32 protein-coding genes (2 of these 32 cut by a window edge) are annotated in these 57,671 nt (G+C 43.0%); 6 read left to right on the forward strand and 26 right to left on the reverse strand.

The genetic code is table 11. The annotated features are described in order from the left end of the window. From DWW10_RS06470 to DWW10_RS06505, 7 genes are all read right to left on the reverse strand, one after another. Positions 1 to 1,911, reverse strand: the 5' portion of a protein-coding gene (locus tag DWW10_RS06470) for a glycoside hydrolase family 127 protein (protein WP_118420994.1). Its footprint begins 15 nt before the window's first position; only the first 1,911 of its 1,926 coding nucleotides appear in the window; its start codon is at positions 1,909 to 1,911; the stop codon falls past the left edge of the window. A 473-nt stretch (positions 1,912 to 2,384) separates the two neighbouring features. Further along, complete coding sequence (locus DWW10_RS06480; protein ID WP_259320433.1) at positions 2,385 to 4,826, reverse strand: alpha/beta fold hydrolase; 2,442 nt, start codon at positions 4,824 to 4,826, stop codon at positions 2,385 to 2,387. 187 nt (positions 4,827 to 5,013) lie between these two features. After that, on the reverse strand, positions 5,014 to 6,456 hold the full coding sequence (locus DWW10_RS06485) for a TlpA family protein disulfide reductase (protein WP_118420995.1): 1,443 nt from the start codon (positions 6,454 to 6,456) through the stop codon (positions 5,014 to 5,016). Between the two features lie 93 nt (positions 6,457 to 6,549). Continuing rightward, on the reverse strand, positions 6,550 to 7,935 hold the full coding sequence (locus DWW10_RS06490) for a glycosyl hydrolase family 28 protein (RefSeq protein WP_029327959.1): 1,386 nt from the start codon (positions 7,933 to 7,935) through the stop codon (positions 6,550 to 6,552). Between the two features lie 92 nt (positions 7,936 to 8,027). Next, entirely contained in the window at positions 8,028 to 11,150 is a 3,123-nt protein-coding gene (locus tag DWW10_RS06495; RefSeq protein ID WP_029427570.1) for a glycoside hydrolase family 2 TIM barrel-domain containing protein, read from the reverse strand. A gap of 35 nt (positions 11,151 to 11,185) precedes the next feature. Then, a complete protein-coding gene (locus DWW10_RS06500; RefSeq protein ID WP_029327961.1) occupies positions 11,186 to 13,639 on the reverse strand; it encodes an alpha-L-arabinofuranosidase C-terminal domain-containing protein in 2,454 nt (817 codons plus the stop codon). A gap of 20 nt (positions 13,640 to 13,659) precedes the next feature. Next, positions 13,660 to 17,022, reverse strand: a complete 3,363-nt coding sequence (locus DWW10_RS06505; RefSeq protein ID WP_029427569.1) for a family 43 glycosylhydrolase — start codon at positions 17,020 to 17,022, stop codon at positions 13,660 to 13,662. 233 nt (positions 17,023 to 17,255) lie between these two features. Here DWW10_RS06505 and DWW10_RS06510 point away from each other — a divergent pair, with 233 nt between their 5' ends. After that, a complete protein-coding gene (locus DWW10_RS06510) occupies positions 17,256 to 21,149 on the forward strand; it encodes a hypothetical protein (RefSeq protein ID WP_182021360.1) in 3,894 nt (1,297 codons plus the stop codon). An 81-nt stretch (positions 21,150 to 21,230) separates the two neighbouring features. Here the strand turns inward: DWW10_RS06510 and DWW10_RS26365 are convergent, their stop codons facing one another. Next, positions 21,231 to 21,512 (reverse strand): hypothetical protein, encoded by a 282-nt coding sequence (locus DWW10_RS26365; RefSeq protein WP_022393582.1) that lies wholly within the window; start codon positions 21,510 to 21,512, stop codon positions 21,231 to 21,233. Between the two features lie 1,056 nt (positions 21,513 to 22,568). Between DWW10_RS26365 and DWW10_RS06520 the strand changes: the two genes are divergently transcribed. After that, a complete protein-coding gene (locus DWW10_RS06520; RefSeq protein WP_022393584.1) occupies positions 22,569 to 23,915 on the forward strand; it encodes an ATP-binding protein in 1,347 nt (448 codons plus the stop codon). A gap of 98 nt (positions 23,916 to 24,013) precedes the next feature. Further along, the gene (locus DWW10_RS06525; protein ID WP_007212172.1) at positions 24,014 to 25,354 is read left to right on the forward strand and encodes an ATP-binding protein; all 1,341 of its coding nucleotides are present in this window, start codon (positions 24,014 to 24,016) and stop codon (positions 25,352 to 25,354) included. 39 nt (positions 25,355 to 25,393) lie between these two features. Here DWW10_RS06525 and DWW10_RS06530 read toward each other — a convergent pair whose 3' ends face one another. The 4 genes from DWW10_RS06530 to DWW10_RS06545 form a co-directional block, all read right to left on the reverse strand. Beyond that, complete coding sequence (locus DWW10_RS06530) at positions 25,394 to 25,660, reverse strand: DUF3791 domain-containing protein (RefSeq protein WP_007212173.1); 267 nt, start codon at positions 25,658 to 25,660, stop codon at positions 25,394 to 25,396. Then, a complete protein-coding gene (locus tag DWW10_RS06535; RefSeq protein WP_022393585.1) occupies positions 25,657 to 26,172 on the reverse strand; it encodes a DUF3990 domain-containing protein in 516 nt (171 codons plus the stop codon). The genes DWW10_RS06530 and DWW10_RS06535 overlap by 4 nt, the downstream gene beginning before the upstream one ends. After that, positions 26,166 to 26,432, reverse strand: coding sequence for a DUF3791 domain-containing protein (locus DWW10_RS06540; protein WP_007212175.1), 267 nt, complete (start codon positions 26,430 to 26,432; stop codon positions 26,166 to 26,168). The genes DWW10_RS06535 and DWW10_RS06540 overlap by 7 nt, the downstream gene beginning before the upstream one ends. Before the next feature lie 293 nt (positions 26,433 to 26,725). Further along, entirely contained in the window at positions 26,726 to 27,349 is a 624-nt protein-coding gene (locus DWW10_RS06545) for an HU family DNA-binding protein (RefSeq protein WP_022393587.1), read from the reverse strand. A gap of 444 nt (positions 27,350 to 27,793) precedes the next feature. Here DWW10_RS06545 and DWW10_RS06550 point away from each other — a divergent pair, with 444 nt between their 5' ends. Then, positions 27,794 to 29,887 (forward strand): BT4734/BF3469 family protein, encoded by a 2,094-nt coding sequence (locus DWW10_RS06550; protein ID WP_022393588.1) that lies wholly within the window; start codon positions 27,794 to 27,796, stop codon positions 29,885 to 29,887. A gap of 313 nt (positions 29,888 to 30,200) precedes the next feature. Beyond that, entirely contained in the window at positions 30,201 to 30,536 is a 336-nt protein-coding gene (locus DWW10_RS06555; protein WP_022393589.1) for a Spy/CpxP family protein refolding chaperone, read from the forward strand. 51 nt (positions 30,537 to 30,587) lie between these two features. Here DWW10_RS06555 and DWW10_RS06560 read toward each other — a convergent pair whose 3' ends face one another. The 14 genes from DWW10_RS06560 to DWW10_RS06625 form a co-directional block, all read right to left on the reverse strand. Continuing rightward, positions 30,588 to 32,018 (reverse strand): glycosyl hydrolase family 28 protein, encoded by a 1,431-nt coding sequence (locus DWW10_RS06560; RefSeq protein ID WP_029327969.1) that lies wholly within the window; start codon positions 32,016 to 32,018, stop codon positions 30,588 to 30,590. Between the two features lie 92 nt (positions 32,019 to 32,110). After that, entirely contained in the window at positions 32,111 to 32,488 is a 378-nt protein-coding gene (locus tag DWW10_RS06565) for a hypothetical protein (protein ID WP_007212180.1), read from the reverse strand. A gap of 30 nt (positions 32,489 to 32,518) precedes the next feature. Further along, positions 32,519 to 34,549, reverse strand: coding sequence for a RagB/SusD family nutrient uptake outer membrane protein (locus DWW10_RS06570; RefSeq protein ID WP_007212181.1), 2,031 nt, complete (start codon positions 34,547 to 34,549; stop codon positions 32,519 to 32,521). A 25-nt stretch (positions 34,550 to 34,574) separates the two neighbouring features. Continuing rightward, positions 34,575 to 37,898: a SusC/RagA family TonB-linked outer membrane protein gene (locus tag DWW10_RS06575; RefSeq protein WP_022393590.1), complete on the reverse strand. Its 3,324-nt coding sequence runs from the start codon at positions 37,896 to 37,898 to the stop codon at positions 34,575 to 34,577. 31 nt (positions 37,899 to 37,929) lie between these two features. Continuing rightward, complete coding sequence (locus DWW10_RS06580; protein WP_007212183.1) at positions 37,930 to 39,171, reverse strand: DUF4959 domain-containing protein; 1,242 nt, start codon at positions 39,169 to 39,171, stop codon at positions 37,930 to 37,932. Between the two features lie 41 nt (positions 39,172 to 39,212). Then, positions 39,213 to 39,728: a sigma-70 family RNA polymerase sigma factor gene (locus DWW10_RS06585; protein WP_007212184.1), complete on the reverse strand. Its 516-nt coding sequence runs from the start codon at positions 39,726 to 39,728 to the stop codon at positions 39,213 to 39,215. 218 nt (positions 39,729 to 39,946) lie between these two features. Beyond that, a complete protein-coding gene (locus DWW10_RS06590) occupies positions 39,947 to 42,706 on the reverse strand; it encodes a two-component regulator propeller domain-containing protein (protein ID WP_229093787.1) in 2,760 nt (919 codons plus the stop codon). 185 nt (positions 42,707 to 42,891) lie between these two features. Continuing rightward, positions 42,892 to 44,277, reverse strand: coding sequence for an alginate lyase family protein (locus tag DWW10_RS06595; RefSeq protein WP_022393593.1), 1,386 nt, complete (start codon positions 44,275 to 44,277; stop codon positions 42,892 to 42,894). A gap of 25 nt (positions 44,278 to 44,302) precedes the next feature. Further along, the gene (locus tag DWW10_RS06600; protein ID WP_022393594.1) at positions 44,303 to 45,730 is read right to left on the reverse strand and encodes an Ig-like domain-containing protein; all 1,428 of its coding nucleotides are present in this window, start codon (positions 45,728 to 45,730) and stop codon (positions 44,303 to 44,305) included. 36 nt (positions 45,731 to 45,766) lie between these two features. After that, on the reverse strand, positions 45,767 to 47,482 hold the full coding sequence (locus DWW10_RS06605; protein ID WP_022393595.1) for a RagB/SusD family nutrient uptake outer membrane protein: 1,716 nt from the start codon (positions 47,480 to 47,482) through the stop codon (positions 45,767 to 45,769). A 12-nt stretch (positions 47,483 to 47,494) separates the two neighbouring features. Continuing rightward, a complete protein-coding gene (locus tag DWW10_RS06610) occupies positions 47,495 to 50,701 on the reverse strand; it encodes a SusC/RagA family TonB-linked outer membrane protein (RefSeq protein ID WP_007212191.1) in 3,207 nt (1,068 codons plus the stop codon). A gap of 46 nt (positions 50,702 to 50,747) precedes the next feature. Then, the gene (locus tag DWW10_RS06615; protein ID WP_007212192.1) at positions 50,748 to 51,263 is read right to left on the reverse strand and encodes a sigma-70 family RNA polymerase sigma factor; all 516 of its coding nucleotides are present in this window, start codon (positions 51,261 to 51,263) and stop codon (positions 50,748 to 50,750) included. 306 nt (positions 51,264 to 51,569) lie between these two features. Next, a complete protein-coding gene (locus DWW10_RS06620) occupies positions 51,570 to 54,386 on the reverse strand; it encodes a ligand-binding sensor domain-containing protein (RefSeq protein WP_182021361.1) in 2,817 nt (938 codons plus the stop codon). Positions 54,387 to 54,538: 152 nt separating this feature from the next. Then, positions 54,539 to 57,289, reverse strand: a complete 2,751-nt coding sequence (locus DWW10_RS06625; protein WP_022393597.1) for a heparinase II/III domain-containing protein — start codon at positions 57,287 to 57,289, stop codon at positions 54,539 to 54,541. Positions 57,290 to 57,450: 161 nt separating this feature from the next. Here DWW10_RS06625 and nrfH point away from each other — a divergent pair, with 161 nt between their 5' ends. Next, a protein-coding gene (gene nrfH / locus DWW10_RS06630) for a cytochrome c nitrite reductase small subunit (protein ID WP_022393598.1) crosses the window boundary here: on the forward strand, positions 57,451 to 57,671 show its 5' end (the start). It continues 370 nt past the right edge of the window; the window shows 221 of its 591 coding nt (coding positions 1-221); it begins with the start codon at positions 57,451 to 57,453; its stop codon lies beyond the right edge, outside the window.

Genomic DNA, 57,671 nt, shown 5'->3' on the forward strand with positions numbered 1-57,671 from the left:
GTCCCAGTATACTACGTAGCATTGGTGATGTAAGTCATACAGTGGCTTTAAAACATTGCCCTGTGATGTTTTAAATATCAGTTCCTCGCCTGTACGCTGTAAACTGTGTCCGGGGTGTTTCTGGTCTATTTGTAAGGTGGTATTCAGCTCAGCCGGAATATGATAATTGTAAGTATAGTAATCATTATATAATGCCGGATCAGAGAATGGTGCCGGAGCTTGCATACCTTCTGTTCCCGATTCGCCGGCCAATACCAGCGGTCCGTATAGCAAAGCTCCCTTTTGTGGATTGTCTGGCGTTGTTTCCAGTTGCAGGCTCATCGGATAATTAGCTTCAATGCGATCACCGTCTTTCCATTGGCGGGTTACGGCAATGTATGATCCCGGTTTCTGTTTTACCGATACTTTTTTTCCATTGACGTTTACTTTCACATTTTTACTCCATGATGGATAGCGCAGATAAATCGTAGTAGTGACAGGTTTGTCCGTTTGGATGGTCAATGCAGTGTTCTCTGCTGCAGGGAAAGCTGTTTCCTGGCGCAGAGTTATTCCTTTCGCTTTCCAGTTTACTTCTGACGGGATAAAGAGGTTTACGTAGATTCCCTGATCATTGTGATAATAGATAGCTTCTCCATATTTAGCATGGTTTTCGAAGCCGCTGCCTACACAACACCAGAAGGAATTCTCCTGGGTACTATAAACTTTGTGCGAGCCGGAGAGCAAAGGCAGGAAATAGGATACCATTCCCGTTTCAGGATCTTGTTGCCCAAGGATATGATTATAGAGTGCACGTTCGTAATAATCGGCAACTTTGGCATCTCCTGTCCAGCAAAACAGGTGACGACTGAGTTTCAGCATATTGTACGTACAACAAGTCTCACCGGTATATCCGGTCAGATGTTTGGATAATTGTTGTGGATCGAAATAATGCTCTTTATCACTGCTGCATCCCGGCGCAAAGGTATGGTGGTCTATCATGGTATGCCAGAAAAAATCAGTCAGTTTCCGACTGTCGTTATCCTGTGTCAACTCATAGTTGCGTGCTTCGGCAAGAACTTTTGGAATAAAGGTATTCGTGTGCTTTGTTCCTAAATCATCGCGTTGTTCTTTCAATGGATCGATAACATCATTATGATAGAAGAATTCAGCAAGCCATTGATAATGCTCGTCGCCGGTGATGGCATACAGATTATAGAAAGATTCGTTCACACCGCCGAATTCATTCCGTATCATTCTTTTCCGGGTGGGTTCATCCAGCGGTTTAAGTTTATTATAAGCCCAGTCGCCCATGCGGGTAACTACTTCCAATGCCTGTTTGTTATCTGTATAGAGGTATTGGTCTATCAATCCGGAGAAGAGCTTGTGCAATGTATACCAGGGTGCCCATACACTCGTCCCACGTATATTCCGGTTGATTAATTCTTCCGGATATGCACTGAGATACCCGTTTCCCAAAGCTGCCTGTACTTCTGCCAGACCTGTAACAAGACTGTCGCCTTTCAGCTTGAATATTTCACTTCCGGTAGATGCGTACATGAGCGCATAAGCTGATAGTAAATGGCCTGTTGTATGTCCGCGCAGTTCGCAGTCCAGTGATTCCCAGCCACCCAGTTTCTTTACGGTCATATATCCACCTTCACGTCCGGCAAATACTCCGGCGTTGTTGCGGAAACTGTGTAGCAAACGATTGGTTGCTATAGAAGTCATCCAAACAGAATCACGCATCATATTGTCGCGGAAGCGGCTTGGTAATAAACGCACGTCTTTTAAGTCGAAACTCTCTACCTGTATCGGTGCTATCGTTACTTTCTTCATTTTTCCGGTATGCTGTCCGGGATAAACGGATTGAGCGGAAAGACCGGTTGATAGAGCCGCACAGATTGTCATTAGGATTAAACTCTTATTTCTCATAACTTCTTTCTTTATATATACGAAGGGGAGGGATGTATTACTCAAAACTCGTTGGAAGAATTAATTCATAGTCCGTCCGAAAGGAATTAAATAATCATTGGTTTGTGAGTTTTGTTGTGTTTTATTGATATTAAATGGCTGTTTTATAAACGACTGATTATCAGATGTCTTATAGTAGCGGTATCTCAGTATACGATTGAGGTAGGCTAAGTATAGGACTGAGGTACCCTAAGTATAGGACTGAGATACCCTAAGTATACGACTGAGCTTATAGATGTTTCCTTTTGTAAATATTTGCCATCTATACATGGCGATATTTGTTGGTTAGATTAAAAGTTCATTGCTTGATATACCCATTCGTAATGTAGATGAGATACTGCAGAAAATCTCTTTTACTGTACTCAAGGTTCAAACGGACAAACTTATAAAACAAACGTTCTATATTTTATAGCTTTTATCTGCATTGCGTGAATTTATTGTTTCAGAAATTCACGCAATGCAGCATTAAATGCTTCAGGTTGTTCCATGTTCAGTATGTGCCCACAGTCTTCTAATATTTTCAATTTCCCATTTGGCAGATATTTTAGAATTTCAGGTTGATTGGAATAGCGGTTGTTGGGTGATTGGCCTTCTACAATTAGAGTCGGCACTGTCGGATGATTCTTCTTTATTACTTCATAAGCATCCAGTCCTGCAACTACCCGTACTTCTTTGTGTAATGGCTGCCAAGCATCCCAATCATCAATCATTTCCCATAAAGGCTGACGCATTCTTTCTTTCCGGGTGCCTCCCGAACTCATCAGTCCTTCAAACCATTCACGTTTCATGACGTCGACTCCTTTCACTTTTAGGGCCGCAATTTCTTGGTCCCGTTTCTGAGCTTCTTCTTTGGTCATAGGTTGGCTCGGCCCTTTTGACTTACGTATATTTCCACTGGCAAGGAAAGCTGATGCCATGCGTTCGGGAAACCAGCCTAACATATCGGCACCAATGAAACCGCCTAACGACAAGCCAACTATGTGTGCTTTCCGGATATGGAGAGAATCCATCAGTGTCACTAAGTCTTGCACATGGGTAAACTGATAATCTTCGGTCTGGGAGGAAGAAGCACCATATCCTCGTAAGTCGTAACGAATCACACGGTATTCTTTGGCAAATTCAGCGAATTGTTCATCCCACATTCTGTGATCCAGTGAATGACCATGTACAAAAATTACAGGCTCTCCGCTTCCAGCTTCCTCATAATAGAGTGAACCATTACCGACATCAATGCGACCAGATTTGAATTCAGCCATCCCGCCCGATTTCAAGATGTAGAAACTACGTTCCACCGGTTCAGCCGTCTGTACTTTGCCTGCAATGCCATATTGCCAGGCAACTACCGTTACTTTTACCGGGTATTTACTGCTGGGTGGGATAGGAGTGAATACAATTTGATCTCCTTCTATTTCAGCCGGACCTTCTTTGATGTAGTAAGAGACGGGCAGTCCGCAATCACTCGTGGCTTTTAAAGATAAAGAACCGCTTCCCGCTTTCACATCGGGCAATCCTGGAAATAATATATATTGCTTTTGTCCTTCCGTATTCCGGTAAGGGATGCGGATACTGACCTCCTGAACAGCACTTTTATACTTCCGGTCTCCTGCTTGGCTTGCCAACAGGCATATATCACTGGTACGACGCGGATTATTCATGCCCATTCGATAGAAAGATACCATAAATGTGGTGTCATTTACTTTTTTCACAGGTCCGCAGATACGACTGATTATCGGTGTTGCATCTGCATGTTCATCAGATAGTTGGGTTCTCAGGGAATCCGTACATACGGCTTTCAGGTGGAAAGTGATTCCATCGGCTTCCGGATTGAAGCGGGGCTGTACACGTACATGCTGCTTCTTGTCGTATGTCAGTAAGTTGCCGTTTTGCTCAAAACCCAGATACTGTTGTTGCTTTCCGCGGCTTTGCGTATATCGTGCTTCAGTCGCTTCCGCTATTTCACGGTCAAAATACCAGAAAGCATCATGAGGATCACCTTTATATTGTGAATAGGGGGCGGCTTTGACTCGCTTCTTCTGATCGGGATGCCAGCGTTCTGCCAGCCAGCCTTTGGCTGGGTTTACCGGATTCAGTTTTACTTTACCGTCTTTCGTTACTTCATCCGTCAGTCGTTGATTGATAGCTTTTTCCAGAAATAGAGCAATGTATGCGGTTGTTTCATCTGCCACATCGAAATGTCCCCGTCCTGCGTCACACAGAAATGAGATGCAACTTTCAGGATACATCATGCGGAAGGCCAGTGCCGGATTTACCCGGGCTTCCCACCATTCATATTCTCCTTCAATCATCAGTCCGGGAATTCCATCTATATTACGGGTACGTCCCCATTCCAGGTTCTCACGCCCGTAGCCGGTAAGATTCGTACGCGGAGCATCGCCGTGCAGGGAAATGATAGCCAAAGTGCGTTCCGGATTCCATGCTGCAAAGTTCCAGGGATAGGTAGCCATAGCCGAATGGCCTATGGGAACGATGGGGACATTTTTCAGTTCGCTATATCCGCTGACGTCTGCCAGGTCGACCATCATTTTCTCAAATATCTGTTGTGTGCCTTTCGATACATCCCATTGCTGATCGATGCCGGGTGTTATCCATACAAAGCCGATTCCCAGCTTCTGCATCTTTTCGCGGAAAAGGGGATTATCAAAAAGAGTTTCTTCGCTCATATTGTGTTGTCCTACAATAATTGCTTTTATCTGCATACAGTCAGCGGGTATCCACAAGAAAGCCGTAGGATTCCGGTTCGTTTCATTGGAGACGAATCCGTCAAGGGTCACAGACCATTGCCATTCCCCTGCCCGCAAACAGGGAGAGAAGAGCAGCAAGAGGATGATTGGAAAAAGCAGTCTATATCTATTCATGTTTTTTTGTTTTTTACAGTATTAATACGAACGAGGAATAAGCTTCACTCAAAAATAAGGGATTTAAAACAATGATTCCACAAATCTTATAAGATTTATGGAATTGAATCCATAAAAATCAAAAGATTTGTGGAATCAGCCTGTTTTTGTTATATTTCGGTGAGCCTTAGTATTCGTTAATAATCTTTTATTTAGAGGCTTCTTTCAGTTGTTCCGTCAACTTATCCATATCTTCCGGGCTGGCTGCCGATGGGAATTGTAGTTCTCCTTCTTTATTGACAATGGCATAATGCGGGATTGACAACATACCGTTCCGCCCGAACTTCTCATAAATTTCCATTTTGAAAGCCTCGTTGATGATGACATGCTCTCCTTTTAAGTTATAGTGCCCTGTCATTTTTTTCCAGAGTTCAGCTTTCTGGGGAGTATCGATGGAAACATACAATAACACGATATCATTTTCAGCAGCATATTTCTGCAAAGGTTTGAGGTGTGCAAACGATGCACGACAAGGACCGCACCAGGTAGCCCATACATCGATAAAGATCACTTTACCCGGGTATAAGTCAGTAATTTCCTTAAAGGTGCGTACACTGTCTGTATTCAATATATGAATATCTTTCGGAAGTTCGGCTTCATTGAACGCTTTGTTCCTTTGTATCGCTGTTTCTAATTTCGGCATTAGCACGCTTTTAGGATATAATGTCTTGAATTCCTCATACAATGCAGGAATACCAGTTGCAAAATACTCACGGCTTTCATCTTCCAGAATGAGAAGTCCCATTGCAGCCTCCTGTACCCGGCCTTGCAGATTTGTTTTATACCAATCGAATAACAGTTGATTGCGTTCATTGTCATCATTCGTGCGCCTTTCATGTTGCATGAAAATATCTATGCCTGCCATATTCGATACGACATCTGCAAATGCAGGAGAGAATACGCTTTCAGCCTGACCGACGTTTGCAAAATCCAACATCTGGGCGTAAGCGTCGTCCCATTCCTTCTTGAGCGTTTCGGAACCTCTCCGGTAGTTACCGAAATACTGATTCATATATGCCATCAAAGCCTGTATACGTATATCTTGTATGGCTCTCTGTCTGAGCTGATCGTCCACTTCTGCCACTTCGTTTTCTAATGTAGTAGCGTAGTCTGTCAGCTTTTGATATACGGATGAGGCAACCGTGTCCTTGCCGACGTTAAAGATATCTCCCCGGCGTGCACGTAGATTAAATACGTTTTCATTCAGATCAGCCAGTTTCTTGAGTATTTCATTTTCTTTCGTCAAGCCGTCAACCGGGTTTAGTTCATTGGATTTGGAAGCATCGATATCGAGCGTCTGTTTTCCCGGAGCAAGATAGATACTACCTAAGTTTCGCTCACCATATAGAAAAAGAGTCAGCTTTTCGTTCCCGTTTACAGGTAAGGTAATCTGATACGTACTGTCGGCATTTAAACGTAAAGTATCAATCTTGTTCGGTAAGTAAATGCCATCTGTAGTGATATTATATACAATGGGAGCGCCGGATGTATTCGTTACTTTGCCTTCTAAAGTAATATTCTTCTGGGTACATCCGCTCAGGAGCATAGTGGTTGTTATGCCGCCAAGGCATAAAGATTTGATGAATTCCATTATTTGTTTTTCATTTGGTTTATAATCTGAGACGCTAAAATAGTGATAAGGTTACATCGGGACAATTATTTTCTGTTATTTCTCCGTGATTGTTCATTTTATCTTAATCCCTTTTATAAAATCATTGGTTACTATTCCTTTCAAGTCCTTCATCCGTTCTCCATTGATTACTACATTTTCAAACGTCACGTTTTGCACGGTTCGTTCTTTGTCCAGTCCTTGAATCAACGATGGATTTTCTCCTATGCCTGTATATGTAATATTTCTGAAAGTAATGCCTTCAATGCCGCTTCCCGGCTGTTTATCATATTTCTCGTTGAAACGTACTTTTACATAAAACAGTCGTCCTTCCTGAATATTCTCTACCCGGATATCTTCGAAGAGAATATTACGAACCTGATTCTTATCACCACAATCTACTGTCATGCAACCTTGATAAATCGGGTCATCCTCGTCATGTTCCAGGATGTCGATGTTACGGAAAGTCAGATTCTCTATCACTTCTCCTGTCGGTGAGTCCGGATCGCCATGACCGCCTACATTGATGGGATGTGCCACATCTGCCCAAAGAATAGAATTTTGCACGGTAATATCAGATGAACCTCCCCACCAGTTCCAGCGGTGATTGTACAAAGCAATGCAATCGTCCGAATTGCGCATAAAGACATTGTCGATAAGTACCTGACGGCAGCACATCATATCTATACCGTCACTCCATCCTTTACAACTGAAGGACTTCAGATTTTTAATCGTAATTCCTGTGGAACCACCTCCAAATACGGTATAATGGTCCGGATTCACTACTGTAATGCCATCTATCCATATATTTTTGGAATCAGTGATTTCAATGCCCCGTACAGCGTGGTCTATGATTCCCCGTCCGATGATGCGGACATTCTCGGCTTTGTCTACCACGAGTTTTGCCTTGACCACAGCTCCGGGGGCCAGATATACGGTTGTATTACTTGGTATCCTTATCTGATTGTTGGGTAAGTCTTTGGGGCGGTGTGTGCCCGGACCGAAATACATTACTCCTTTAGTTTCTTTTTCATATTTTTCAGTCTCCATCGGGTTGGCAAAAAGATGCAGGTTGTGCAGTCGGTCACCATTAAACTCAATGGATAGATATTGTGGCTTTTCCAGAGTGAAAAGAATGGCGTTTTGTATCTGCTTGTATTCAATACCTTTACTCAAAGGGCGTATGGCTACTTCGCGCACAGTGCCATTGTTCTTCTTCACCATTACTTCTACGGGACTTCCCATATCAAATTGCACCATGGAAGCATCCTGCACTTTGTCCATATCTACCTGTACGTTGTATTCGAACAAATCTTTCCATTCGCCGCCGGGGATGCGTACGCGTACGGTATAGTCATCATTGTGCGGCATCCCGGTACTCAGTGTACCGGGATAAGTCACTAGTTGTGCCTGTATGGACAAGCAGAAGAAGGCTGATAAGATAGTTGTAATAAATTTCATTGTATAATCGTTTTTTGAATAATTTTCTTCATATCTTGATTAAGATACGAATTAAGGTAAAATATTACTCAATATATAGAAATTCATCATTTTCATTGAATCACTACTTTATTTTGCACCGGTGTCATGATGAATGTAAATTCATAATCACCATACGGTAACATGAACTCCGGTTCTGGAAGTGCACTCCAACTGTCTATGCAAGCCAGTCCCATCTGGGCTTTATCAATCAATACATTTGTCAGATCGGCTTTTTCTACTTCCTCAGAGTGTCCTTGTTGTTTTTCCAAACCTTCGTCCAGTGATTCGATTGTGTAGTGCAAAGCAGAAGCTGAAAAAGGAGCGTCAGCTACGAACTGCAATCCATTTCCACTTATATTCAACTGTCTCCACCAGCGGATATCCGTTTTTGTGCCATTTTCTTGCGGACGGATATAAGGAGAGAATTGCTCATCAACAGTTTGATTGTAAATGCCTAAATCCGTACAATGATTACGATTACTATAGTTTTCCATTGGACCACGGCCATAATAGGAAATATTTTCAAATGACCTCGGCATAACCAGTTGCATGCCGAAGCGGAACATATTGGAAACGTTGGCCGCCTTGTCCGTTATCATTTTTTGGTTTACCTGAACCGCTCCTTGGTTATTGATGGTATAAGTGATATACAGTTTAGCAGAAACCTGTTTCATCTCATATTCTGCTGAAATAACCGCTTGATTGTCTACAATGTTATTTTTCAGTGATATGAGTTTGATATCCGGATTCTTCCATGCACTATATTTCAGTTGCAATTTTGCTCCATAATCATTGTCGGTAGGTGCCCGCCAGAAATTCGGGGTAAGTGCGGCACCGTCTTTAATCATGTCCAGACCGTTGACAATGTATTTATCCATATAGCCGGTAGATCTCTTGAATCTGATAAGGAAGTTCTCACCTTTTACAATCCAGTGGCGGATATTCGTATCGTTTACCTGAGGTGTGATTACGGGGATATAGTTTTCAGTAACATTCTTCAGCTTCATTTCAGGAGTTTTGTATGGATGTAACACTAATTGGTCTTTGGCAACTATGTGGCCGACAGGGATCAAGCCTTCGCGATCTTTTTGTCGGTATCTGACATTCAATAACCATTCTCCGTTCTCATCGGTTTCTCCCAGCTTGAGAATGAGAGATACTGTTTGCAATGGGGCTACATTCAGTTTTTCTATACGTCCGCTACGTATGGCTCTGCCGTTGTTCAGCACTTCCCATTCCATATAATAGGCAGACAGATCACGGAAGAAATTCTCATTGTAAATATTGATTTCACCTTTTGACAGATCCCCCGGAGTGGTCCAGATGTTCTGATAGAAATATCCCACTTCATATACATGCGGATTGGGGATGCGGTCCGGATTGAGTAAACCGTTGTCGCTATAGTTGTCGTCACCGGTTTTAATCGTATCGAAATCACCATCATAACCATAGATCATTTTGCCACTTTTGCCTGTCCAGTGGGGTGACTGATCTATTAGATCCCAAATAAATCCACCTTGGAATTTCGGGTATTTACGGATAAGATCCCAATATATTTTAAAGTCACCTAATGCATTTCCCATTGCGTGAGCATATTCACACATGATCATAGGTTTCTGTTTACTTTCGTCTTCACAATAACTGATGCACTTGGAGTAAACGGGATACATCGGGCAATAAACGTCAGTGTTGCTTCCTGTGTCATAGGCTTGTTCAAAATGCACGAAGCGACTGGGGTCTTCTGCTCTCACCCATTGATAACATGCTTCAAAGTTCGGTCCATCGCCACATTCATTTCCCAATGACCAGAAGATAATGCTCGGATGATTGAAGTTGCGTTGTACATTACGTTGATTACGTTCCAGATGTGCTTTCCTATATGAATCCACTCTTGCCAATGAAGTCTCTTTGAATCCCATTCCATGTGATTCCAGGTTAGCTTCAGCCACTACATACAAACCATATTTGTCACACAACTCATACCAGAAACTGTCGTCCGGATAATGGCAGGTACGAACGGCATTTATATTGAACATTTTCATTAATTGAATATCCTGAATCATACGTTCCCGAGAGATAACATATCCGCCGTCCGGGTCCATTTCGTGACGGTTGGCTCCTTTAATAAGTATTGGTTGTCCATTTACCCAGAGTTGTGCATTCTTCATTTCTATCTTGCGGAAGCCTACTTTTATGGGAACAACTTCTGTGATTTCTCCATTTTCTTTCAGAGTAGCCCGAAGCGTATAGAGATAGGGAGTTTCCGCACTCCATTTATGGGGATTTTCAAGTTTCATAATGGTAGATATATTGCCGTTACCTTTTACTTCGGTTGCTGTCACGGTCTTGCCTTTTGCATCAAGCAGTTCCAGAGTTACCAGGTTATTTCCTTTTAGATTCAGATCAATAGCCAGTGTACCGTTTTTGTATTGACTATCTAAATCCGGGGTTACACGTAGGTCTTCAATACGTTTTTTATTGCGTGAATAGAGATAGCAATCGCGTGCAACACCATGATACCGGAAGAAGTCCTGATCTTCCAGATAACTGCCGTCGCACCAGCGGAATACCTGAAACGCTATGAGATTTTTCTGTCCCGGTTTCAGGTAAGAAGTTAGATTGAACTCAGCTTCCAGCTTGCTGTCTTCACTATAACCGACAAACTTTCCATTCACCCATAAATAGATGTTTGAAGAAACCGAACCGAAATGCGCAATGATATCTTTACCTTTCCAATCAGACGGAACGATTATTTCCCGACGATAGGAACCTACATGGTTGTTCTCCACAGGTACTACGGGCGGATTATTCTTACACCAGCCTTTCCATAATTTCCAGTCGAAACCTACTCCCGAATAGAGTGGAACATCATATCCGTTCAATTCCCACATTGCCGGAATAGGCAGATCATCCCATCCTTTGTCATTATACCCTATCTTCCAGAAATCAGTCGGACGAGCGTCCGAGTCTTTTACCCAACGAAATTTCCAGATACCGTTTAAAGTCATAAAGTTGGCGGATTTTTCTTTTACGGCTTCTGTCGCTGCTTCAGTGCTTTCATAAGCAAAGAAGTTGGTATGCATCGGAGCACGGTTTACGGCATTGATTTCCGGGTCTTGCCATTCTTTGAAAGTTTGTGCATCCATTGTTGTTAAACTGATTAGAAAGAATCCGATTAAAAAAAGTATTTTCATGATAATTCAGTATATATTAATAAATGGTTTACTTTTCATTTAGCAGTTATTCTTATTACAGTAAATGAATATTGTGGCATTTTATAAGAGAATTTTTCTCCGATGGCAAGGTTTCCATTTACAGGTATGGCTGTTTTAGACCTTATATCACCGGTGAGTATGCTGGTTGATGCTATCGGGTTGTATCCCTGAAGTGAAGGCAGATATAAATTAGTGTTGACGCTGATAGGCAACAGATTGACCAATTTTATAATAATGTCACCTGTTTTTGATTCACGTATCACCGATTGCCCTATGCGAAGATTCACCTTGCGATCTTGTTGATCGGTATTTAGTTCAGCGGGAATATATTCGTCACCACTATTTTGCCCAAACATTCTTTGAGTATAATAGCTTGCTGTAGGGTGGACTTCAGAGTTATTGAAGTATATAAGGTCCGGATTCCAATGAATATGTCCTTCTTTAGCGAGTAAGGGAGCATAACTTGTCATACATACAATATCTCCATTTCGCTCCAGGTTGGTCATGTGGAGGGCTTCGGCAAGGGCACTCTCTAAGCTTGTTTGTGAATGGCTATAACTGCGTGCCGCCCATTCACCGAGATAAACTTTCGACTTTGAACGATCATAGTGGTCGTAAAAGTTCTGGTTATAAATATACCATCCGGTTGGACGATAACAGTGCTCGTCAACAATCGGTACCTGCAATTCTGTGGCGTACTTCCATCCTTCTTCGTAGTCTATTCCCTTAATATCAGGACCGGCAGTGCCTATGATAGTGATGTCAGGATAATACTCTTTTACTACATCATATATCATTTTAAATCTGATTTTAAATTCTTCAGAGATCATATCTTCATTACCCAGGCCGATATACTTCAGATTAAAGGGTGCAGGATGTCCGGCATCAGCACGTATTTTGGCCCACTTTGATGTTCGGGGATTTCCATTTGCCCATTCTATTAAATCAAGTACATCTTGTATGTACTGTGGCATTTTATCCATAGGAATTCCACCTTGTTGCCCTTCTGAAAAAAGTTCTGGTAGGTCCGATTTCATTTTACCACTTTCAATTAGAGACTTGTGCAACAGACCGGAGTTTTGGCAACTTACACCTGCTGCAATAATAGGTAGAGGTTCTGCTCCGACATCTTCACAAAACTGGAAATATTCGAAATAACCCAGTCCACGTGTCTGATGATAATGCCAGATATTGGGCAGATGTCGGCGTTCGTGGAGTGGTCCGACAGAGCCTTTCCAGTCATACATATTATCAAGTCCGTCACCGTGTGCAAGGCATCCACCGGGGAAACGGATAAAGCGGGGCTGAAGATCAGCTATAAGCTGTGCAAGGTCACGACGAAGCCCGTTTTTACGCCCTTTGAATGTATTCTGTGGGAAAAGAGAAATCATGTCGAGTGCATAAGTACCTGTTTGCAAAGGCATTATTTCGAGTCGGGCATCAGTATCATCAGCAGTAGCAATAAGTGTACATGTCTGCTGTTTCCAATCTTTTGCATTGAGACTGATTTTGTTTTGGGCTATGATATCTCCGTTTTTAGATACTATTCTTACTTCTGCAAATTCTTTCTTTGCGCTAGAATGAATAGAAGATACGAAAAGAGAGAAGTCATATTTTTCTCCTTTTTTCATATATATGCCGTCGAATCCTGAATTTATGAGAGTTCCGCCAACCTGTGTCACATCAAGTACTGCATAAAACTTGTTATTAGGATGTATCGGTTTTATATCTGTAATAGTAAGTGAGGCGCCACTGCTTGTACTCCAGGCGTAATCATGTGTCCAGTTCTTTTCTCGTGCAAAACTGTCTTCACAGTATTCAAAATCTCTGTTTTGTATCAATTCGGCATAGAGTCCTCCATCGGCAGCATGACTTAAATCTTCGAAGAAGACCCCAATGAGCATGTCAGATATAGGTTTGGCTTTTGATATATCGGTTTTTATATCTACGTTGACAGGTTGGAGATTCAGAAAGCGTGCGTTGTCATGTTCGGCCCGTTCATTGTATTCCGCATTCTTAAAATCTTCATATTGGAAATGATTTATTACAGCCTGCATTTCATTATAGCCTATTTTCACTATGGGAGAGTGCTTTGTGGCTATTTGTTTTTTCTTTTCAAAATATCTCTGCCTTTCCCATGTGATGAGATTTTCACTCTTTGCTTGAGCGTAAATCTGTCCGCTTTTGCTTATTTGCCACGTGGCAAGATATTCACCATCGGCAGTACGTTCAATGCAAGGGTTGATCATTGTCTTCCATGATCCCCAGTCACTTCTGATCACAGTACGTCCGTCACACAACATTTCCCAGTTTTCTCCATCTGAACTCCATTTAAGTTTCATACCCGAACGTCCTGTATTATGTGTTTCTGCAAACGGCATAATATATACGGAGTCTGGTTCCTCGGCCATTGCTGATGTCACCATAGCAGCAATGGCTATAGACACAATAATTAGTTTTGGTTTCATATTATTGGGGGGGTGAATTATTACAATGTAGGGGTTATTCTTTTTATCTTGCCATCCTCATCAAATTCCATTTTATCAATGCACACTTCTCTGTGGAACCCGGCTTTTCTGCCCATTGTTACGGCATCCGGAAACTTGAATCGATGGTAAACAATCCGCCATTCATCTTTACCCGGCAATTGCATAACTGAATGATGTCCGGTAGCAAAGATTCCCTGATCCGGTTTCTTGCAAAGGATAACCTGGCTTTCGGACGGCTCAATAGGTCCGACCGGAGATTTGGAACGTACATAACGCACTTCATAATCCACACTTCTCGTGTCGTTTTTCGACCATGTGAAATAGTAATACCCATCTCTATAGAATACATGAGCGGCCTCGCTGTAATAAGTGTCGTTCTTTATCAACAACCGTGTTGTATTGGGTTTTACGGATATCATATCATCATTCAGTTCACATACAGCCATGTAATAATTTCCCCAGTACAGATAAGTCTTGCCACTGACAGGATCGGTAAAGACATCCGGGTCTATATTCTGTCCTCTGGTCATACCCTTGGGGCGTTCTTTATCAATCAGAGGTTTTCCGGAATCTACAAAAGGTCCGGTCGGATGATCGGCGATTGCTACTCCGATTTGTTGCTCGGCTGTATAATAGTAATAATATTTGTAACTGCCGTCCTCCTGTTTCTTTTCAATGATACAGGGAGCCCATGCATTCTTTTGGGCCCATGATACATTCTTCAGATCAAGGATAACTCCTTCTTCTTTCCAGTTTAGAAGGTCATCGGAAGAAAAAGCCTTGAATAGCGTACTGCCCCAGTTCAGTATCCCGTCGGTAGTCGGATAGATATAATATTTTCCGGTTTTCTTCGAATACATCACTTCCGGATCTGCATAGAATCCCGGAAATACCGGATTTTTCTTTATGGATGCCGTAGAGACATATTTCCTTTTGTTCTGTTTCCAGTACTCCTCTAATCTTTCCACTTCCTCTGCTGTCAAATGGATGACTGCACCATGCTTGGGCGATGTAAAGTTAGTCGTTTCCATCACCCCTTCATTGAAACGTCCCAGATTTTTAAAGTTAACAAAGTCTGAAGTCTCGATGAAAGCGAAGTTGTGCGGATTGACGCTGTACACATCATACATCAGTACCCATTTGTCTTCTCCGATACGCTTCCAAACATTGGGAGCTTCACAGGCTTTGGGCTCTAAATCATACCAACGGGGATCGAATGTATAATCGCCGTTAGCTATATTCGAAACCGCATGCTTTATACCTGCTTCTCCGTCATGGGCTACGTAAAATAAGTGATATTGATCACCTATTTTCGTGATGTCTCCATCAATTGCCGAAACTTTTTCGTTGGGATATTCAAATAAAGTCCGTGGCAATGTCTCAATGGTGTCGAATTCATCATTCACATATACATAGTATAGTTTATTCGGTTCGTTCCTGAAGCGCATTGTGAAATAAATCATCAGTTTTCCTTTCTTCTCGTCAAAAGTTATTTCGGGCGCCCAGGCACAACCTATTTCACTAAGTCCTGCCGACATCTGGTCGAAGCATATGTTTGTACGTTTCCAGTTTATCAGGTCCCATGACTTCATCAATACCAGTCCGCGGTTATTTCCCCAGCCGTACTTTCCGTCCCGTTCCCATTGGGTTTCCCGGTAGCCGTCCCTTTGGGCAAAGACATGTAAGTCCGTCATAGCCATGTAGAAAGCTCCATCCGGTCCACGATAAATATGTGGGTCACGAATCCCCCTTTGATAGGCAATCGTATCTCCGGCAATTACGGGTTCACCATCATTCAAGGCGGTGAAGTTATATCCGTCATGGCTCACAGCCATATATAGACCATGTGTCTCGTCTTTATGGAAAACCATCAGATACGCACTCATATCTTTTTCTTCCGGAATGGCATTCCTGTAGCGGAATTTCCTGAATCCCGCATTTCCTTTGCCGGCGGAAAGCAATCCGATGCGCAACGCATAGAAGCCTTTATAATTGTTATGATGCAGTTGGGAGACATCTATATTCTCGGCTAAAGTGTTCCATTCTTTACCGTCTTTGCTGACCATAACCCGCATGATGTTTCCCTGATTTTGAATTTTGGCAAAGAAGCGTTTGCCTATCTTGTTGGGAAGTCCGAAGCTCTTTTCTGCATTTTGATGGATGGTAAAGCTTTTTCCGTCAGAGGTGATTCCGGCGTAAGCTTTTTCATTGTAATAGAGAATCAGACCGGCTGTATTTCCATTTCCTGTGTTTACCTCCACCTGTGTTTCATAATTCTTGTCTTCAACGGTAGCCAGCAGAAGGCGGGCATCGGCGGGAGTTTTTCCTTTAGCATTCATCCACAGTGTTTGCTGTTTGAATTTCAGGGATTGGGGAGCATATTCTTTCCAGAATGTCCATTGCAGTCCGAGATCCGGCCCATTGAAATCGTCAGATAATTCTAAACCATGTTTGATTTTCTGTTTGGGAGTGATCGGGGTAGCTGTCGACTTGGTGCGATACCAGCCATCCTGTGTCCATTCAATTGGTTCGATAAGCGTGGAACGTCCCAGAGTGTGATACCCTTTTGCATACGCATGATATACAATCCACCAGTTACCGTTTACATCGTCAATCAGTGTACCGTGTCCCTTCGACCACCAGTTATCCGTTGCACTGTAAGTATGTATCACCGGATTATAAGGAGAATTTTCCCACGGCCCTGTGACATTTTTCGAACGGGCGGAGACCACCATGTGGCTAGTTGCTGGACCTGCTGTTCCTCCTTGGGCGGAAGTCATGTAATAGTAGCCGTTCCGATAATTCAGTTTGGGCGATTCCAGACACATACATTCCGTATCCCATCCTTTTGGGTATATCCAACCCTCGTATACTTGTTTTTTTTCTCCGATGGTGCCCAATCCGTCATTTGTAAGCTGAATCACTTCTCCTTCGTTCACATATAAGTAGCGGTTTCCGTTCTCATCGACAATGTGCCCTGGATCTATGCCATGTACTTTCAGGTCGGTCGGTTTGCTCCACGGACCTTTGATGTCATTGGCCCAGATCACCCAGTTGGTACCTCCTGCGGGATAATAAATGTAGTATTTCCCTTTATATTTCAACAGATCGGGAGCCATGGCAGAACCCTCGTATTCCGGCATTACCCGACATACGGGTTCCCAGTTCATTAAATCCCGAGAGTGCCAGATCAGGAATCCCGGTGCATAATAAAAGGGTGAATGAGTCATGTAATAATCTTCCCCATCGCGCATGATGGAGGGGTCAGGATAATCGCCCGGCAAGATTGCTTTTGGATATTCCTGTGCATCCGTCCGGGTTATCAACAAGGTCAGAAAAACAAAGAATAAAAGTTGTTTCATGATATTTATATTTATGTTACGTTTGAATCCGGAGTTACCTTACGCTTATTTTGCGCTCCTTATTTTGTTAATACGAATAAGAATAAATTGCACTCATTCCAATTTGAAATTATGCCGCTATAATTCGTTTTACCTGAAGGAAAGTGTATCTTTGATACTATAAATGTGGGTAGGAGGATGAGTGTTATGCTTATTTTGTTCGTACTACATTGAAAACATCCATGATAAATACTATGATGAAAAAGATATTATTGATAGTGGCATATAGCCTGATTGTTTTATATGTATCTGCCCAAAGCACATTGCCCGAAAGATATGTACCGTATATTGTAGATGCAATTTATACATCGGACGATCATGTTCGAACCAGTGGAAAAGGAGAATCTCTCACTTACCGGATGAAAACGGATACCGTTCCGCAATTGTTAGTTGTGCAGTATTCCGGTGAGAATAAGCCCGGAAAAGGGGAGAATTTCTTATTTAATATATCTGTCAATGGTACCCTCTTGTATACTGAAGGGCTCAATCGTAACCGGCACGGACTATTTGAAGTGGTATATCCCATTCCGGCGGAAGCATTGAAGAACGGAAATTCTGCACTTGTCCGCTTTGAAGCGTATGATCAGTCGGCATCTATAGGCGAGATTTATGCAGTTGCCATTGTCCGCCAAAAGCTGAAAACCGGTTTATTTGCTGATAAACAGAATTGGCAAGGGCTTACAAACGATTGGACTTGTGCTTCCGACGACACTTTTATCTATACGGAGCCTGATGGCCCCCAACATCCATATACTGACAATTCCGTGATCGACCTGATGTCTTATTATGGTCTTGAACTTAATCTGAAGTTATCCGGCACAAACGATATACCCGTTGAAATACTTGTTTCAAGTAATGCCCTGAAGTTCGGAGAACCGGAGAAAATAGACAATCCGTTTGATACCCGTAAAATCCGGTTAACCTTACAAAATCAAAAGAATGGTGCCGGCAGATTATTTATTCCTTTTTCTGTCTTTGATACTCCGAAAGCCTCACAGAGCACTATACGGCGGATTAAATCCATTGCTGTTCGTCTTTTCGGAAAGCATGGCGGTAAAGTGAAATTACTTTCTACCCGTCTGATAGAAGGAAACTCGGTGAAAGTAGTAGCCGACTCTTATTCCAAATCGGGAGAAGCCGGAGAAACAGTTGTCTATCCGGTATGGATTACTAATTGTGAATCAAAATCACAAACAGTTTCTTTTTCTATCCCTAAATATGGTTGGGAAGCTTTTCCGGTTACAGTAGAACCGGCACAAATAGAGTTGGCACCGGGTGAGAAACGGAAAGTGGAATTACAGGTGGTGGTACCGCCGGGTATTCCCGCCGGAGGCCGTGAAAAGCAGGTACTACAGATTTTACCTTCTGCCAATCCTGCTGCTGTGCAGACATCAACGTTTACCACTTTGCGCAGTATGCCGCATCCGTTTACAATCCATACGATGGAAGGATGGGAAGAAGTTCGCGCGAAAGCGGAAAAATATGACTGGGCTATGGAGCGCAAAAAACGTTATGTGCAGGATGCAGAACGTTGGGGAGTGCCTTCACGTCCTCCTTATGCTGCTAACAGTGACGGTATTCCTTATTTATGTGCGACCACTCATGAGTACGGTCTGATGAATAATGCCATTGCATGGCAGTTGACGCGTAAAACGGAATTTGCCCATAAGGTAAAGCAATTCCTGCTGATGATCAGTGATTATCAGACCGGTTTCCCGCTAACCCGGAAAGCTTCCAACCAGGCAAGTGTACAGGAAGGGCACTTCTTTCAGCATCTGGCGCAGGCTTATGATCTGATTATGGATGCCAATATCATGAACAAACAGGAAAAGGCTCAGATAGAATATACTTTCCGGCTTTATATCGACCAATATCTGCGCTACAAATCAACGGGCGGAGCTAACTGGGCGGTTTCCCAACTGACGGGAGTCTTTTTCTGCGCTTTAGCCATACAGGATTTCAACCTGGTGGACGAAGTGCTTTACGCACCTTCCTGCCTGATGGATAAGTTCCGCACTTATACAATGCCCGATGGATGGTGGTATGAGTGCACGGTCAGCTATAATCTTTGGGTCGCGAGCGAATATATACAAATAGGGTTGGCATTGAATCCTTTCGGATATTCCCTGCTGACGGAGAAATTCCCCGTTGATTATAACCTCACTCCAGAGTATGAGAAAGTCGGGGCCAATGAACGTGAAGAGAGCCGTAATCTTCATCATGGACACAGTTCCCGTATTCGCGGCCCCATTCACCAACCTTATGTCACTATCAAAATGATGTCGGATGCCCTTTTGCCTTTCCTCGATTATCGGGGCTGGATATTCGGAATCAATGACGCCACTGAACGTGAAGTGGGTGGCGACAGTTTTGAGATGGCGTACTATGCTTTCCGTGATCCGCGCTATGCTGCTTTCATACGGATGTCTCCCGGGCGGAATGATTTGATCTATGGTGTACCCGAGTTGCCCGAGGTGGAGCCGGGAGATGTCCGGGGAGCTTATGCTGACAATGCAGGAGCATTAATGTTGCGTTCCACCCAGCAGGAGCCGCGCGAAAAGATACAGGCTGTTTTGAAATATGGAACACACGGTGGTTATCACGGACATTTTGATCGTACTGCCATGCTTTCACTGATGCGTTATGGGCGTAGTTTCTACAATCCGGAGATGGTGTGGTATAGCTATGCTCCTTATATGTATAATTTCTATGTACAGAGCAGTATCTCCAAAAACATGGTTACTGTTGATTTGAAGCAACAGGAAACAGATGACAGTAAGCGTAGCCTGTTCTATACAGGTGATTTATTTCAGGCCGGTTGTGTGGAAGGAATTGCCGCATGGAGTTATCCAGCTTATGGCGGACTGCGGCACAGTATGCGTGGACCGAGGGATTTCAAAGAGAAAACAGAGTGGGAAGCCCGTTATTTCCCCGTACCCGAAAAGCATCCCGGATTCGGAGTGCTGACAGGATTTACCGAACCTGTCTTTCAACGCAGACTGATGGTTGTGACGGACGATTATGTAGTTCTTGCAGATTATGACAAAAGTACAGAGAACAAGCAACATCGTTTCGATCTTCTTTTCCAGATAAAAGGCTTGTTAGGATTGTCCGCCGATAAGAAAGAGTTCATTTCCCATCAGGCACAATTGGATACCGATGCCCTGAGTGCCGCACCGTTAGTAACTGATATCAATCAATATTCCGTAACCGGAACTCTGAAAGCCAGTTTCCTGACCAAATTCGGTCCCGAAGCTGATAACCGGGGAACACGTATGTACGGTGAGTCGGGTAATCTCTACATGGATATTTATAATGCTTGGCCTAATATCCAACGGATTGCTTATACCGGACGTGCTCCCGAAGATCACGGAACGCAGCGCAACCTGAAGTACATGGTAGAGGGAGATGGTAAACTACTTGCCGAAGGCAGCTTCGGTGCCTGGATTCTGGGTGAAGGAAAGGTGGATGTGGATATTACGGGTATCCGGAAATTAACACTGTCTTCCGCCACTCAACATGCCAACCGCTCTAAAACTCTGTTCTGGGCAGAAGCTGTCTTGGAAACGAAAGACGGTAAACAAATCCGTCTTGCTGATCTTCCGGTTGTCAAGAACAACGTACAGGATAATCCTTTTGGGAATACTAAAGACTATGCCGATGGTCGTATCAATATCAGTGGAGAGAACTACAGTTGGGGGCTTCCTGCCGAACCTGTGAATGCAGGTTTTGAAACGCCTGCCCAATATACCTTTGATCTGGATGGACTTCAGGCTATCCGCCTGAAAACAGTTATCGGCGGAGATTATCCTCTGGGTGATGAGGCTGAAAGGCGTATTACTTTCGGGGTACGTATGGACGCTGCTCAGGTCCGTTATCTGACTGTCATAGAGCCCTTTGAGAAAGAGAATAGTGTACATTCTGTATTTGCTCCTTCGGCGGACGAGCTGATTGTGATACTGAAAGACGGCAGGGAACAACGGCTTTACTTTTCAGGAATGGAAGAGGAGGGAGGTGCACCTACTGTAAGGATGGAGGAATGGAAAGAAGGGGTACTGTTGCGTAAAGAACGTACAGGCTGTAATTGAAAAAAAAGAATACGGAGCTCATCGCGGGCTCCGTATTCACGAGATGAAAAGGATTGGAAAAAACGGGTATGTATATATTGGTTAGATGAGGGTCTTATTCTTTTTTATGATAAAGAAGTGATAAAGAAAAGGCCAAATTCCCCCTTTCCCGGATATCTTATTCTCATAATCTTTCATCATTTTCTCATGAATTTCAAGGATTTCATGTGTATAATTCATCATTTTCTCTAAGTTCTCTCCCAGTTCTGTTTCCCGTCGGGCGTGCTTATGAATTTCCTCTAATAAATCATCGTTGACTTTTTCCAGACGGGCTTTTTCTTGATAAAGCCAATTCAAATGCTCTTTTCGCACTCGTTCCATCATGGTATCATCAGGATAAGATTTTAGTGAATTAAATTCGAGAGCTTTGTCAAGTTCGTCAGTATCTATCAGTGGGTCATTGTCTTCATAAGGTTCTGTGCCTATAGAAGAGCATGTCAGATAACGTAACCTAATCCATTCCCGGATTTGCTCTTTCGGTATGCCGTATTTCTCAGCTACTGACTTTGTAGATAATCAATTAGCCATATAGTGTTTGATTATAAGTTTAAAATCATTCCCTATACGGCTATAATGGCTTTATTATAAAGGTACGGGGGCATTACTCTATCCCTAAGGTCAGGTATGTAGCGCACCCTTAACGCAGGAAGAATAAGCCCGTACCAATAACTGATACAGGCTACGCTCATCCGGTCGTTAGATACAAATCGCTACATTTTAACCTAACCGAAGGAGGACATGATATATGTTAAAATATCATCATGTCAAATAGTTCAGTTGCAAAGATACGCCTTTTTTCACATTTAACAACGAAATCATGGATTTGTTTCTCCATTTTGCGTAACTTTTTATTCAGTAACGCTTAAAAAATAACTTGGTACATAAGCAAGTGCGGCGAGTAAGTGCATAAATGATAATTTATTAGTGATTAATGTTTAGTGATAAGTGATTAGTGCCATGCGGAATAATTGCGTAGCCCACTAATCATTTATCACTAAACATTAATCACTACGAAGCTCCGCTTCGATAAATTATCATTTATGTACCAACTTATTTTTTAAGCGTTACTTTGTCTTTTGAGTTTTTTTGCGATTTATCGGTAACTTCGTATCGCGCTCAATGACATCGAAAGGAATTTCGCTCTGCTTGATGGCAAAAAGTGACTTGATAACATCTTTTCTCATAGCCTTTCCTTTTATTTAGGACAAAAAATGAAAATCTTTCCTGAATGAAAGGAAATACTCGATGTTTTTTTTGTTTTCTTGGAAAAACGGCATAAAAGCGTCTATTTTCCTTGGATAAGTGGCGTAATTGTACTAATTTCGTCTTGGAAAAACGGCAAGCGGGTGCTTTTGTCGTTTAGGATAAACTGTAGAAGCCATGCTGAAAAGAAAGATTGACCATTACATTAAGCGTTATTATGAGACCACTCGTAATGCTTTGCTGATTACCGGCGCGCGTCAAATCGGTAAAACTTATTCTATCCGGCAATTTGGAAAGTCGTTCAAGAGTTTTGTTGAGATAAATTTTATAGATAATCCTGAAGCTGTAGACGTTTTCAAAGGTGCAAAGGGTAGTGCGGATATACTATTTCGTCTGTCGGCCATGACTACAATTCCACTGATTAAAGGTGAAACACTCATATTTTTCGATGAGGTACAGAAGTGTCCTGAGATGGTTACAGCCATCAAATTCTTAGTAGATGAGGGTTCGTATCGTTATATTTTGAGTGGATCATTGCTTGGTGTAGAGCTGAAGGATTTGCGTTCGGAACCTGTGGGATATATGGGAATCAAAGATATGTATCCCCTCGATTTCGAGGAGTTTATTTCGTGTGTGGGCATTAATGATAAAATAATCGACTCTCTGCGTAATGCTTGGGAAAGTCGCGTGGCAGTGGATGAGTTTGTCCACTCTAAAATCATGGAATTGTTCCGCTTGTATCTGGTTGTGGGCGGTATGCCTGCTGCCGTGAGCAAATATATCGAGAGTAATAATTTGCAAGCAGTAATGGCTGTGCAGCAGGATATCATTCGTTTGTATAAGCGTGACATTGCTCAATATGATCCTGATAACAAACTTTATATAGAAGAGATTTTTAATCTCATTCCGCCTGAACTCGATGCCAAGAATAAACGGTTTATCTTGAAAAAGCTCAACGAGAATGCCAAGTTTGAACGTTATCAGAACAGTTTTCTTTGGTTGAAAAATGCGGGTGTTGCATTATCTGTTTATAATGTGGAAGAACCTAAGATACCCTTATTGCTTGCTCGCTCACGCAATCTGTTCAAACTTTTTCAGAACGATATAGGTTTGCTCGCCGCTCAATACGCCGAAGGTATTCAGTTGCGAATTATCAGGGGGGAGAAGAATATTAATTTTGGTTCCGTATACGAGAATGCGGTTGCTCAGGAATTGGTGGCGCATGGTATAGATCCCTATTATTATAACAATAAGAAGCGAGGCGAACTGGACTTTGTCATCGAACTTGATGGTAAAGTATTACCCATCGAGGTGAAGTCGGGAAAGGATTATGAGGTGCATCGTGCTCTGTCTAATATCATGGATTGTAAAGAGTATGATCTTTCCGAGGCTGTAGTGTTCTGTAATGATAATCTGCGAGTGGAGGGCAAATTAGTGTATGCTCCCGTTTACATGGTGATGTTCCTTGAAAAGAATAATGTGGCGCCAACTTATTACAAGGTCGATTTGTCGATGTTACAATAACCTCATTTTTCCTTTGGTTTTGATCTAAAATAACCCTGTTTTTCCTTTGGCTTTAGACTTTATTCAGTACTTTTGTATTGAATATTAAATGTTTGTCTATGTTTCAACGATTAGCTCTTACAGCCCTTCATCGGTGGGGCGAAAAGGAAGGACGGAAACCTTTGGTTTTGAGAGGTGCGAGGCAAGTGGGAAAAACTACGTTAGTGAAGCTCTTTGCCCGAGAGTTTGATGTCTTTATTGAATTAAATCTGGAAGAGAAGGAAAATGCGCGCCTGTTTGCCGGGGAAGTATCGTTTGATGATTTGCTGGCAGGTATCTATGCCAAGGCAGGTGTCAGGATGGAAAATAAACGAACTCTTATCTTTATTGATGAGATTCAAAATGAACCGGAAGCGGTCAGGTCTTTACGCTATTTTTATGAGAAACGTCCTGATCTTCATGTGATAGCCGCCGGGTCATTGTTGGAGAGTCTGGTGGGGAACCATATTTCTTTCCCTGTAGGGCGTGTGGAATATATGGCTTTGCATCCATGTACCTTTACCGAATTTCTGGGTGCATTGGGCGAAAACGTTTTAGTGGAACAAATAGAACGATTGACGGTTCCACAGTCGGTGCATAGCTATGTGATGGACTTATTCAGGAAATATATGATTGTGGGCGGATTACCCGAAGCGGTGGCGAACTATGCGAAGTACAAGGATTGGGTAAGGCTGAATGATATTTTTAATTCGTTGATAGCTGGTTATAAAGATGATATTGAAAAGTATGCAAAAAAGAACAAAGAACAAGATATACTCCGTTACATCTTAAATTACGGTTGGGGATTGGCGGGACAACGCTTTCAGTTTGCCAAATTCGCAGGTTCTTCCTACAAGTCGTCCGAGATGGGGGATGCCTTTAGGATTTTGGAGAAAACGCTTTTACTGGAACTTGTTTATCCTTTAATTTCCACCTCGTTTCCTATTCTTCCGGATTTAAAGAGAAGTCCTAAGCTGTTGTGGTTAGATACGGGATTGGTCAATTATGTGGCGGAAATGCAGGAACGCCTATTGTTCACTTCTGCAACAGACGAACTGTGGAATGGAGACATAGCCGAACAAGTGGTGGGGCAAGAATTGTTGGGGGCATCTGTTACATTTGGTACTAAACGAATGTTTTGGGTACGCGATGCCCGTAATTCGCAGGCGGAGGTTGATTTCGTTTATAAGTTCAAGTCCCGTTTATTACCGATAGAAGTGAAAACGGGAGATAATTCCCGATTGCGCTCTCTGCATCAATTTATGGAAGAGTCGAAAGAGAATATTGCCATACGTTTGTGGAACGGAACGTTTTGCTCGGATGAAATACGGTTACCTTCCGGGAAACAATATACGTTGTATAACCTTCCATTTTATTATGCAGGGCAGTTTGAAAGTTTCCTGAATGATAAAGTGGAGTAGGAGTTGAAATTTTAATAATTATTCTCAAAAGACTGCTTTTCATCCTTGCTTCCGTTGCAGCTCTATCATCACTTCATCTACCACGTAGAGGTCGCCCATAAGATATAAGCCGGAAGTTTCGTCATGCAGGTGTTCGCAAGTGTCACTTTCATAGAAGATGTCGAAAGCACGTTCCGGTTCTATATTGAGACGCTTTGCCAGTAGTACGGAAATCCGTCCTATACGATTCCATAGAATAATGTCTCGTACGGTGATATCATCATTTATTGAGGGTTCTTGCTTTGGAGTATTAGGGATGTTGTTCATGGTTGGCCTCCTTTCTGGCGAGCTTCGTTGTTGAGGAATTCGCAGCCTATATAATGCAGGCATTCGTCCGTGAGGGACTGGTTGAGCAGACATATTTGATTATTAGGTTGATGCTGTGCCAGTCGTCCGATGGCAGTATTGATATCCATAAGTCCGAGCATATAGAGCTGCACAGTATCTACCACACGGTTGTCCGCTACTCCCCCTTCTATGTAATCGTATTCTTGCCATAAGGACTCCCCTGAACGGCATCCTACAATGAAGTCAAGCCATTGTCGGTCGTAGGCTTCGAAGCGTAGGCAGCGATAAGTCGCATGGATACGATCAGTGTCCAGCTCGTAGATGTTGAGCCATTGTGGTAGGTGGGCGTTGACAGGGCGTACAGCCCAACTAACAGCTTGCTCCCGTAAGTTAGTAACATAAAATCCTCGCCCGAAATCAAGATTAGAACGTCCGGCGTTACAAAGAGGCTGACTGACGGGGCATGTGGCTCCGTGATAGACGGTTAGCATGGTTTGTTTTCTTTTGGTTCGATACCTTGTTGCGCCTCAAGACGTTGAACTGCCTTCACAATGTCCTGTGTGACGTATTCACGACTTTGTGTATGTAGCGGATCCAACTGATGGGCTATCTGTTGGATCAGTCCTATACGCTTCATTCGCTGGTACATTTCCCGGGCTGTACATCCCAGCCGCTTAGCGGCACATTCTACGCAGAGGGCGGCAAAGGCGAGGCGACTTTCGGTTTCGGTGAATTCAAAATTTCGTTCCATACGTATATTTCCCTTTCTGTTCTAAAACAACAGCAAAGATAGTACGGTAGAAAGCGAAAGCCAAGTATTTAAGCAAGTTATTCTGCATTTATTGCAAAAAAGTTCAGCCCATTCATATAAGAGTAAAAGCTTCAATAGTAATTGAGAGGTTGGCAATGAAAAGATTTTCGATAGTTGTCAGCACTCCAGCACTAAGACAGCTAATGTGCAATAAAACAAATGGTTGTCTTGTGATGACAACCATTGTTACCAGTGCTGACAAACTGTTTATCAGCACTGTTTTTCCGACATATTTACGCATTTTCTGATTTAATCTCCTGGGATTCACCACGTACATACACTTTATGCGAACCACGCCCAATTGTGCTCAAATATCCCTTTTCCACAAGCAAATTGAGGTCATTCAGCGCTTTATTCTTCAAAAGTCCTGTGATACTGCTGTAATCTTTGCGTGTAATGAAGGGATGCGTCTCCAAAAACACCAGTAAACGGCGGTAACGCTCGGCACCGCCAAGCTCCGCACTCTTACGAAAACCATATTTGGCACGCTCCACAAAACCGGCGCACCGCTTGCGGAAATCGGGCGATACGCGGAAATGCACTTTGCCGAAAAAGATAGTCTGCGCGTGGATCTCTTTCGGGTCCATCACCGGACGCCCCTTCAGGCCCGCCGAGAAGTATCCCATATTCCCCAACTGAACATGATGTCCTTCGGATAAATAAAACGATACCCGATCCTCTATTGCTGCCAACAAACCATTGATGTCACCGGGACTGAAACTGGACATTCGGGAAATGTCACTAACCAAACGCTCTGTGTCAATCGTACCTTTATTCACGATGCGTGGATACAAAGGTTGCAATTCGCCGTCACCCTTCGGGTTAGGTCGTCTTTGGAAATCATACTGTGCTGCCATTGTTTTTTGTTTCTGTTTAAAGGGTTAATACTGTTCTTCCCAAGTGATTGAAAGCTACAACAAGGCAGAAAAATGTGCAGATAGTCTGTCGTTTTTGTACTTTTGGCTTAGGATAAATGTTCTTATGCTTAGTCTAAAACTTCGTCTTGCAATTGCGGGTTGTCCGGTGGGCAGTTGCAGGCTGTTCAGTTCCCATATCGAAACCGTCGGGTCCGCAATTGCAGGATGAAATTTTAGACTAAGCAAAGATACGAAATAAATAAGGTAAAAGCAAGTATTCTCTTAAGTATTCGTTAATTTTTCTCATGCATTTAGGAGGGTAATCTTTAAGGATGAATAGAATAACAAAAGGCATTTATAATTTGTTTGCAGCGTATATTATGCGTACCTTGCAGCCGCTAAGGAACAACCCTTATTGCTCAATTATTTCAAAAACATATACTGATGAAAATAACTCTTATCAGAGAAAGCCGGGAGAGTGGAAAAGAAACCCTCAGCACCTGCGAAGCTGACGCATGGATAGACCGGATAAAAACAGAAACCAAAGAGGAACACGTCACAAGATTGCGCTCTATGCTCCTTTATACGAATCCTGACAGCGGAGGATACTACGAACACATTGACAAGTTGCCGCGCATTTATCCCTCCGTGGAATTCGGAAGAAGCAGAAACAACGGGCGAAAACTGAAACACTACAACGGCATAGTGATGTTGGAGGTAAACCATCTGGCCGGATTGTCCGAAGTGGAGCTGGTGAAACGGCAGGCGGCTTTGTTACCACAAACCTGGGCAGCTTTTGCCGGAAGTAGCGGACGAAGTGTGAAAATCTGGGTGAAATTCGCCCTGCCGGACGGGAATTTGCCGGTGAAAGTAGAAAATATGGAATCTTTTCACGCACATGCCTACCGCATGGCCGTGCAATGTTACCAGCCCATATTGCCGTTTCCCCTCACGCTGCGAGAGCCTTCTATGACACAAAGCTGCCGCATGACAGTGGATGCATATCCCTACTTCAACCGGCAAGCCATCCCTTTCTGCCTTGAACAGCCCTTCGGTATGCCCGGTGAAGAGACTTTCCGGCAACGCCAATTGACGGAAAAGAACCCATTGTTAAGACTGAAACCGGGTTACGAAACCTCGCAGACCTTCACATTATTATTTGAAACAACCCTCAGCAAAGCACTGAATGAAATGGAAGAATGGAAACGAGGCGATGACTTGCAGCAACTGCTGGTGTGTCTGGCAGAACATTGCTTCAAGGCAGGCATACCGGAGGAAGAGACTGTACGCCAAGTCATGATACACTATTTCAAGCAGGCGGACGAACAAACCGTGCGGACAACTGTCCACAACCTCTATCAGGAGTGTAAGGGGTTCGGCAAAAAGAAATCTCTGACACCGGAACAGGCTATCGCCTTCCAACTGAACGAATTTATGGAACGCAGATACGAATTCCGCTTCAACGCTTTGACGAACGACCTGGAATACCGGCAACGGGACTCCATTCATTTTTATTTCAAACCCGTAGACCAACGCGTAAAAAACAGCATAGCCATGGATGCCCTGCAAGAAGGTATCCGTGTGTGGGACAGGGATGTGAACAGGTATTTATCCTCTAATCGCGTACCGCTTTATAATCCGGTGGAAGACTATCTCTGCAACCTGAGCCGTTGGGACGGAAAAGACCGCATTCGCGCGCTGGCCGACCTTGTGCCCTGCAACAATCCTCATTGGAGGGAACTTTTCTACCGTTGGTTCCTGAATATGGTGGCTCATTGGAGGGGGCTCGATAAGTTGCATTCCAACAGTACATCTCCCCTATTGGTAGGTGCGCAGGGTTTTCGGAAATCCACCTATTGCCGCATCATTCTTCCACCCGAACTCCGTTTCGGCTACACCGACAGCCTGGACTTCAAAAGCAAACGGGATGCAGAACTATACTTAGGGCGCTTTATGCTGATCAACATCGATGAATTCGACCAGGTCAGTATCAATCAGCAGGGATTTCTGAAGCATTTATTGCAAAAGCCTGTTGCCAACCTGCGCAAACCGTATGGCAGCAGCATACAGGAAATGCGGCGATATGCCTCGTTCATCGGGACAAGCAATCAGAAAGACTTGCTGACCGATCCGAGCGGCAGCCGCCGTTTCATCTGTATAGAAGTGACGGCACCGATTGATACAAACGTAACCATCAACTACCGCCAACTCTATGCACAGGCGATGGAAGCCATCGTAAAGGGCGAACGTTATTGGTTTGATGATGCCGATGAAGCTATTTTGCGTGAAGCGAACCGGGAATTCGAGCAAATGAGTCCGGTTGAGCAGTTATTCCATTGTTATTTTCGTTCACCGGAGAAGGGAGAAGAAGGCGAATACTTGTCCCCCATGCAAATATTGGAACATCTACGGAGTAAGAGTAGGGATATAAAGCTGACAGCTAGCAATGTAAATCACTTCGGAAGAATATTACGAAAGAACAACCTGGAATATAAGCGAACTTGCAAGGGTATTGTATATCGGGTGGAAAAGTTATAATAATTTATTTTTTAGTGTGACGACAAACGGTTTGTCGTCACTTATCACAACGGTTGCCATTATACGGCAATCGTTTCTGTTTCAATAGAATAAATGGAGTTGTGCTGAAGTGCTGACAAACTATGCAAACTTATTATTGAAAAACCTGAGGGAGCCACAGGGCTTGATAATTCCTCCCTTCCTTTTTCATCGATAAAAAGCTTCTGTTAGTCGATTTTTCTATTTATGGATTAAACTATATCCCGGGAATATTGTCATAGATACGTGTTTCATAAATAAAATGGAATTAACTCACTTTTAAATGAATAGAATTATGAAGAAGCAAATTTTAAGTTTGGCCCTTGCCCTGTTTCTGGGAACGGCTGTGGGTATGGCACAGGAAAACAGAGGCGAACGTCCTGATCCGTCAAAACGCATCGAACAGATGGTAACTGATCTGGGACTGAATGAAACTCAGGCTAAAGAGTTTAAGGCAGTAATGGAGGAGATGAGACCAAACAGAGATGCTTCGGGCGAAAGACCTTCACGCGAGGAAATGGAGAAGAAGCGTAATGAGGCAGATGCGAAACTCAAAAAGATTCTGACGGACGAACAGTATAAAAAGTATCAGAACATGAGGCCTCAGAGAGGACAGAGAAGAGGGAAATAATCTTCTATAAGATATTCTTCATCCGCAGATGACGCGGATGAAGAATATAGGTTATTTACTGAATGTAACCTCTTCTGTATGCTCACCCACAAAGATACGTGCCATATCTCCAGTTTTATACCATTTAGGTTTCTCGGGCATATCATCGTAAATCACTTCACCGTTTATCGTCAGGTTTTCGAAACGAATGTTTTTCACTTTCCGTTCTTTGTCATAGCCGATAATCATGGAGACTTCCGCATCCTTTCCCGTATAAGAAATGTCTTTGAACAGGATATTCTCAATGCCTCTGCCGGGTGCCTTGCAATATTTTTCGTTGAAGAAGATACGGAGATTGACCAGTTGTCCTTGTCTGAAGTCTTCTATCCGGATATTTTCAAAGCGTACGTTCCGTATCAGGTTGTTGTCTCCGGCGTTGATGGCAAGACAGCCCTGATAATCCAGTTGCTTTTCTTTATGATCCAATATATCTATATTGATATAATTCAGGTTTTCCAGAATCTCAGGATTTTCCACATTTCCATGGATACCGATGAAGATGGGGTGAGCTACATCTGCCCAGAGAGTAGAGTTCTGCATAGTGATGTTTTTGCAACCACCGGTAAAGCCCATACGGGTGCCGTAGACCGTAGTGCAATCGTCCGAATTACGACAGAATACGCCATCGAACAATATATTGTTACTGGCAAAAACATTCAGTCCGTCGCCCCAGCCATAGGAACTGATAACTTTTAAATTGCGTATCGTTATGCTGTCCGAGCCTCCGGTGGGACATTGCGTTGTGATCAGACCTTCTACCAATACATTTTTGGAATGGACGATACGAATTCCCGCCCAGCGTTCCGGAAGGACCAGCCCTCTGCCCAGTATCTTCACATCTTGTGCATCGACCACTTGAATACGCCCTTTTATGACTGCTCCCCCTGCCACGTAAACGGTTTTTCCGGATGGAACATTCAGAGTGTCACCGGGTAAATGGTGCACTCCCGGTCCAAAGTAAATCAGATTACGGTCTTTAAGTTTTCTGGGTTTGTTTTCGTCTATCGGATTGGCAAAAAGATGGAGATTGTGGAAGATATCTCCATTGACTTCTACCGATAGATTGCGTGGACGATTCAACTTAAAGGTCATGGTATTGTTGGTTATTGTAGGAGTGATTCCATAGGAGAGAGGACGTACTCTGCCACTTTGAATCGCTCCGTGATTGAAAGTAACTGATACCTCGACCTCACCTGAAAAGTCGAAATAACTCATTGAAGCTCTTTCTACATGATGTTTGATATTCCGCACTTCATCTACTTTGACAAGGTATGTGTCAACCGGTTTCCAGTCTTTTCCTGTTTCCCGTACTTTCACTGTGAAATCATTCATTAAATCAGCCCCCTCCGGTGCCGGATAGGTGACTAACCGGTTCTGCGAGTTTGCATAGTGGATGGTGCTTAATAAAACACCTGTGATAACTATAAATTTGCTCAGTTTCATTTTTATGGTATTCTCAGTGAGATTAGCTCTTATGGTAATAGCCTGCAATATACATTTTAAAATGTAATATTGCAGGCTGATGATTTTTTATCTTATTTTTTACTGATGCTGGTCAACAGAATCATATAATGCTTTTTACTTGCATCCGTATCGGCAGGACGATAATCGGTAATCTGTCCGATACCGGCAAATACAACATCTGTTACGTCTCCCAAGGCTTTAACCTTTGCCGCATCTTCTTCGCGGTCAACAATAAATACGCATGGAGTTATTCCCCATTCGGTGGCTGCGCCTTCCACGTATTCGGTCAAGACGTAATAGGTACCGTCATAAGTGACTTTAGCTGTACGTTTCGCAACTTGTACGAATTCATCTGCTGTGATATTAGGTTCGCCGGCTTCGTCATCACTGCATGCTGTAAACAGTAATGGTAGCAACAACATTCCAAGAATAAATTTTATAGTTTTCATTGTTCAATACATTTTAGTTATTATTCATATTTACCATCCCGGATTTTGTTTCAATTGCGGATTCAAACGAATCTGTACCAAAGGAATGGGAGACAGATAATCGCGCTGGCTGAAAAGCAGGTTGCCTGCCAGTGTAGCAATGGAACGTCCATAGTCGGGATCATTGGGGCCGCTTCCTTGATAGATGCCGTAGAGCAACGGATATTTTTCAGGATAATAACAGGGTTCGCCAAAGTAAGTGGCATCATTTGCTTTTTCTGTTTCGTAAGCCGTGCCAAGAATATGACGACCCAATTTCTGGCCTCTGAGGTTGATGTGTGCAATACCCCAGCGCTTCAGATCGTCAGAACGGAAACCTTCGCCAAAGAGCTCACAGGCACGTTCGCGACGAATTTCATCGAGCATATTCATCTTTTTGCAGATTGTTTTTCCCGTAGCGTGATCAAACCAGCCGGCATCCCATACATTGGCGATCAAGGCATTGGTGAGTGGAGCTACGCGGGCACGGGCACGGTTCTTATTAATGGATTTATTCAGATCCTCATCGGAAATGGTTCCGCCGTTCAATTCGCAAGTTGCTTCCGCATAAATCAAGTGCACTTCGGCCAGACGGATGAGCGGATAATCGGCAGATTCGGTATTTTGTGGTCTGTTGGCACCTTCGATCAGGAACTTACGGCTACCGTATGTGGCGGCTGTGGCATTTGTACGAAGAGTAGGCTTGAATATTCCGCAAGGACTGCCATATGCAGGATCTGAACCATCATACACTTCGTTATTTTTCGGGAACAGTGCTTCCGGATAAGGATTTCCGGTTTGCGTCAATTGGCGGCCATCTTCCGGACGACTGCTCCAGATGGTACGGTCAGGTATGGACATACAGCAACTGATGAAACGGTAGTCGCGATTGCGGAACTCACCTACAAATGTATCATAGCCGGCGAATTCAGGATTGTTTTGAGCATCGGACATATTGCCTGTATAGCTGATACGGATAGGTAGTCCGTTGCGGCATGGGAAAGACTCACCGAACGAAGCACTGATGTCCGTAGCCTGCCAGGTGATAACCGTATGAGATAAGTTAATACCTATGCGTGCTAAATTGTAGTCAAACTTCTGACTAAAAATGAATTCTTTATTTGTACTTTTACCTTTTCCCTTGAAGTTGGGAATGTTGCCATCTCCGTCGTCAATATTGAATAAATAGAAATAACTCAAAGAGTCGCATTCATTCCAAAGTTGGAAAGTACCGGATTCGGCTTCTTTAATTACTTCACCGGACAGTCGTTTGGCTTCGGTCAACATCTTCTCTATTGAGTAATATCCTTCGGGTTTTGCTGTACCGGCACCTACGTTACTGCCGTCTCCGTCTAAATCATAGTCGATGCTGGGAACATATTTCTCCCAGGTGGCTTCATAAAGTAATACTCTTGCCAGAAATGCTTGTGCGGCTTCCTGACTAACTTTGCCTTTGGCATTTTCTGCAATGGTGCTTTCTTTAGGCAGCATCGGGATAGCTTTCTCCAGATCGGAAATTATGAAGTGGGCTACTTCATAACGACTCTTGCGAGGACCGAATAATACATTTCCGTCTGTTACATCCAATACACGGTCTACAATAGGTACGCCACCGAACACTCTTAGCAGATAGAAGTGCTGCCATGCGCGGAAGAAATAGGCAGTACCTACAGACTGGGCAATGCCGCTGGGATCTCCTGAGTATTCTTCAGCTTTCTGCAAGAGGATATTGCAGGTGCGGATATGTCCATAAGGTTTGTCCCATTGGAAATTGCTTTCAGGTGCCGAGCCGCCTCCGTTAGAACCTAATCCTGAAATATCGAGCCCACGGTCCATGTTGCCGTAATTGGCTTTATTCTCATAGTTTTTCCATCCCTCTGTATTATAGAGTGCATTGGCGGCCTGTTCAAATTGCTGGGGAGTTTTGAAAACAATAGCTTCTGTTCCCTTATCCAGTGGCTCTTTATCAAGAAAATCACTGCATGAAGCTAATGGAAGTGCCATTGCGGACACTAATAGTATATTCTTTATTATCGTTTTCATATTCTGTAATTATATAAGTTTGTTTTTAGAATGTAACGTCTATACCGAAAGTCAGCAAGCGGCTGAATGGGAATGTCGTATTACCTCCTTCACCATTTTCCGGGTCATAACCATCTTTGATTTTTGTCCATTCCCACAAGTCATCACCAGAGAAGTAGACTCTTAGTTTGTTGAGGCCGGCTTTGGCAATCCATTGCTTAGGCAGTGAGTAACCTACAACGAGAGATTTCAAACGTATATATCTGTTTTTCTGTACACTGGCATCAATGTTATTATAGTTGAACTTGTTGAAGTTTTGATTACGGGACAGGATCGGATATTCAGCATTCGTATGATCGGGTGCCCATGTTTTCCCCATGAATGTATAATTCTGTCTTACGTAGTTTACGACAAACGGTGCATACACACTTCCACCTCTTAAAATAACCTGTTTGCCAACTCCCTGGAAGAAAGCGGAAACATCAATACCTTTCCATTCTAAACCGGCTTTAAATCCGAATGTCAGACGCGGAGATGTTTCACCTGCATAGTAAATGTCTTTGTTTGTAATGGCACCGTCACCATCCAAATCTACGTACCTGCGAGCTCCCGGGCGAAGACGTTCCAGATTGGTTTCTGACGGAGCCGGAAGAATATTACCGGCTTTAGGACCTGTATGATCTGCATTCCAATAAAACATTTCATAAAATGCATCCACTTCTTCCTGAGTCTGGAAAAGACCGTCTGTCTGATAAACATAAATCGCATTCAACGGTTTGCCGACTAAACGTTTTGAGTTATAACCTGGCTGAGGTATTTCTTCATTATTGGGCAATGTGAGGAGTTTTGTCCAGGCGTCGGAAAGAGAACCGCCGATATTGTATTTCACTTGCCCGATCTGGTCATTCCAATTCAAGGCTATTTCCCAACCTTTGGCACGTAATTTTCCGTCATTCAACTTCGGTGCTCCGGCACCCAGCACTGCCGGATAGGATGTTGTGATAAACATACCGTCATTGGTCTTTATAAAATATTCCATTGTAGCTCTCAGCCGGTTGTTGAGGACTGCTACGTCCATACCGATATTATGGCTGTTTAGAGTTTCCCAGGTACGGTCGGCAGAACGCATACCATCTACCCAAAGTGAAGTATGCTGTGTAGGGGTGATTCCGAAAAGAGCTGTTCCCGTCTTGATTTCTGAGAAACGTTCGTAATTGCTGATTCCTTCTACACTGCCTGTTTTACCGTAGTTATAACGGACTTTTAAATCGCTCAGCCAAGGAATATCTTTCAGGAAGTTCTCACGTGAGAGTCTCCAGAATCCGGAAACAGAATAGAAATTCTGCCAACGCTGTGATTTGTCCAGTTTGGAAGAACCGTCCCGGCGCCCTAATACTTCGACTGAATATTTGTCATCATAGATATAGTTCAGACGTCCCATATAGGATACGAATCCCCAGGAACCCTGTCCGCCTTCTGCTGTGTTATTGTCGCCTGTAATCCACACATTTAAGTCCGTTAAACCGGAGCCCGGATACATGGGCCCCATGTTGCGTGCAGCAACTACTTTCTTGGATGTTTCTTGTTCAGCAGTCATACCGATCATGGCGGAAATACTGTGTATATTTGCAAATGTCCGTTCATAATTGGCAAAGCCACCCAAAGTAACATTTTCCCATTTTTCGACGCTTTCGTTTAACGAACCCGGACCGTTTTTGCTACCGTTTACCGTACCGATCCAATCATAATAGGTTACCTCATTCTTTACCTCTGTCTTATTCCTTTGTGCCAACTTGTAGTTGCCGGATGCTACCAGGGATAATCCTTTTACCCATTTCGACAAATCAAGTGTGATCTTCATGTCTCCACGGAAGGTAGTCAGTGAATTGTCGATACGACCACCATACAGAAGACCTCCGATCGGATTACGGCTACCACTGAATGTATCATAAGGATCACCATTCATATTGAGTATAGGCCAGAGCCAAGGGTCCATCCAGCCGGTACCTACATCGGTAGAGGGGGTGGAAATATCACGCTTTTCATAAGCCATGCTCGTGGAGAATTTTAACAGTTCATTGGCTTGGTAATCAGCATTCAGGCGTGCACTATATTTCTTTTCGCCATCGTCCGCCACTTTTAGTTGTGACTGGCTGTCTGAAAAACCCAATGAAGCGTAATAATTGAATTTGTCATCTGCTCCGGAAATTGTTACCGTATGTTTATGCGAAGTGGCCTGACCATACAGGTAATCTTCCATATAAACATTGGGATCCCAGCGTTTGATTTTACTTCCATCCGCTATTGTAACCACTTTTCCTGCTCTGAGTGCATCAAACAGGTTTGAACCACCATACGACATGATTGCACCTGTATTAGGATCGATAATCGTCGGATCATCTTCCCACTTGCCTGTTTCCGGATTCCAGGCAGTAGCTTTTCCACCACCAAGAATCCAATAATTTACATTTTGATAGGTCTGGCGTGGATCTAGCATTCCCGGAGTACCGTAATTGGCATCCCAGTATTGTGCTTCAAAGAACATGTCCAGCCATTGTCTGTTATCGGTGAGGGGAGGCTGAATACCATTTGTAGTACGGCTGATAGAACCGCTATAAGCTATTTGCGCCTTACCTTTCTTACCGCGTTTAGTCGTTACCAGCACGACTCCTGCCGCTGAACGGGCACCGTAGATAGCAGCGGAAGCATCTTTCAGAACGGAGATATTCTCAATGTCATTAGGGTTCATAGCATTCAGTTCGTCCAAAGAACCGGACATACCATCAATGATGATCAGCGGACTGGAGTTACCGTTGATGGATATATCACCACGTATTTTCATGGCTGCATTTTCACTACCTGGACGGCTGGAAGTACGGGTGATCACCAAACCCGGAACTTCACCCTGCAAGGCAACTGTAGCATTGGAGATACCTTTGTTGGCAAACGCTTCTTCACCTTTAATCTGGGTAATAGCGGAGGTTAATGATGCCTTTTTCTGTGTTCCATAACCCACGACCACTACTTCGTCCAATAATTCAGAATCTTCCTGTAGTGTGACATTGATAGTAGTTTTATTTGTTATAGGAATTTCCTGAGTTTTGTAGCCGACGAAGGAAACAACCAATGTGCCTTTGGCATTATTTAAAATGAAATTACCGTCTATATCGGTTATTACACCATTCGTTGTACCTTTTATGGTAACGTTTGCACCAATAACAGGCTCTCCGGTGTTATCAATGACTGTACCACGTATGGTCCGTCCGTCTTGTTGTACTTCCTGCGTAATTTGTACGGCTGCATTGATATTATCTGTGAGAGATAACGTCGTCAGGCATAGAGCTGCCGCAAATATAAATTTCTTTCTCATATCATAAAATTTAATGTTTTCAGTATTAGATTTATTTTTCCGGGCTGAACACATTCACCTCGGAAATCATCACGAAATTGCTTGAACCTTTATCACTTTCAGCAAAAGAAACTTTGACATAACGGGCTGTAGCAGGTGATGGGAAACGGAATAATTGAGGGGTATCTGTATTCGGATCAAATGAATAATGTCCTTGTTCTTCCCAACCCCAGCTGTCCGGTTTATTTTTATCTACAGCTGCTGCATTGGAACAAGTGTAGAAAGTTTGTCCCTTATGAGTTCCGTTGTTTCCAAGACGTCTTCTGATGTCCATATGACTGATCTGGTAATCCTTTCCCATGTCAATAATAAAGAAGTGCGGATAAGCTGATGACGTTTTCCATGCAGTGTGCCAGAAAGTGGCGGGATCATTATCAAGCATGGTTATTACACGTCCGTTAACGGCGCCTTCACCTACCGTTTCTTGCGAACTATAACCAATTGTGCCATCGTTGGAGGAATCATTGTAATCAGGAAATTTCCAATCTGCTTTGGGTAATTTCTCCATAGTGCCTACCGCTACTTCGAAGGGGAACACTTCGGAAGCATTCTCTTCCGCATCTTGTGTAGTGACATTGATAACACAATCTTCACCCGAGAAGTAATTCACTGTTTCGTAAGTAAGAGGTACAAAACGTTTCTCCTTACTGCCGGCAGCAGCCAAAATTTTGGTACTTCCGGTTTTCGAAGGTGTACTTTTCGAATAATAGTCGAGCACTACATAAACCGGAGCTACTGATTCGTTATTCCAGCTTACGTTTACCCCTCCCGGTTGAGTTTCGATTTCTACGGTTTCGGCCACTACGGCAAAAGCAGGTGTATCAGGTTCGGCTGTTACTTCTACAGCACCTTTGTTGTTACCTTTGACGGAGCAGGAAAAGATGGAGAATGTAACCGGATCTGTATTGGCAAAACCACTGACTGTTGCTTTGGCAACCCCATTGTCTGCATTTTCCTTAGAAATGAGCTGGTATTTTTTCTCACCTTTCGAAGTTGTGTATTCTATTTTAGTATACATAAAACTTTCATTAGTAGGATTGGTCCATGTCAGGTACACTTCACCGGGGCCGGCTTCTGTTTTCACATTTGTAACTTTCTCCGGAGCTGCATTGTTAACTGAAATTCTACCTTCCACATCATCTCCACAGGAGCTGAATATGGCAGATAAAGAGAATAAAATCACCGTAGAGAAAAGGGCTTTCCTTAACGGAAACTTTAGAAAATCTTTCTTCATAAACTATAAATTTAAAATTAACACTATTGTATATTATCTAATTAGATACATTGCTTGATGAATTCGCGTATCTCTCTGCGGCTGACGAATAGGTGATTCTCGACCGTACGGGGGGAAATGCTTAATTCAGTGGATATTTCGGAGATTGACTTTTCATCAAAACGACTCATTACATATATTTTTTTGCGTTGAGCGGTGAGAGTTTCCAATTTATGTCTCTCCAGAAGGGATAGTTCTTTGGCGATTACATGGCTTTCCGTTTCGTTCGTATAAGTAACTGCATGATCGTACAGATAAGAAGTAATTTCTTGTTTCTTATAGTAGCGGCGCAGATAATCGGTTAGTAAATTACGGGCTATCGTGAAAATGAAGAATTTCACAGTATCCGGACGAAGCATTTGTTTATAGTCAATAAGACGCAGAAATACATCCTGAGATAAGTCCTTTGCTGTTTCCCAATTATTAATCCTATAATTAATATAAGAACATACCGAATTATAATGTTCTTTGTAGGAACTGGTGATGAGGCAGGGCGATGTTACTTTTATGTCTTCCATGCTTTCGATTTTTGGTTTCACATTTTTCTGTTTATAGTATTTCTTTTGTCAAGAAGTACAATGCAAAAATAGATAACTGTAAACAGAGTAAAAACTAAAAAAACATGGAATCTGTATCAAACTTATGGAAGATACTATTTGAATATAATATTATTGATTATCAGGTTGATATGTCGGTATCACAAATGAGTGATACCGACCGGAAATAGAAAGGAGAGTTATTCTTTATCGTATTGCTGAATATATTCGTTGGGGGTTGTACCTGTAAACTTCTTGAAGGCACGGAAAAAAGAAGCTTTTGACTTGAAACCGCATTTCTCGGCTAAGGTTACCAGCGTATATTTTTTATGTTGTCCTTCACTGATGGCCTGCTTAAATTTCTCAACACGGTAACTATTGACGAAATCGTAATATCCCATTTTGAGATAGTGGGTGAATACAGCGGACAGGAGGTAAGTGGGATAGCCAATGGCGGCAGCAACATCTGATTGTTTTAAATCGACATTCAGATAGGGCTGCTGATCCTGCATATATTTCTTTAATGTATGAATGACGTCTCCGGCTTCTTCATCACTTAGTTTCACGTAGCTTTCAGTAGATGATGCCGGAATCTTAGTTTCTGGCTGGTCGAGATTTACCGATTCAACCGGTGTCGTAGCACTCACTATAGTTTTTCTTTTTCTGAATACGAAGATGAATATTGCTATCAGCAAGATTCCTGTAATAGTAGCGTAAGTTAACCATGACCGATCTTGCTTGATGCTGAATGACACACGGTTAACGGATTCCAGATCTAGAAATTTACGAATCTGAAAAACATAGTTGCCCGCCGGCAGATTAAAATAAGAAACCTTATCTTCATTTGCCAGTTCTATCCAGATAGAATCTTTTCCTTCCAGCATATACTCATATTTAATGAGTTCCGGACTTTCATATCCTAAGGATGTAAACCGGAAAGTTATGGTATTTTCATTGGATTTTAGTTTAATAACAGAATCGGCACTTAGTTTATAATCATTGGCATACAGTTTACCATTTACCTGCATTTCCGTAATTCGTATTGGTGAGGGAGTAAACTCTGCTAATGGATTTACCATAAAAAGCCCTTTTATGCCACATACCCATAATAACCCGTTCTTGTCTTTTGAGATGGGCGGCCCTGCATTGGCGGCAAGATCATTTATAGCTGGAAAGAAAGTAAAACGATCCAGTTTCTCATTGACCCGCAGTAGACCATCCCATTGTCCCAGCCAATAATATCCCTGATCGTCTTGTACGATACTGGGGCAAATCGGTGAGAGATACCGGAAATGATTTAATGATTTATCGGATATGAAAAGGCGGTTGTTTAGCTGGCCAAAAAAGAGTGTACCGTCTCTTCCTTCATATATATAACGGATAGCTTCTTTTCTGAAAGCTTCGGGCAGAATATTTTGGGTACATTTACCTGTGCTATCCAGAATGGCCAATCCTTTATCTGTACCCACCCAAAAGCGTTTGGATGAATCCTGATAAATGCCGTATACAATATTACCTGGCATATTACTGTTCGATGCATTATATTCTTTTACAGTTTGAGTTTGTTTGTCATAAGAATAGAGGCCGTCGGAAGTTGCCAGCCATAATTTATTGTTTTCATCTTCCAGAAACATGAAGATATCATTCGATACGCAGGTACGTGTCAGAGGTGTTTCATTGAATGTGCCTGTCCGAGGATCAAAAGCAGATAGACCACCGGCACAGGTCCCGATTAAAATCTCACCTCCATATTCATAAAAAGAGAATATGAGATTGGAACGCAGTTTACCACTCTTGTCATTCTGAACATTTACATAGTGTATTTTTTCGTTCTGTTCGTTTACGTAATAGAAACCTTCGCGTGTGCCGATGAAGCGATAGTCTTTTGTGGAGAGATGGCTGCGTATCGAGATGTCTTTTGATTTGAAGAGTCCTTTGTCGTATCGCCTGAAAGCCTCGTTTCTTTTTCTTAATAAATTCAGTCCCAGATAATAGCCTGTTCCGCACCATACATCTCCTTGGGATAGTAATATAGAAGATATATTATTGGACAGGAGATCTTGTCCCGGTTCTGTTCCGCAAATGGCAGAGTATATGCTTTTCCCATTGGTCAGTGACAGCAGGTAAATGCCTTGTCCGGAAGTGGCAACTCCTAAAATTCCTTTTTCATAAGTGAGGTTTGTTACTGGAACTTTAATGTCGTTCCAATAAGGAGCAAACGTTTGATGCAGTAGGTCAAAAGTTAAAAGACCTCCTTTTTCCGTACCGATATATAATTTATCTTTTACTTTAATGAAACATTTGAATTGTCCACAAGAGGAGAGGGAGGAAGAATATTGCTTAAGTGCTCCGGATTTGGCATCACAAAGAACAATTCCATTGGTAGTCAGTAGCCAGACAGAATTAGGACTTTGTACTACGATATCCAGAATCCGATTATTTATGGAAAGAATGTTTTTTTCGTTGATCATGATATGCCGTAATTCTTTCCCGTCATAAATATAGAGACCGTTCACTGTTCCTATGTAAAGCCGATTCTCTTCATCTTTTGCTAATTTCTGAACAGAGAAATTTATTTCTTTGGCAAACATTCGCTCTAAAGTGAAATTATTGTGATTCATGTGCCAAAGTCCTTGCACTGTACCTACCCAAAAATCATGTTTGTGGTTTTCTATGAGTGCATTAACCAAAAAAGGGGAAGGGGTTATTCCTTCTTGCTTTTCCGTAAAATGATAGGGTAAGGTGTATTGTCCGTTTATTCGTTCAACGGTAAGCCCCGTACCGATCCAGATGAATCCATCTGAATCTTTATAAATGCAGTTGACACGAGTGTCTTCAAATTTGCATGTCGTTCCTTCGTTTCCGATACTATATATTGTGTAATTAGCATCTGACGCGAAGATATGGAATACTCCAATAAAAAATATTAAGAAGACTAATATGTGTTTTCTTAAGGCCATAGGCATTTTTTTTCTTTGTGGTATGCAAATTTAGTAAAAAAATGTATCTGTTAATGTCTATAAATGAAAAATATCTGTTTGAGGAGGTTATGTAGTTCTTGCGGTCTACCTAAATGAGCATAAAAAAACAGAGTAGTTTCGAAAATTTGAAACTACCCTGTTTTTTTATCAATCCTAATATGGAATTATTCGCGATACAGCATTAATGTTCCCCAACCCAATTGGTCGAAAGCGCCACTGTTTGTGCCGTAACGGCTTCCACCGTCCACACCACCTTCGGGACGCATTTTGTCAGCAGCCATCTTGGCGTACTTGTAGCCACTGCCCAACTTCTTCACTTTGGCGTAGTGATTGAAGAGAATTTCCCATCCCGGACGGAGGTTGCCACGGCCATTATCATCAGCTACGGCTGTATGTATGGCACCGTGGTTCTTGTCGGCGCAACTGCAATCAACGCAATATTCATAGCGGTTGAACGGCATCTGCTCTTTGGTTGCTAGCCAGGAACCGGCAGCATTCAGTTGGTCAGAGCCATTACGTAGATTGAAGAGAGCAGTATATTCACCCATTTTCATTATTGCGTTATCTTTTGCAGCAAAGAAGTCGAGTTGGGTCACTGTTGGATTACACTGTAAGAGGGTGTAGGCCATTTGACAAAGATTAGCTGTTACAGCTATTGACATCATGGCGTGGCCCTGGTCACGGCCGCTCTCCTGGTTTTGGGCTATCTCTTCACCGCTACCCAGAGGATCGGAGAAGGTGCCCTGAATGAGTTTGCCAATATATCCGTTGCCTACTCCATTGTAGAAGTAGTTCACCACAAAGTTCACCATTTCGTCGTCTTCATTCAGGATTCCGATGGCGAAGTAAGAACACATATTTACCAAATCCCAATTAGACCAGTAGTGATCGCTGCAAGTACCTTGATGGCGCTTCATGAAATCCAGGTTTTTAGGAGCAAATACATCTTTCATCCATTTCTTAAAGGCGGTCAAATCGTTGGCTGCCCAACCGCTATAGGTTGACATTATTTCACCTGCATTGGCAAAAGTATAACCTTGTGCACCTGCGGCAAGCATGTGGTTGGAGTCGTTTGAAGTTACCTCCTTGCAGACCTTTGCCCAAGCATTCAGGATTTTGATGGAAGTATCGGCATACTTGGTATCGCCAGTCAGTTTCCATAATAATGATAGCTGATAGGCAGCGGCGGCATCGCGCATTGCATTGTTGCTGTTTTCAGTAGTCCCTGTTCCGGTAGCATCACCACGCACTATCTTTTCGGTAGGTGAAGGGGTGTAAGTAACATTTGTAAACTGACTGCTCTTCAGCAGATTGAATTCATCCTTTACTGCCTGTGGTGCGCTTCCGTTATCGAGCATTGTCTTCACACGTGTAAAGTCGGCCTCGTTGAACATGGCGCAAGGGTGAGTATAGGTGTATTTGGCGACCACTTCTTCATAAGGCATCTCCCAACTGTCGATATCTGTCGTTCCGTCTTCGATTTCACTGGAACAGGCTGTGAAGCCTGTTATCAGTGAGAGACCTAATGCGAATATTAAATTCTTTTTCATTGTGAGTATTCTTTAGAGTTATATTTTAGTTTCCGGCTGATATTTCAGCTTCAGCAAAGGCTTTTGCTTCGGCTATGCTCTTGAATGTGCGAATCCAGTAAACCGTATATTGACCGGTAGGCAGGTTCTCATTGTAAATGTCTGCTACCTTGATCTGGAAAGTATTGGCTTCTACCATACCATTGCCTAATGCCGCATTAATTGATGGTATATCATAATATATCAGATTCGTATTGTCACTCAGAAGTTCTCCTACATGAGCTTTGTTGATATTTCCGGATTTAGTGACTAGATCTAATGTGTAAGCACCACCTTGCCCGATTCCTTTTCCGCCGACAGGCAATGTGGAACGCATGGCAAGTATCGGATAGTTGGAGAAATCAAGGTTTATGGGGACATTTTTGAAACTCAAGTCCGCACGTCTCATAGTGGCGTTTTGAGCACCGGCTGTAACCACCATTTTACCATTTTCTATCACATAGCTTGAATAATTCTGTCCGATTTTCCAGCCATCGAAATTATTCTGGCCATCCCAAATGACCCAACCGCTTTCTACGGTTACAGATACGGAAGCCGTCTGACCTGTTGCCTTACAAGTTGCCGTAATAGTAGCAGTTCCGAAACCCTTCGGTGTTACAATACCCAAATCTACCGTAGCAATGTTTTCGTCACTTGAAGTCCAGTCTACTGAACCTGTGGTAGCGTTGGCCGGTGTGTAAGCAACATCCAGCTGAACCGGGCCGCGAGAGATACAAAGCGGTTCTGTCAAAGCAGAGATAGAGACACTTTCTACCGGAATGTACTCTTTGATATTCAGTTCATAAGAAGCAGATACACCACTACGGTCGTGTGTGTAAGCTGTAATGATTGCCTTGCCAGGCGTCAGACAGTTTACCAGACCATTTTCTGATACTGTAGCGATGCTTGAGTTACTGCTTGCCCATGTCAGATAAGAATAGGTATGATTAGCCGGAAGGATGGATGCCTCCAACTGAATTCGGTCTGTCTCATAAATATCTTCTCCCTCTTTCGGATTGACCAACGTCATATCGGTAGCCTTTATGATTTCGGGTATTACATTGACCGTTACTGAGGCTGATGGACCGAAACCTATAGCGGGAGTCACACTAATGATGGCCGTACCTTCGGCTATACCGGTAATAGTACCTTGCTGCGAAACTTTGGCAACAGTTTCATCGGTTGACTTCCAGATAATGGAACGATCTTCCAGTTCTTCGGGAGCATCAATCGCAAAAACAATAGTAGAGTCCATGCCAATGGCAAGCGGCAGGTTTTCACTGACTTTAAACGTGATGCCGTTAATCAGTTTGGCTTCGGGCATGGCAGGAGTAAATTCTTGATCCTTATCACATGCAGTCAGAGTCATGCAGGCCGCCAGCATCCCAATGGATGCCCGGCTCAAGCCTTGATATATAGAATTTCTATTCTTCATGTTGTTATCTTCTTTTTATGAATGAAAAACATTGATTTATTCTCCCCAACCCGGGTTCTGTTTCAGGTTCGGGTTCAACTGCAACTGGTCGGTAGGTAATGGGTAAAGATAGTGCTTATCTTCCCATTTACGTCCTGACTCCAGGATGATGAAACCGTCGCTGTTTCTTTCATTGGTAACGCCCGGCCATTTGTTCTGAAACTCTGTACCTGTCCATCTGATACCCAGAAAATCTTGCGGCATTTCCGTTTCAGCTGTCTTCCAACGTTTCAGGTCGTCTATACGGAAACCTTCGTTGAATAATTCAATGGTACGTTCGCGGCGAATTTCAGTTCTCATATCCAGATCATGAGTGCTGGCAAATGCATTGGTTAGTTTAGGCATTTTGGCGTTGATGCGGCAACGAACCAAGTTGAGAGAGAGATTCAGATCCTCATCAGAGATAGCTCCATCCCGTTCGAATACGGCTTCTGCATAGTTCAACAGAACTTCTGCATAGCGGATGATGGGGTAGTCGTAGCTTTCATAGGTATCGTTCACATAGCGTTCGCAAGCCCACTTCTGATTGTTATAACCACTTCCTCCGGTGGGTACCAATCCTTTGATGGAAGCTGAGGCGCGGTCAACGGCATCACCTGTCCAGTTAACGCGTGAATTCAGGTTACTCCAAAAATATTCATAAGGTTTGCAGAGGGTATAAATCATACGGTTATCTCTGTTCAGGTATTCGTCCAAAATCTTCAGGTCTCCTTTATATACTTCCGATTTTTCAATGGGGAGTCCATCCTGGCAGAGATACATTGCAGCAAATTTGTGAGAGATCATTTGGGCATTTGCCAAACACTCTTTTGTGATATTTACACCGATAGGAGCCAACGCTTCGTCATGACGGCGGGAGAAAATATACTCCGTATTGGCGCTTTTCTGTAATCCGGCAGGGTTACACTTCGTATCTTCCAGGATAAACATATACTTCTGTGCACTGTCGCCTAAGATAGCAGGTGCAAACAGTGAGAAGTTTTTAGTGTTGATCACTTCCTTTGCTACATTTGCCGCAATGTCCAACAAGTCTTTGCCACGAGCTGTGTTACCACGGAACTTTTGCCATGTACCTTCGTAGAGTGCTACACGGGAAAGCATTGCCCAGGCACCTTCGCGACCTACACGTCCTTTTTCCACTGTGGAAGTGACAGGAAGTAATTCGGCGGCATCTTTCAGATCCTGAATGATGAGGTCGGCTACTTCGCTGCGGTCGTTGCGTGCTGCTTGCATTTCGGGAGCAGTAACATCAATCGGTGTAGTGACTACTATGACATTTCCAAAAAGCTGTAACAGGTCAAAGTAGCAGTAAGCGCGGAAAAACTTGGCTTCACCGATATATTGTGCGATGTCGCTCTGATTTGCAAAACTCTCTGCTTTCTGTAAGAGGATATTTGTACGACGGATGCGATTGTAAGCATCGGTGTAGTTGCCGTCGGAAGCCGGTATGCTGTTGGTTCCGTTAGCGAATACATTCTTACTGCCTTTATCCATGATAAGGTCAGAACGCTTATCGGAGTGGGGGGCATCGTAGACGCTGTTTTTAAAATCGCGTGTCCAGCCATAGAACTGATTGGAGAATAACTTGAAGTCTGTAGCAGTCTGCCAATAGTTACCATCGGCAATCTGGTCTTTCGGATCCAGGTCGAGACAGGAATGTAACATACATCCTATTGCCAGTATCAAAATAGATTTAATTGTATATTTTTTCATTTTTGTCTTCAATTAAAAGGTTAAATTCAATCCAAAAGTTACAGTGCGCAGGAAAGGATATCGCTTGGAGTTGTCCACTTTACGATTTGCTTCCGGATCCCATCCATCATTAATTTTGCTGTGTTCCCACAAATCGCTACCTGTTACATATACGCGCGCCTTACTTAATATTTTTGTTTTGGCAAGCAGAGAAGCCGGAAGTGAATAACCCAGAGTTACATTTTTCAAGCGCAAATATGCTCCGTCTTCTACCGACCATGAAGAGCATTGGTAGTTGTAGTTGTTAAGTTCGGACTGGTTGGTCAGCGCAGGGAAGAATGCACCCGGATTATCCGGAGACCATGTGTTGCCTATGTGCTGATCGCTCGTGTTCAGATAAACGGCACGCATCGGAATCCTCCATGTACTTTCCTCACGCCAGATAGTACGTTTGCCTGCTCCCTGGAAAACGATGGCAAGGTCAAAACCATTCCACTCCAGACCTGCATTGATAGAGAATTGTACTTTAGGATCGTCTGTACCCAGATATACCAAATCTTCTTCTGTCAGTTTGCCATCCTTATTCACATCTTCGAACATGTTATCGCCAAGGCGCAGATTGTTGAGTGTACCGATGGTACTGGTGTTTTTGTACTTATCCACATACTTTTTCAGTTGTTCTTCTGTCTGGATCTTGCCACAGTAACGGAGACCGAATACAGAATTCAGAGGATATCCTTCACGGTCGGAGCGTACACCTGCTTTGATGGCTCCACTGCCACCGTTATCCACTAATTCGTTGGTGGTGTAGGTAAAAGTACCGCCGATATGATAGTTTACTTTTCCAATCTTATCCGACCAGTTGATCATACCTTCCCAACCGTGTGCCTTGAATGCACCGTAGTTTGCCGTGGGAGCTTTGTCACCCAGAATACCCGGGTAGATTACGTCGATCAACATATTGTCACTCTTCTTCCAGAAGATTTCTGCCGTACCCGTCAGGCGGTTGCGCAAGAATCCGAAATCAAGACCAATATTGTAGTTATGGATGCGTTCCCATGTACGGTCGGTACTCGGCAACTTACCGTTAGTATCTACATAAGAGATTTTTCCATTACCTATCAATGCACCGCCACTGGGGGTGAAGTTGTATAACTGTGCACCGTCATAGCGGTCAACGCCACTCTGATTACCTACGCTACCGTAAGAAGCTCTCAGCTTTAGTTCGTCTACAAATGACAGGTTCTTCATGAATGCTTCTTCTGAAATTCTCCATCCGGCAGAAGTACCCCAATAGAATACCCAACGGTTTTCGGGCTGGAATTTGGAAGAACCGTCGTAACGTCCCTGTGCTTCCAACATGTATTTAGAACGATAATTGTAGTTGATACGACCAAAGTAAGACATTACTGCCTCTTGCCATTTGGTTGATTTGTCGTCACCGTTCTTCAGGTAAACAACATCTTTTGTGCTATTAGGAATTTCCAATGAGGGCAGTATACCTTCTGTATAGAGGAAAGTGCCTTCATACTCTTTTAGGTTATATTGCGATCCCACCATCACTTTTACATCGTGAACATCGGCAAAGATATGCGACCAGTCGATGTGTCCGGACAATGAGTAAAAGTCGGTACGTGAATTGGATTTGGAATACGAGCTCTTGTCTTCGGTCGGATTGCTACGAACCACGCGGTCACCTGCATAGTTATACCAATCAATAGCTTTACTTTGTTTATCACGGATGGCTGTCGATGTATTATAACCGGCCGTTACTGAAGCAGTCAGATCTTTCAGGATGGAGTATCTGAATGTCTCGCTGATGTTGATAGCAGATACTTTCAGTTTGTTGTCACCACCCAATTCACAATACCAGTTGGGTGCGCCCCATGTTCCCCATGCATAAGGCTTGCCATTAGCAGTAGCAGATGGGAAACCCGGTTGCTGTGAGTTGGTGGTCAGTGCCGAACCAATCTGTGTAGGTGCCACTTGATCCTGACGGTTGTAGGCTATCACTGACTCAATAGAAGCGCGGTTGGACAGTTTAAAGGTATTTGTCAAGCGCAGATTATAACGATTATTATTGTTGTTACCCCACTTCAAGTTACTGTCATCATACATATAGCCTAAAGACAAACGGTATTTTGAGGCATCCGAACCACCAGCTATAGCAAGTTCGTGTTGCGTGGAAGCAGCTGTTCCCCACATGATATCCTGCCAGTTGGTATCGAAAAATACAAAGTCTGCTACGTCTGTGAAGGCATTACCAAAGGGATTTGTTGTATGGTCAAGATTGATATACTGATTTTTATACGCCAATGCTAGTTTTGCATAACGCATCCAGGTATCATCGTCACCGTAACCGTCATTGGTACGTGCATCTATCACGGAGGAAGCCCATTGTTCCAGACTCATCAGATGAGGAGACAGACCGATAAACTTACTTGTTACCGAACCGCTATAGTCTACCTGCACTTTGCCTGCCTGGGCTTTCTTGGTAGTTACCAATACTACACCACCAGCAGCTTTGCTACCGTAGATGGAAGCTGAAGCATCTTTCAAGAAGTTGATAGACTCAATATCAGAGGGATTCAACAAACGCAATTCGTTTACGCTTTCATATTCCACGCCATCGATAATGACTAATGGACTGGTAGTGTTTTTTGAAACTGCACCGCGCAGACTCATATTCCAGCTTTCATCGCCCGGGGCTGTAGAATTACGCGTGATAATGACACCGGGAACCTGTCCTTGCAATGCCTGTACAGGACTGGACATTGTTCCTTTATTCTCTAACATCTTCTGATTCACCACTGTTACCGAACCGGTCATTGTAGCTTTTTTTTGTGTGCCGTAACCCACAACTACCACTTCGTCCAGCATTTCCGAATCTTCTGCCAGAACCACTTTCAGATTGGTTTCATTTCCTTTTACCACAATCTCCTGTGACTTATAGCCTATAAATGAAACCACTAAAGTACCTTTTGCATTACTCAGACTGAAATTACCGTCAATGTCGGTAATGCAACCGTTCGTGGTGCCTTTCACCATAATGTTGGCACCAATGATGGGTTCACCGGTAGCATCCACTACGGTACCTTTTACTGTACCGGCCTGCATAATGGCTTGTACCTCATTTACATTGGCAAAAGCCTGCTGCGGGCTACCTACACAGAGCGCAGATGCCATTGCTGCTGAGAATAAAATTCTTTTCGATGAGAATTTCAGAAATTCATTCTTCATAATTTATAAATTTAAAATTAACACTATTATTTCTATTGTACTCTAATTAGATACATTGTTTCATATATTCACGTATTTCTTTCCGGCTGATAAACAAATGGTTTTCGACCGTACGGCGTGAAAGGTTCAATTTGGCGGAAATTTCCGATGAGGATTTATCTTCAAAACGGCTCATGATATAAATCTTTCTGCGTTGTTCCGGAAGAGTGCGCAATTTGCGCTTCTCACAAGCCAGTAAATCATTGGCAACAATCTGGTTTTCCGTTTCATTGGTACAGGTCGTTGCATGATCATATATATAAGATGTTATTTCTTGCTTCTTATAGTGACGGCGCAGGTAATCGTTCACCAGATTACGGGATATGGTGTAAATGAAAAACTTTACGGTATCCGGACGGAGCATTTGCTTATAGTCCATTAAACGCAGAAATACATCTTGGGCTATGTCTTCAGCTTCCTCTTTATTGTTTATCCTATAACATATATAGAGATAGACGGAGCGGTGGTAACTCGTATAAGAGTCAGCTATCAATTGAACGGATGTCATCTTTTTGTTTTCCATGCTTCAGACTTTGGTTACGTTTTACGTTAGCTTTACGATTGCAAATATAAAAGGTAAAAAACGGAAAACAATTTTTTATAGTGCTTAACAAATCTCATCTCATTAACTTAGACTGAAAACTAATTAATTTGCTGTAATATAGTGACTTAAGAATTTGAGACTCGTAGTATCAACTAATAATTTGAGACTCCGGAGGTAAGTTGGACAGAATATTCTTGCTGTTTATTGCAATAAAAATGCACTTATCTTTCGATATTCTGAAAGATAAGTGCAGAAAATGATGGAGTATATCTTAAATGCTATAGATTATTCGTCGTTATTCTTTCCGATGCTCCGGATATATTCATTGGGAGTGATGCCGGTAGTCTTCTTGAAATAGCGGAAGAAGGAGGCGCGTGAGCTAAAACCACAGAGTTCGGCAAGTGCTCCCAGTGTATATTTGGAATATTCGTCTTCGTTGATAAGACGCTTGAACTCCTCAATACGGTAATCATTGATGTAATCGTAATAATTACGGTTCAGATGTTGATTGAACAGATAAGATAAAGTATGTGCTGACCTGCCGAGCATGGTTGCCAGATCGGCAATTTTCAGATCCGGGTTCGTATATGGCTTATCACGATGCATCAGAGCCTCCAGCTTTTCTGTCAGGCGCTGACATTCTTCCGTGCTTATCTTATTGGTCTTATATTTCAATTCTACTGTCTTTTCTTGCTTTTCGGGTTCTTGCACATCTTCCGGAAGCTGGATTTGAATATTTTTCGTTTGCCTTGCTTTTCTTTTCCGCTGATAGTAAATATAGCCGATAAAAGCTAAAGCAATGGAAACGGCGATGATGCTCCACGTTTCTACAGGATAGGCAATGTGGACGGCGGTACGTACTTCAGAATCTGGATTTCCGATATAACGTAGCTTGAAAAGATAGTTTCCGGATGACAAATCATAATAAGTAATTTCCGACTTTCCGGTCAATATCTGCCAGTCCTCATCTTCACCTTCCAATTTGTATTCATAAGTCATATAAGCCGGTTCGGTATAGGTAAAACCGGAGAAGTGAAATGTCAGGTTGTTTTGGGAGGATTCAAGTTGTATTTCAGGGACTTTCCCACTCTCAACAACAGGATGAAGCGATTTCTTTCCGTTGACGTAAATATCTGTAATCGTCAGCGGATAAGTGTATCTTTTCATCTGATTATTTTGCTTGAAGTTCATATAAATCAGCCCTTTGGAATTTCCCATCCATATATTTCCCTGTTGATCCTGTACGGGAGGGCACAGTGTGAAAATAGAACTGGGAATACCATCAATGAAATTATAAGGAATAAAAGTTTCTTTCTTGTCGTAGCGGTAGAGTCCGTTATTGGTTCCTATCCAGAGCCATTTTTCGTCATCTTCCAGAATAAACATACCATCTTTTCCTTCCAGTTGTGTATCAGGTTGTAGCCTTCTGAAACGGCTCATGGAGAGATCGGATATACACATACTTCCTTTGTCCGGCAGGAAATAAAGATTATGGTCGGAGTCTTCATATACAACTCTGATCTTTTCTTTATGAATAAAGTTTTCCGGGAAGATGTCGGTTTTCAGACTTTCAGAAGAAGGGTCCCAGATGCACATGCCATTCTCTGTACAAATCCATCCTTTATGTGTGGAGTCGAAATAGATTTCGTAAACATTCCCTTCGGGTAATTTGGAGTTGGCACTGGTATATTGCTTGATTCTTTTCCCATCCTTATAACAATAGAGGCCCATTGAGGTACCTATCCACAATTGGTCTTTGTTATCCGCTTTTATACTGAAAATCTGTCCCCGCATGAAAGGTTGCGGTTCATTAGGTTCGAAGTCGTGAATAGTAAGATCAGCAGGATTGAATATGTACATACCCCCGCCATAGGTTCCGATATAATATTTATCCTGAAATTTATAGATACAGAAGATCATACTGGAACGCAATTCAGGAGATTTAAAGTTTTTGAAGCGTCGTTGCTCTTCGTTTATGTAGAATAGGCCGTCGCGGGAGCCGACTAATTTCTCATGCTCGGTAATTGCAATACTGCGTACAGGCATATCTTTGGAGTCAAAATACGGGAGATAACTGTAAGTAGAGAAAAGTCCGCTCTGGTACAGACTGTAATCCAATCCCAGTTGATAGAAACCTATCCAGATAAGCCCGTCACGATCCACTAAAAGGGAGTACACGGAGTTGGAACGGATACTTTCGTCTTTTCCCGGTTCGTGGCGCAAAGAGCGTAGAACTTTCATTTGTTTGGTAGAAATGAAATGTACTCCATTTCCATCCGTACCCACATACAACATATCTTTACCATCACCGGACAGCGAAGATATCACATTGCATCCTACATCGATGAAGGGCCTGAACTTATGTGTTTGTGTATCGAAGCTGATAATACCTTGACCCATCGTACCCAGATAAAGTACGTTGCCGATGCGGGTGATATTGTTGTAAGAGCAAAAATGTTTGTCTTCTACTATATTATGATAAGGGACGATTTTCTTGTCGGCAAGTGTCAGGGAATAAAGTCCGTCGTTGGTGGCTATCCAGAGAATGCCATCCTCACTAAGACTTAGTCCGGTGATGATATTAGAGGCTGAAAGGACATTGGGATCTATGAGCTTTTGTTCCAGGTTCCCGTTTTTATAGATAAACAGACCGGCCTCACTTCCTATATATAAAGTACCTTTCCCATCAGGTAGGAGCGTCCGGACGCCATAGTGTAAAGTTTCAGCAGCAATCGGTTCGAGAATATCTTTTTCGGTATTTACCCGCCAAAGTCCCATGCCGTTTCCCATCCATATCTGGTTGCCTTCCATTTCGGCGATAGCATTGACCCGCTTGATTTTTTCATTCGCTCCGGAAATCAGGAAATGTTTCAGACGTGTGCCGTCAAAACGTTCCAAAGAATTACCGGTACCTATCCAAACATAGCCAATGGAGTCTTTATAAAGTGCATTTACTACTAAGTCGGAAAGTCCTTCGGTGACGGACAGTCCCCGGAAGACAGAGGGGAGTGAATAGCCCGGAAGGAAGCCAAACAGCAGGAATAGCAGGATGATATATTTCGATATGTTTTTCACGATATGGTATCTTTCGTTTCTATACATTATGTTTCTGTACAGCAAATATAAGGAAAAAGAACGAAAATATTCGGGTTTAGGATGATTATTCGGCAGTCGAAGAGTCTTTGCTGACTTATTGGCTTGCGGACAGGGTACGGATCAGATACGGAGATGATATGGATTTGATGCTATTGTTTTCACTTCAATTCCATTTCCGCTGTATTGGCTTTTAGTTTATACGTCTTCTTTTTGATACTGATGGAGCAATCGGCGGATGCAGTGTAGTACCATGCCCCTTTCTTGAATTCCAGTAATATCTCTGCGGGAGTTTCCGCCTTGATAACTACATTCGGGGTACTTAGCAAAGTTCCATGTCCTAAAAAGAAGGTGCAATCATCGCCCTTTTTATTTCCCCATAAAGCATAGGTGGCTTGTGCACTCATTTTTCCACTGGTGCAGATATCCGTGGGGTTATCTGATGATAGGATATAATCTATACGTCCATCTTTCTGTACAACACATATGCTGGTGGCACTGTTTTCCGTTTTACTTTTTACTTCGGGGAAACTTACTTTGGTAATGCAGCCGGGTTCTTTTACAGATGAAGGCTCATAGACAGCGACGAATGGTCGGTTCCAGGCTTCTCCTTTCTGGCGGGCTACAAATGTCAGGGTAGGCTGTTCTTTTATATTATATGGCATCCCCGGGGTACGGCTCAAACCTTCCGTCATGGGAGACAAGGCGGTGAAAACTTCCCGGTCTGTTTCTCCTTTCATCCACAAGTTCATTGAAATGTCATCCTTGTCGGGCATGGTAATGGTAAATGTAGCTTTTATGTCTTTGTCGGTAGTAGCTGACCTTTTATCATAGATATAAGAATAAGCATAAAGGTGAGCACCGGCAAAGGCCAGTTCTTCGGTGGGTTGCAAATTCAAGTCTGTACCGTCTGTGCCTGTCAGTGTTAGGGTTTGCCCCAGATTATGATAGAAATAATCATGCATTTTATCACCACCACGTTCTTTCCGGCTGCGGAAGATATCTATATAGTAACCGGTTTCCGGACCGGTAGTGACGATACTCATCATGCGGGTCTGGTCGGCACGGCTTTCCGGTTCACGGAAAGAAACATCGCTATAGGTTACGGAAGTGAAAGCTTTTCCCGGTTCGGAAGAAACAGGGAAACTGGATTTAAGATCAAAGGAGTGATTACTTTTCATAACCGGGTAACTGGAAATGCCATCCACGCAAACCGTGTTATGACTGGGAAATTGAGAGTAATATTCCAGATAATCCAGTCCGCTGTATAAGTAAAGGCCGATTCCGGCATCGGGAGCCAGAACATATCCCTTACCATAAAGTTCCATGGATATGCCATTGGCGTGCATGTGGTTTCCTTCACTGGCATTCAGAGATATCATAAGGCTGTTACGGGGATTCATTCCGTTTCGTTGTACCAACCAGGAAACGTTCGGTGCATAGAAGAAGGGAGAAACATATTGTTCTATTTTTCCAGCTTCGATATTGGGATTCAGTTCCAATGGCTTTTCATCAAAGAAAGAATTGATAGAAACGGGGACACTTTTTTTATTGTCTTTGGTTTTTCCCGCATCAGGATGGAAGCATTTCAGCATGGCAGTGAAATATTCTTCTTGCTCTTTCTTTCCGTTGTGCTGTGCGTTTCGTATCATGCGGGATATAGGATTGGTGTTCAGATATCCCGGGTGGGTATCGCCGAAACCACAGATCATCCGGTTGGGGAACAAATATTGCGGAGTAGCGACTACCGCTTTAGAGAGAACCGGCATTGCTTTCACCAGGTCATAATTCAGATTCCGGTCGAAGAGAGTAGCAAAACTGGTGTAGTCATTCAGTACTACATTGCTGTATCCGGGACATTCGGCCCAGATACCTGTCTTCGGATCGAAGCCATAATCGGCTAATTTGTTCAGACTCCATTGGCGGATACTGGAACGGTTGAGTACATAATCAATGTAATATTCGCGCCCTTTACCATCGGCATATTGCTTATTGTTTTCCAGTATCATACCGATATTCATGACATAGCGAGCCTGCATCAGGTTCCAGTTGTTGTGAGGAACACCATTTGCAATGATATTGTCCGCCCATTTCTTGAAAGCTCCTGCGTATATATCCATCTTGTCGGTATGCCGGGTATTCAGGTAGTCATATAGGAAATCGTAAAGGGGAACGATATCATAAAGAATATCTTCGTGGATAACCTCGAAAGAACTCATTCCTACCAGCGTTTGCTGATGGCCGTGGTTGAGGTCGATAGGAACATTCCGGTAATAGATACCGGTCATATAGGTATCGAATACTCCGGCGGCAAGTTTTGCATATTTTTCTTCTCCGGTAAGCCAGTAAAGGAAGGCGGCATCACGGGCGATACCCATGATTTCACGGTTCAGGCTTTCGATGTTACGGCCGGTTTTAGAAGGATGTACACTCTCCATAGGACGGCCGGGCAGGGCATTGTTACAGAATGTCACATTTCCTTCAGCATCATCATCGTATGGCACTACATCTTCCAGACGGGGACGTCCGTGGGTGGCGAATGTGCCACGCGTACCGGTATAGCGAACGGTGGGTGCCGGTGCTTTTTCGCCTCCGGCATGGTCGAAGGTTTCACCTTTTATATATACATCCGTAGCATGAGACTTCCAATACATGGCAAGGCGCGAAAGTAACCAGTCCGGTTGGGCGTCTGTCAGGTTAGCATAAAGATCGGTTCGCCTTTTCAATTTCTCAAATACGTCTTTTGCCCAATCTTCTTTTTCTATCAGATTCAGGGTTTCACTCTTACCGTTGCTATCTGTCAGGTAACGCGGATGGCTATTCGGCAATTGCTGTTGGAAGGCGATTTTCACCTCCTGAGCTTGTAATATCCCTGAAAAGAGAAGACATATCAATAAACTAAGTACTTTCATATTCTATCAATAACATTAGGTGTTTAAAGAATATACGGATGAGGGTGGATAATCACTCAACTGAATTCTTCAAAGATAGCGCAAGACTGTGTAAAATATGTAATCATTATTACACTTTTTTAAAAATAAAGCCCCTACTTTTGTGAAAAATACTATTTCCTATGAAGAAATTGTCATTTATAAACAGGTTTTTACCTTCGTACAAATGGAAAGTGGTTGCGATAATAATCTGCGGTGTTGTGGTAGGTGGGGGAGGCTTGTTCATGTATTTGCTGCGGGCGCATACCTACTTGGGGGATGAGCCATCGGCGTGCGTGAACTGTCATATTATGGCACCTTACTATGCTACATGGTTCCACAGTTCACATAGTCGGGATGCCAC

Origin of the sequence: Bacteroides intestinalis (assembly GCF_003464595.1) — a bacterium.
In the GTDB taxonomy this organism is placed as follows: domain Bacteria; phylum Bacteroidota; class Bacteroidia; order Bacteroidales; family Bacteroidaceae; genus Bacteroides; species Bacteroides intestinalis_A.

Coding starts and splice junctions, on each gene's coding strand:
- DWW10_RS06530 (WP_007212173.1), bottom strand. CDS start 25,660: ATGAACAACATCCCTAATACTCCAAAGCAAGAACCCTCAATAAATGAT.
- DWW10_RS06525 (WP_007212172.1), top strand. CDS start 24,014: ATGTTTCAACGATTAGCTCTTACAGCCCTTCATCGGTGGGGCGAAAAG.
- DWW10_RS06490 (WP_029327959.1), bottom strand. CDS start 7,935: ATGAAATTTATTACAACTATCTTATCAGCCTTCTTCTGCTTGTCCATA.
- DWW10_RS06590 (WP_229093787.1), bottom strand. CDS start 42,706: ATGGCCTTAAGAAAACACATATTAGTCTTCTTAATATTTTTTATTGGA.
- DWW10_RS06560 (WP_029327969.1), bottom strand. CDS start 32,018: ATGAAACTGAGCAAATTTATAGTTATCACAGGTGTTTTATTAAGCACC.
- DWW10_RS06485 (WP_118420995.1), bottom strand. CDS start 6,456: ATGGAATTCATCAAATCTTTATGCCTTGGCGGCATAACAACCACTATG.
- DWW10_RS06580 (WP_007212183.1), bottom strand. CDS start 39,171: ATGAAGAAAGATTTTCTAAAGTTTCCGTTAAGGAAAGCCCTTTTCTCT.
- DWW10_RS06550 (WP_022393588.1), top strand. CDS start 27,794: ATGAAAATAACTCTTATCAGAGAAAGCCGGGAGAGTGGAAAAGAAACC.
- DWW10_RS06505 (WP_029427569.1), bottom strand. CDS start 17,022: ATGAAACAACTTTTATTCTTTGTTTTTCTGACCTTGTTGATAACCCGG.
- DWW10_RS06610 (WP_007212191.1), bottom strand. CDS start 50,701: ATGAAGAATGAATTTCTGAAATTCTCATCGAAAAGAATTTTATTCTCA.
- DWW10_RS06605 (WP_022393595.1), bottom strand. CDS start 47,482: ATGAAAAAATATACAATTAAATCTATTTTGATACTGGCAATAGGATGT.
- DWW10_RS06585 (WP_007212184.1), bottom strand. CDS start 39,728: ATGGAAGACATAAAAGTAACATCGCCCTGCCTCATCACCAGTTCCTAC.
- DWW10_RS06620 (WP_182021361.1), bottom strand. CDS start 54,386: ATGTATAGAAACGAAAGATACCATATCGTGAAAAACATATCGAAATAT.
- DWW10_RS06570 (WP_007212181.1), bottom strand. CDS start 34,549: ATGAAAACGATAATAAAGAATATACTATTAGTGTCCGCAATGGCACTT.
- DWW10_RS06540 (WP_007212175.1), bottom strand. CDS start 26,432: ATGGAACGAAATTTTGAATTCACCGAAACCGAAAGTCGCCTCGCCTTT.
- DWW10_RS06510 (WP_182021360.1), top strand. CDS start 17,256: ATGATGAAAAAGATATTATTGATAGTGGCATATAGCCTGATTGTTTTA.
- DWW10_RS06625 (WP_022393597.1), bottom strand. CDS start 57,289: ATGAAAGTACTTAGTTTATTGATATGTCTTCTCTTTTCAGGGATATTA.
- DWW10_RS06535 (WP_022393585.1), bottom strand. CDS start 26,172: ATGCTAACCGTCTATCACGGAGCCACATGCCCCGTCAGTCAGCCTCTT.
- DWW10_RS06565 (WP_007212180.1), bottom strand. CDS start 32,488: ATGAAAACTATAAAATTTATTCTTGGAATGTTGTTGCTACCATTACTG.
- DWW10_RS06615 (WP_007212192.1), bottom strand. CDS start 51,263: ATGGAAAACAAAAAGATGACATCCGTTCAATTGATAGCTGACTCTTAT.
- DWW10_RS26365 (WP_022393582.1), bottom strand. CDS start 21,512: ATGATGGAACGAGTGCGAAAAGAGCATTTGAATTGGCTTTATCAAGAA.
- DWW10_RS06575 (WP_022393590.1), bottom strand. CDS start 37,898: ATGAGAAAGAAATTTATATTTGCGGCAGCTCTATGCCTGACGACGTTA.
- DWW10_RS06595 (WP_022393593.1), bottom strand. CDS start 44,277: ATGAAAAAGAATTTAATATTCGCATTAGGTCTCTCACTGATAACAGGC.
- DWW10_RS06500 (WP_029327961.1), bottom strand. CDS start 13,639: ATGAAACCAAAACTAATTATTGTGTCTATAGCCATTGCTGCTATGGTG.
- DWW10_RS06495 (WP_029427570.1), bottom strand. CDS start 11,150: ATGAAAATACTTTTTTTAATCGGATTCTTTCTAATCAGTTTAACAACA.
- DWW10_RS06520 (WP_022393584.1), top strand. CDS start 22,569: ATGCTGAAAAGAAAGATTGACCATTACATTAAGCGTTATTATGAGACC.
- DWW10_RS06555 (WP_022393589.1), top strand. CDS start 30,201: ATGAAGAAGCAAATTTTAAGTTTGGCCCTTGCCCTGTTTCTGGGAACG.
- DWW10_RS06480 (WP_259320433.1), bottom strand. CDS start 4,826: ATGAATAGATATAGACTGCTTTTTCCAATCATCCTCTTGCTGCTCTTC.
- DWW10_RS06545 (WP_022393587.1), bottom strand. CDS start 27,349: ATGGCAGCACAGTATGATTTCCAAAGACGACCTAACCCGAAGGGTGAC.
- DWW10_RS06600 (WP_022393594.1), bottom strand. CDS start 45,730: ATGAAGAATAGAAATTCTATATATCAAGGCTTGAGCCGGGCATCCATT.